Origin of the sequence: Celeribacter sp. (assembly GCF_048270365.1) — a bacterium.
GTDB lineage: Bacteria > Pseudomonadota > Alphaproteobacteria > Rhodobacterales > Rhodobacteraceae > Celeribacter.
In genome coordinates this window covers 169,625-226,760 of sequence record NZ_JBLWTA010000005.1, presented here as the reverse complement: position 1 = coordinate 226,760, position 57,136 = coordinate 169,625, and the positions used below count along the sequence as shown (strand labels likewise).

Here is a 57,136-nt window from a genome sequence, read left to right as displayed (position 1 = left end):
GGCGCCTCCGTGGCACACCACCTCATCGAAAACGGCTGGGATGATATTGTCGGCATCGACAAATCCGCCGTCCCCACCGACATCGGCTCCACCGGCCACGCGTCAGACTTTTGCTTTGCCACCAGCCACGATCTGTTGAGCACGTGGAGCACCATGTACTCGATGGATTTCTACGAGAAGATGGGCCGGTATTCCCGCATCGGCGGCATCGAAGTGTGCCGCAAAGGCGACGAGGACCGTCTGACCGAACTCAAGCGCCGCTGTGACTCCGGTCGTGCCTTCGGCTCCAACGTGAAAATGATCACGGCTGCTGAGGCCAAAGAGAAATTCCCGCTTCTCGAAGAAGACGAGATCGAATGCGCCATGTGGGACCCGGATGCTGGTCTCGTTGTGCCGCGCTCCCAAGCCGTCGCAGGCGAGTTGATCGACGCGGCCGAGAAAACCGGCAAGCTCAAAGTCTTTGCCAACACCCCGGCGCTTGAACTTCTGACCGAGAACGGTCGCGTCACCGGCGTGAAAACCCATCGCGGCACCATCATGGCCGATTACGTTGTGGTCTGTGCCGGTCTCTGGGGCCGTTTGATTGCCGAAATGGCAGGCGAAGACCTCCCGGTGATGCCGGTCGACCACCCGCTGACCTTCTTCGGGCCCTATGATGAATTCGCGGGCACCGGTCTTGAGATTGGCCGTCCGCTTCTGCGCGACCAGGGCAACTCCGCCTATATGCGCGACACCGGCGATCCTTCGACCACCGAGGGTGGCCAGATGGAATGGGGTTACTACTACGAGAAAGACGTGCGCATGGTGCATCCGCGCGACATTCTCGAAAAAGAGCAAGCCCGCCTTGGGCCGTCCATGCGCGACCTGAGCCTCGAGGACGTGATCGAGCCGCTTGAAAAAGCCATGGAACTGACGCCGATCCTCGCGGAACTTGGTTTCAACGAAAGCCATTCCTTCAACGGTCTGCTGCAAACCACCACCGATGGCGGCCCGTCCATGGGCGAAAGCCGCAAACTGCGCGGCCTGTGGTACGCGGTCGCGATCTGGGTCAAAGACGGCCCCGGCATGGGCAAACTCATCGCCGACTGGATGACCAAAGGCCGCACCGATGTCGACCACAATGGCATCGACTACGCGCGTTTCAGCGACTACCAGCTGACCGAAGACTGGATCTGGGGCCGTTGCGAAGAAACTGCCGCGAAAATCTACAACCCGCCAGTCCACCCGCGCGAGCCCTTCGCCAACGGTCGCGGCGTGCGTCGTTCGCCCTTCTACGAGCGCGAAGTTGAACTTGGTGGTTACTTCATGGAGCTTGGTGGCTGGGAACGTGCCCACGGCTACGCGGCCAACGAGCATCTGCTTGAGAAATACGCCGATCAGGTTCCGGTGCGTGAGGCCGAGTGGGACAACCGTCACTTCTGGCGCGTCTCCAACGCCGAACAGCTTGAGATGTCCGCCGATTGCGGCATCATCAACCTGTCGCACTTCCACATGACCGACATTTCGGGGCCCGACCACGTCGAGCTGATGGAATACCTCTGTGCGGCGAAAATCGGTGGCGACAACAACATCGGCAAGGGCATCTACACCCACATGCTCGATGCCGCGGGCATGGTTCGCGCCGACTTCACGGTGTTCCGCATGGAAGACCGCTGCCGCCTCGTGAACGGTGCCGACGCCGGTCCGCGCGATCTCATGTACATGAAGCGCATGGCCGAAGACCGCGGTCTCGACGTGACCATCACCGAGACGACCGAGGACTTCACCACCATCGGCATCTGGGGTCCGAATGCGCGTGAGAACCTGAAAAAGGTTGTCGCCGATCCGGACATGCTGGACATCGAGAACTTCCCCTTTGCGGCGATCAAAACCATCGAGATCGCAGGCAAGAAAGTCTCAGCTTTCCGCATCTCCTATGTGGGTGAACAAGGTTGGGAACTTCACATGCGCTACGAAGACGGCCTCGCCGTTTGGGACGCGCTGCGTGGGACGGGCGTGATGGCCGTGGGTGTCGAAACCTACGCCAACTCCCGTCGTCTGGAGAAATCCCTGCGTCTGCAGAACGCCGATCTGAACACGATGTACAACCTCTATGAGGCCGACCTGTCGCGTCCGAAAGTGAAAGAGGCGGAATTTGTCGGCAAGGACAAGCACCTTGAATACCGTGCCCGCGAACAGCAACCGGCGATGCTCTGCACGCTGGTGATGCTCGAGCACACGGATAAAAACGGTGTGAAACGCTACCCGAACACCACCATGCCGGTGATGGACCCGGAAACGGGTGAAGTTCTGATCGACGAGCTTGGCCGTCGTTCGTTCACCTCTTCGGTGGCTTACGGTCCGACCGTGGGCAAAAACATCGCGCTGGCTTACCTGCCGAAAGAGTATTGTGAAGTGGGCCGCACGCTCCACGTCACCTATCTCGACGAGACCTACCCGGTCGAGGTCGCAGGCGTCGGCTACGCGCCGCTCTATGACCCGGAAAACTCCAAACCGCGCAGCTAAGGCGCGTTATTTCCGGTCACACAAAAGGGGCGCTTCAGGCGCCCCTTTTTCTTTGGCTCAATTTACCGTTTTAAAACGGTCGGACGACATTCCCGGAATAGAAAAACACCCCCATCCCGAGAGTAAAAAGCACATTTCCCGCAATAGCGTGCAGCACCACCGCCAGAGGAAAGGATTTGCGCACCTCATAGGCCCAGGCAAAGACGATCCCGCCCGCAAAGGTCATCACCGCGACGATCCAGTTCCAATACAAAAGATGCGCCAGCGAAAAGAGCGCGGCATTGAGCGTCAACGCCAGCCGCCCCTCCGGCAGGATCGTGCCGTAGCGGCGGAAAAACAGCGGGCGAAACACCACCTCCTGCGGCAGCGCCGACATCAGCGGGTAGAGCAACATGATCATCAGCCAAAGCGACGGGTTCGCGCGGAACAGAGCAAAAATCGCATTGGGCGCGGTGGTGGCCAGAACCGCATAGGAAATACCGGCTGTGATCATTGCGAAGGTGACAAGCGTGAGAGCCGAAAAACTCCCCCGTCCGACCAACAGATCACGCCAGTGAAACCCCGGCGTCAGATGCAAAAGCACAACGCCGAGGACAGTCGAGGCGAAAAGCGCCGGGAACATCGCATTGGGCGGCAGAACCACCGCCACGGCCACCGGCACGGCGATGAAAAGCACGAGGAATTCCAGCCAAAGCAAGGCCCGGCTTGGCGCGGTGGCGCCATCGTGGTCGTCGTCGTTTTCGAGTGTCTCTGTCATGTTTGGGCCCGACGCTATGTACGACAGATCGCGTCGCACCCTCCGCTAGATAGGACAACCTCATGTCTGTGCAATGACATCCACGCGGTTTGCCGCACCAGTTTTGCGCTCAGACCAAAGACACCACCGCAATGGTGAAAAGCACCAGAAACACCGTTTCGCCCACAACCATAACAATCGCCGGACCACCGACGGCAAAGCTCTTGCCCGGAGAGGTCTTGATCCCCACAGCGGCAATCGCGATCAAAAGCGCCCAACTCGACAATTGCGTCAAGACAGATTGCAGGGCTGGCGGAATGACCCCGAACGAATTGAGCACGGCAAAGATCACGAAAGCGATGAGGAACCCGGGCAGAAGCTGCACCTTACCCTGCTCACCGCCCGTCACATGACGCCGCCCGCGCAGCGCCAACAAAAGCACCACGGGGGCGAGCATCGAAACCCGGATGAGCTTGACCAGCACGGCGATCTCGCCCGCCTCATCAGAGACGGAAAATCCCGCGCCGACCACCTGCGCCACATCATGGATCGTGGCGCCGAGGAAGACACCCGACAGCTCAGGATCAAGTCCCAGAAGACTGACCAGCATCGGGTAGAGGATCATCGCCAGCGTCGAGAGGATCGTGACACCCAACACCGTGAAACTCAGATCGCGTTCGCTCGTCTCCCGCGCGGGCAACACGGCGGCAATCGCCATCGCCGCCGAGGCGCCACAGATCGCCACAGAGCCGCCGGTCAACAGGCCGAACTCCGTATCCTTGCCTAAAAGTCGCGCCAGAAGGACGCCGAACCCGATGGTCAGGACCACGCCAGCGATGACACAGATCACAATTCCCGGCCCCAGATCGCGCAGCATCTCCCAACTGATCCGCACGCCCAAAAGCGCGACACCAATGCGCAACACGCTCCGCGCCGTGAAATCAATCCCGGCATGGGTGCGCGGGTCGTCGGACAGAAAATTCATCGCGATGCCCAACAGCAGCGCCATCAACATCGCCGGCGCGCCGTAATGTTCCGACAGGAACTTGGCCGCCACCGCGACCAGAACGGCGACAAGAACCCCTTTGAAATAGTCCCGCATCATGTCAGACCCCATGTGGCCGTCGCGATATGTCTGCGCATCTGCTGTGTCTTTCTCAAAAATATCGTGTCGCAGCTGTCATCCGGACGATCCTGCACAAGGCCCAGAAAATCAACGCCGCGTCGCGCACAACGCATAGCGCAGGGGTTTCAAGCCGTGATAACAGGGACACCATGACAGGATATATTCAAAACGCCAGCCATTGGGGCACCTTCGAAGCGCGCCACACCGAGGGGCATCTTGACGTGCGCCCCGCGCCCAATGACCCGCATCCCTCGCCTATGCTCGATAATATCGACGCCATGGTGCATGGGCCGCAGCGCCTCCGCAAGCCTTTGATCCGGCGCGCCTTTCTGGATGGCGATTTTGAGGCCGCACGCGCCGCGCGCGGCGGCGATGATTTCGTGCCAGCCTCTTGGGAGACGGTGCTGGAAATCACCGCGCGGGAGCTGGCCCGCGTCCGCGACACCCATGGCAATGAAGCAATTTTCGGTGGTTCTTATGGCTGGGCCAGCGCCGGTCGGTTCCACCACGCGCGCACCCAATTGCAACGCTTCCTCGGTCAATTCGGCGGCTATACCGCGCAGGAGCAGAATTACAGCTACGCCACCGCGATCACCTTTTTGCCGCATATTTTGGGCGACATCGACACGGTGCAAGGCCCGGTCAGTTCGCTCGACGGCATTGCCAAACACACCGGGCTGTTGCTGAATTTCGGCGGCATTTCTCCCGGCAATATGCAGGTCGAAGCGGGCGGCATGGGGCAACACAGCGGCTTCGAATGGCTCGCGACCTGTCGCAAAAGCGGCATGGAAATGCTCAACATTTCGCCGACAGATCAGGCGCTTCCCGGTGAGGGCGATCCGATCCCATGGCTGCCGATCCGCCCCGGCACGGACACGGCGCTTTTGCTGGCGATGTGTTACACATTGCTGGACGAGGGCCTCGCCGAGCTCGATTTCGTCGCGCGTTATTGTGTCGGCGGTGCGCAGGTGATGGCCTATCTCCGTGGCGAAAGCGATGGCATCGCAAAGACGCCCGACTGGGCCAGCGCGATCTGCGACATTCCGGCGGAGCGCATCGCCGATCTTGCCAGAAAATGCGCCAAGACGCGGTGTTTTCTCACCATGTCCTGGTCTGTGCAGCGTGCCGACCATGGCGAGCAACCGATGTGGGCGCTGATCACCTTTGCCGCGTTTCTGGGCCAGATCGGCCTGCCCGGTGGCGGCCTGGCAATTGGCCTCTGGTCGCTCAGCGGCATGGGCAATCCGCGCCCGGCGCTGCCGTCCCCTGCGCTGCGGCCCGGCCCGAACCCGGTCAAGACCTGCATCCCCGTGGCGCGGATTTCAGACATGTTGCTGAACCCCGGCAGCACCTATCCGTTCAACGGCGAGACCCGGACCTATCCCGACATTCGTCTGGTCTATTGGTGCGGCGGCAATCCGTTTCACCACCATCAGGACCTCGCCAAACTGACCCGCGCATTTCGACGCCCCGAGGTGGTGATCGTGCAAGAGATCGCCATGACCGCCACCGCGCGCCATGCCGACATCGTCCTGCCCGCGACCACCACTTTGGAGCGCAATGACATTGCCTCCAGCGCCCGCGACCGCTTTATCACCGCCATGTACCGCGTGCTGCCGCCCGTTGGCGAGGCACGCGATGATCATGCGATCTTCGCCGACCTGGCCGCGCGTCTGGGCTTTGCCGACGCCTTCACCGAAGGGCGCGACGAGATGGCGTGGCTGCGCGCGATCTATGAGGCGGCGCGTGAAACGGGCGCGAAACGCGATCTGGGCATGCCCAATTTCAACAGCTTCTGGCGTGACGGCCAAGTCGAACTGCCCGCCCCTAAAGAACCCTACGTGCAATTTTCCGCCTTCCGTGCCGATCCCGAACGCGCGCCGCTAAAGACGCCCAGCGGCAAGATCGAGCTTTATAGCAAAACCATCGCCGCCATGGGCTATGACGATTGCCCCGGCCATGTGACTTGGTTGCCCCCGCGCGAATGGCTTGGGGCTGAGGCGGCGCAAAACGGCCCGGAGGCCCTGCGCCCGCTGCATATGTTGTCGCTGCAACCGGCAACCCGCCTGCATTCCCAGATGGACCCCGGCCCCGTCGGTCAAGCGACAAAGATCCACGGCGCAGAACCTTGTTTGATCCACCCCGAAGACGCCCTGCTGCGCAGCATTCAGGACGGCGATCTGGTCGAGCTGTTCAATGCCCGTGGGCGCTGTTTGGCTGGCGCGCGCCTGTCAGAGCAGGTCATGCGCGGGGTGGTCGTCCTGCCGACCGGCGCGTGGTATCGCCCCGAGGCGCCCGAAGGCCGCGACCTGTCCGGCAATCCGAACACATTGACCGAAGATCGCGGCAGTTCGAAACTGACCCAAGCGCCAATCCCGCAGACCACATTGGTGTCCCTGCGGCGCTATGAAGGTCCAGCGCCGCTTACCCCGTAACCCCCAACAACCGCATCGCATTTTCCTTCAAAATCAAAGGCCGCACCTCGTCGCGGAACTCCGCCTTGTCGAAGGCGTCGAGCCATTTTTCCGGCGCGATCATCGGCCAGTCGGAGCCGAACAACATCTTGTTTTTCAACAAAGTATTCGCGTAACGCACCAGAATGGGCGGGAAGTATTTCGGCGACCAGCCGGAGAGGTCGATGTAGACGTTGGGCTTGTGCGTCGCCACCGACAGAGCCTCTTCCTGCCACGGAAACGACGGGTGCGCGAGGATGATCGGCATGTCGGGAAAATCCACCGCCAGATCGTCCATATACATCGGATTCGAGTACTTGAGCCGCATGCCATTGCCGCCCTTCATCCCCGATCCGACCCCCGTCTGACCGGTGTGAAACAGCGCCGGTTTTCCCGCCTCGGCGATGGCCTCATAGAGCACATAGGCGTTGCGATCGTTGGGGTAAAACCCCTGCATCGTCGGGTGGAATTTAAAGCCCTGAATGCCGTGGTTCTCCACCAGATCGCGGGCCTCACGGGCGCCGATTTTGCCCTTGGCGGGGTCGATGGAGGCGAAAGGAATGAGGATGTCGGAGTGCTTGGCGGCGGCGTCGGCGACCTCGTAATTGTCGTAGCGGCGATAGCCCGTCTCGCGCTCGGCATCGACCGGGAAGATCACCGCGGCGATGTTTTTCTCGCGGTAATGCGCGGCGGTTTGGTCGATGGTCGGCGGATGGGCCCAGGGCGCGTTGAAATATGTCGCCATCGCGGATTGCAGATCGTCATAGCCGTCATCGTGGTGACAGCCACAGGCCTCTTCGGCATGGGTGTGAAAATCAATCGCGCGGACGCTGGAAAAATCTACCATCGGTCTTTCAGTCTGTCGTGTGAGGAATAGGACCGAGCGCAGCGCACCGCGCCCGGTGTGGTCTTTGCAGGTGTGGTCTTTGCAAGGAGGAAGGCGTTACGCCATCGCCGGCACGCGCGTCACCTCGCGCACGGCCGCCAAAAGCGCATCGGCAAAGACCGGATCGTTGATGTGGCCATCAATGCCTTCGACCGGGGCATAATCGCCAAAGGCCTCTTTGCATTGCGCCTCAAACACCGGCGGCAGGTTCGGACGCGGCAGCGGGCCGTCCGGGCTGTCGTGATGCGAAAAGCCTTTGCGCGGCACAAAGAACCGCACCGGACCGGTCGCCCCCTTGATGATCTCGGCCATGTGATCGGCCAGATGCATCAGATCCTCTTCCGTGGTGCGCACGGCCGTGAGCGCGCTGTTGTGGACGTGATAGCCCCGGCCCTCGAACGGCGCGGCGCCGACCGCAAGCTGCGAGGGCATGATGTAGAAATCCACATTGCCGGGGGCAAAGACCACAGGGATGCCCTTTTGCACGGCGGTCGCGGCGCGGTCCGGCCCCACGGCGCACATGCCACCTCGCAGGAAATCATTGATCTCGACCAGAGACATATCGACGACGGCGGCCACATCGCGCTCGGCACAGATGGTCTCAAGCGTCCGCCCGCCATTGCCGGTGGTGTGGAACACCATGACCTCAAAGCCATCGGCCTCAAGCCCCTCGCGCACCCGGCGCGAACAGGCCTCGGTCGTGCCCAAAGTCGAGACGAGAACCAGAGGTTTCTCGCCCGAATGGATCGGCTCATAGCCCTTCGCCATGCCCGCGACAGCCAGCGCGCCGTTGCGGTACACATCGTGGGAAATCGAGTTCAGCCCGGAAATGTCGCAGACCGAATTGAGCATGCAGATGTCTTTGACGCCCACGAAGCCTGCGGTCATGCCGGAGGCCAGCGTCGAGATCATCATCTTCGGCATGCCATAGGGGAAGGCGCGCATCACGGTGGTGCCCATGGTGGTGCCCATCGAGCCGCCGATGGAAAGAATACCGGAGATCGGCGTTTTCTCATGCACGGCCAGCGCGCAGGCCACGGCGCCCTCGATCATCTTGTCGAGAATTTTGCCCTCGTGGTGAATGGCGCGGACCTCGGCCAGCGTTTTGCCGGTCGCGGCGGCGACATCTTCGGGGCCGATCTCGGCGCCGCCCACCACCTTGCGCACGGAGGGGTCGAGATGGATGACATCCACGCCCGCCCCTTCGAGGATCTCGCGGAGGTATTTTGCCTCCTCCTGTTTGGTGTCCTGAGTGACAATCATCAGAACCTTCGGACGCGAGGCGCCCGTCGTTTGTGCGTGATGTTCAGCCATGTTTTCCTCCCTGAACATGTTCATGTTAGCGGATCAATGCGCCGTCTGTCCTCCATCGACGACATGCACTGTTCCATTCGTGAAACTTGCGGCCTCGGAACACAGGTGCAGCACCGTTCCCGAGATCTCGGCGGGATCTGCGGCCCGTCCGATGATGTTGTGTTTGAACATTTCCTCGCGGAAGTCTTCGTCCTCGAGCCAGGCTTCCGTCATCGGCGTCGCCACAAAGCCCGGCGCGATGGCGTTCACCCGAATGCCGCACGTGGCGTATTCGATGGCGGCGGCTTTGGTGAGGCCCACGACCGCATGTTTGGCCGCCACATAGACCGACATCATCGGATCGGCCACGAGCCCCGCGACCGAAGCGGTGTTGACGATGGCGCCCCCGCCCGTGGTCAAAAACTGCGCGATCTGGGCCTGCATACAATGAAACACGCCCTTGAGATCGACCTCCATCACCCGGTCGAACCCGGCGTCCGTGACCTCATGCATCGGCTCAGGTTTCGGCAGGACGCCCGCGTTGTTAAAGGCGGCGTGCAGCCCGCCGTGGTCTTGCACCGCCTTGGACACCGCCGCGCGCACCTGTGCGGCGTCGGTGACATCGCATTGGGCAAATTGTGCCACACCGCCCGCCCCCGTGATTTCGGCCACCACGTCAGCGGCGCGTTTGTCCACGTCCGCGATCAGAACCTTCGCGCCCTCGGAGGCAAAGGCCAGAGCCGTCGCCCGCCCGATGCCGGTCGCGGCACCGCTGATGAAGACGGATTTGTTTTCGAATGTCATCTCATCCTCCCTCAACGTGCCGCGCAGCCGCCGTCGATCACGAGGCTGGTGCCCGTGACGAAATCCGACGCAGAGGAGGCGAGATAGAGCACAGATCCCATGATCTCCTCCGCCTTGGCGGTGCGGCCCATGGGGGTGAACGCGACGGTCGCCTTGGCAAACTCCGGGTCGTTCGGATCGCCAATGGCGGTGTCGAAAAAGCCCGGACAGATCGCGTTCACCTGCACGTTGTCTTTCGCGTACTCCAGACCCAGCTCCCGCGTCAGGTTGACCACCGCACCTTTCGTCGCCGTATAGGCCGGAAGCGGCGCAACGGCTGCCGCCCCCGCAAGCCCCCACATGGAGGCGGTGTTGATCACCTTGCCGCCGCCCGTTTTGAGCATCTCGCGGATCGCAGCACGGTTCACATAGAACACGCCGTCGAGGTTGATCCCGACGGTTTTGTGCCAGTTCGCGCTTTTGTAACCATCCAGCCGCGCGGGCTCCGGATCGGCGATGCCCGCATTGGCGCAGGCGATGTCGAGACGTCCAAAGCGAGAGACACAGGTGGCGATGGCGCCCTCGACGGCGGCCTCATCCGACACATCGCCCGTGACCGTTTCCACTTCGACGCCCGTGAGGCCCTCCGCCGTTGCCTTGAGGCCGTCCGCATTGATGTCGAACAGAACAAGCTTGGCCCCATTGGCGGCCAGCACCTCGGCCATCGCGCGGCCAAGGCCGGAGCCCGCGCCGGTGATAAAGGCCACCTTGTCGGTGACATCGAAAATCTTCTGAGCGGTTGTCATGCGCGTTCCTCCTCGCGTGATTGGGTTTCGCGCCAGTCGGCGGCATAGTCCGCGAACCAGCGCAGGGCGTGGGGATTGCGGGTCGCGCCTTCGCTCGCCACATCCTCCATCGCCGCGCCCAAGAGCAGTTTGCGCACCGGCACTTCCATTTTCTTGCCCGTCAGCGTCAGCGGGATTTCCGGCGCTTGCAAAATCACATCCGGCACATGGCGCGGGCTGCGATCCTTGCGCAGCGTCGTGCGGATCGCGCCGATCAGCTCGTCACTCAGCGCCACGCCCTCGGCCAGCTCCAAAAACAACGGCATGAAATACCCGCCCTGCCCGTCCTCGACACAGACGATGAGGCTGTCCTTGACGCCCTCGAAACTGTCGACGGTGCGGTAAATCTCCGCCGAGCCGATGCGCACGCCAAAGCGGTTGAGCGTCGCGTCCGAGCGCCCGTGCACCAAACACGTGCCATCCTCATGGAATACCACCCGGTCGCCATGGGTCCAGACCCCGGGGAAGCGCTCGAAATAGCTCGACCGGTAGCGCGCATTGCCCTCGTCCCCCCAAAAGAACAGCGGCATCGAGGGCATCGGTTTGCGGATCACCAATTCGCCGACCTCGTCGGTGAGCGGCTCTCCCGCCTCGGAAAAGGCCTGCGCATCGGTGGCGAGGCCGCGCGACTGGATCACGCCCGCGCGCACCGGCTGGATCGGGGCACCGGCGAGAATGCCGGAACAGAACTCCGTGCCACCCGATTGCGAGGTGACCCAGAGATCGGATTTGACGTTGGCGTAGACCCACTCAAAGACCTCCGGCGTGGCGGGCGAGCCGACCAGCATGACGGATTGCAGGGCTGAAAGATCAAAGCGCTCTTTCGGCACGATGCCTTGCTGTTTGACGATTTGCAAAAACGTCGGGTTGGTGCCGAAGACAGTGGCGCCAGTGGTCTCGGCCAGTTCAAAGAGCGAGGTGATTTCGGGGAAGGCCGGGTGCCCGTCATAGAGCACGGCGGACGCGCCCATGAGCGGCCCCCACATCAGCGTGTTCCACATCATCCAACCGGTGGTGGAATAGAAAAACAGCGTATCAGAAGGCTTCAGATCGAAATGCACCGCCGCGGATTTCAGGTGTTCGACCACGATGCCATGATGCCCATGCACGATGGGTTTCGGCAGGCCGGTTGTGCCCGAGGAGAACAGCACCCAAAGCGGATGATCGGAGGCCACGCGGGTGTAGGTGAAGGCCTCGCGCGCCACCTCCGCGCCGGAGAGCATGTCGTCCCACGTGTGGATATTGCCACCAAACGCCGGAGCCTTGGCCGCCGTCGGTTGGTAATCAAGCATCACCAGATCGCGCGCCTCGGGCAGCGCCGCGAGGATCATCGCGAGGTCCTCGGTGCGGTCGAAATCCTTGCCGCCGTAGCGATAGCCATTGGCCGCGAACACCAGTTTCGGCGCGATCTGACCGAAGCGGTCAATCACCGTCTGCGCGCCGAACTCGGGCGCAGCAGAGGACCATGTGGCGCCAATGGACGTGGTCGCGAGCATGGCGATCACCGCCTCCGGGATGTTGGGCATATAAGCGGCGACGCAATCGCCCTCGCCGAGGCCCATGCCGCGCAGTTTGGTCGCCAGTTTGCGCACAGCGGCACCGACCTCACCCCAGCTCATCGTCGCATGAGGCCGCAACTCGGACGAGTGATGCAGCATCACGCGGGCCGGGTCGCCCGCTTCTTCGAGCCGCAGCACATGTTCGGCGTAGTTGAGCTTGGTGCCGGTGAACCAGCGCGTGTCGGGCATCGGATCGGCGCTCATGACTTCGGCCATCTCACCATCATGGATCACATCAAAATAAGCCCAAAGATGTCGCCAAAAGGCCTCTGGTTCGTCAATCGACCATGCAAGCATGGCATCGTAATCATCGAAGGCCAGACCTTGCTTCGCCAGCCACCCCAAGAGTTTCGTGGCATTGGCTGCGGCATGACGGGCCGCCGGCGCGGTCCAGAGAATATCGGTCTGCGTGGTCATGTCAGGCTCTCCTCTTGCGCAAAGAGCCAGTCCTGCGCGTCGAATTCTTCAAGGTTTTTCAAAACGATGTCGGCGCGCCAGTCGGGCGGGGCAGCAAGGAAATCGTGGCGCTGTGCGATCCCGGTGGTGACGCCCACGGTGATGGCGCCCCCGACCCGGCCCATGCGAATTTCAAGTTTCGGATCGTCGCCGATCACCACCATGTTGCGTGCGGCGACGCCGGTTTGCTCGGCGATCATCTCAAGCCCCCAAGGCGCGGGTTTCCCGATCACCGTGGGCTCAACGCCGCTGGTGTGGGCGATCATCGCCCCGACCGAGCCGGAGACGCCCAACACACGGCCCTTGGCTCCCGCGAAATAGGGGGCGTCCGAGACGGAATAGGGCATCGCGCCGTCCCAGACCGCTTCGACCATGGAGGTGAGCTGCGCGAGGTTGAAATCCCGCGCCCAGCCGACCAGAACGGCATCCACATCACGCGCCTCGTCTCCGGTCTCTTCTCCGGCGAGTACCACATCAAACCCCGCCTGACGCATCGGCTCCACCGTGCCTTCGGCGCCCAGAACCATCACACGTTTGTGCCCGGTCTGGTGCAGATGATGCGCCGCGACACTGGCGGGCGTCATCACGCGGCCCTCGTCCAACACGATCCCGGCATCGGCCAGACGCGGGTAATAATGCTCCGGCGTGAAAAACGTCCCGTTGGTGTAGGCCCAGACATCCATGCCCGCCTCGCGACAAATCTCCATCGCGCGGATCGCACCGGGCAAAGCCTCATAGGTGCCTTTCGCCTTGTCCATCATCGCCAGCGTGCCGTCGATGTCGAAGACCGCGACATTCAGAGAACGACCGTCCATCAGCGGCCTCCTTTCAGTTCAAGAGTGAGACCGGGTTTGGACAATTTCACCTCCCCCAAATCGCGCCGCGCCGTCAACTCGCGGATCAGATCGACCGTGGGTCGGGTTTTCGGGTCATAGCCCCGGCGCGCGGGTCCGGCGGCCTTCATGGCGTCGACCTGATCGGCGGGCATCACGGCGCGGAGCAGGAATTCCTCATCCGACAGGTCCTTGCCGATCTTGGCGCGCAGCTCGTCGAGCGAGGCCATATGCGGCTCTTCGGTCAGTTCTTTCGCGCGTTTCGAGCTTTTGATCCGGTCCTCCAACGCGCTGTCCATCGGCATCGCCGGTTGCCCGAAGCGCCCCAAAGCGTAGCGCACCACCTCGTCGGGGATGGTCGCATAGCGCTCGCCGCCGATGACGTTCAAAAGCGCCTGCGTGCCGACCACCTGCGAAAACGGCGTGACCATGATCGGATAGCCCAGATCGGCGCGGACGCGTTCGACCTCTTCGAGCACCTGCGGCAAAAGATGCAGGCGTTTGGTCTCCGAGAGTTGCCGTTTCAGCGTCCCCATCATGCCGCCGGGCATCTGGTGGCGGAAATAGCTGCGGTCGAATTCCTGCGGCTGACCGTGGCTCAGCCCCTCGGCCTGCGCCAGAGCGCTGAAATAAGTGTCGATCTCGGCGATGGCCTCATTATCCACATCGACGCGCACCCCCATGTCGCGCAGGTTGCGCAACGTCGAGGCGACGGCGGGTTGCGACGTCCCGTTGGCCGCCGCCGCCGATGCCGTGTGCAGGCAATCAACGCCCTGCCCCGCGGACTCCAGATAGGAGAACTGCGCCAGCGCGATGGTCGAATGCGAATGAAATTCCAAAGGCATCTGACCGACCGCCTTGCGCAGCGCCGGGAACAGCGTCGCGGCACGCTCGGCGGAGACAAGCCCGCCGGGATCTTTGAGGTAAAGCCGGTCAAACTTGCCGGAGTTCGCCAGCGCCTCGGCAGCTTTGGCGAAATGCGCATCGTCATGCAGCGGCGAGAGCGTAAAGGTCAGCGCCGCGACGATGCTTTCCCCCCCGGCCTTGCGCGTCAGATCGGCCATGGTGGTCATGGCAGAGATGTTGTTCATCGGGTCCATGACGGCAAACCGCCGGATGCCGCGATTGACCAGGAGACGGAAGGCAAATTCCATCAACTCATGACTGGCGACCTCCCAAGAGATGAACCGCATCCCCGTCGTCAAAAACGACAGCGGCGTCTCCGGCATGGCCTCGCGCATCAGGGACAGACGCTCCCAAGGGTCTTCTTTGGTGAACCGCACGGCGACGGCCATATGGGTCGAGGTCGAGAAATCAATCGCCTCATAGCCGACGCGGTCCATGACCGGCGCGATTTGCAGCATCTGCGCGGTATCGAGGCCGGTGGCGCCCCAGAGGCTCTGGTTGCCGTCGCGCAGCGTGGTATCGATCAGGGACAGGCTCATTGGCAGACCTCCGCGCCATGGATTTCAAGGAAACGCGGCAGGTAGGTCGTATCGACCCCACCGGCGCGGAATTCATCCTCGGAGAGGATCGCGTGGTGCAGCTGCGCGTTGGTTTTGACGCCTTCGAGCACACAGACATCGAGCGCCCTGAGCATCCGGTCCATCGCCTCTTCGCGGGTCGCGGCATGGACGATCAACTTGGCAATCATGGAATCGTAATAGGGCGAGATCATCGCGCCGGGCATCATATGGGTGTCGACCCGAAGGCCCTCCATCGGCGGGAACCACGCCATGGTGACGCGTCCCGGTGCGGGGCGAAACTCATGGGCGAGGTCTTCGGCATTGAGACGACATTCGATGGCATGGCCGGTGAGCCGAATGTCGTCTTGCGTGAGTGTCAGAGGTTTGCCCTCAGCCACCGCAATTTGCTGCGCCACGAGATCGAGGCCGGAGATCATTTCCGTCACCGGATGTTCGACCTGAATCCGGGCGTTCATTTCGAGAAAATAAAAGCTCTGCCGCTCCATATCGACGAGGAATTCGACGGTGCCGAGCGAGCGATAGTCAAGGTGACGCGCGAATTTCACCGCCGCCGCCAAAAGCCCGTCTCTGAGCGCCTTCGGCAGTTCCGGCGCGGGGGCTTCCTCGATCACCTTTTGATAGCGGCGCTGCACCGAACAATCGCGTTCGCCGACGTGCAAAACCGTTTCGCCATCGGAGAGAATTTGCACCTCGACATGGCGACCGACCGTCACGAACCGTTCGAGATAAACCCGCCCGTCGCCAAAGGCCGCGGCCGCCTCGGAGGTCGCGAGATCAAGCTGGCTTTCCAGATCTTCCATCCGGTCGACCCGTTTCATCCCGCGTCCGCCACCGCCGGAGACGGCTTTGATCAGCAAGGGAAATCCGATTTCTTCGGCGATCTTTCGGGCGTCCTCCACGGTCTCCGCCGCGCCGCCCGGCACCAGCGGCACCTGGGCGGCTTCGGCATGACTGCGCGCGGTAAGTTTGTCGCCCACGGCATCGAGATGCGGCAGGTCAGGACCGATGAAGATGATGCCCTCCTCAGCGCAGGCTTCGGCCAGCGCTCGGTTCTCAGAGAGAAAGCCGTAGCCCGGATGGATGGCGTCACAGCCCGTACCCTTCGCGGCCTCCACAACAGTGCCGACAGAGAGATAGCTTTCCGTGGCCCGCGCGGGCCCCAGACAGACAGCGCGGGTGGCCAATTTTGCGCCCAACGTGTCGCGATCCGCCTCCGAGACGCCCAGCACAGTTTCGATGCCCAAAGCGCGGCAGGTCTTGATCACACGCACGGCGATCTCGCCGCGGTTGGCGATGAAAATTCGTTTGATCGGGGTCATCGTTTCACTCCGGCTGAACGGAGATCAGCGCCTGACCATGTTCGACCAGCACGCCGTCTTCGGCATGGATCGCGGTGACGATGCCGGCCACATCGGCGGTCACCGAATTCATCAGCTTCATCACCTCGATAATGCCGATCACCGTGTCCGGCTCGACACGATCGCCAACTTTGACGAAAGGCTCAGCGCCCGGTTTGGGCGCGGAATAATAGGTGCCCAAAAGCGGCGCGGGCACTTCGGAACCGCCTCCCGAGGCGACGACAGGGGCCGCGACCGGGGTGGTTTCAGAGGATTCTGGAGCGGTTGCGACTTGCGGCGCAGGGGCCTCGGACACAGGCGCGGCAGCCCCGGATGGACCCGCCCCACGACGGCGCAGCTCGATCTTCGTGTCACCGATCTCAAGGCGCAGCTCGTCGAAATCGGACTGATCGACCAGCGCGAGAATGTCGTTGATGTCTTGTCGTGTCAGCGCGCTCATGCCCCGGCCTCCGTCACAAAACGGGCGTTCAGGCACAGCGTGGCCATGCACGCAAATTGCGTGTTCAATGCGGTCATTCGGTCATCCTCCCAATCGAGACCCGCGTTGTGCGATGTGCGTTTCACAGCGGGTCTTCTTACAGTTTGAGGCTAGGCGCTGTGCCCCGCCCCATCAATCGCGTGCGGCCAAAGTTTCACCCTGTGAAATTTTTATGGCCTGACGTTTCTCACGGTGAAATTTTCACGCTGAAACCTTATGGCGCGATTTTCTTCTGGCCCGCGCTTTGCTGCGTAAAGCTGTTCTGGGCCTCCATCAGGCCTTCGGATATCTCACGCGCCGCCTCTTGCAACGGGCCGACGAAGCGTTCGATGGCCTGGGCACGTGGCAGCACTTTTTTGGCCCATGTGATATTGATCGCGCCGACGGTGGAATAGCCGACGACAATCGGCACACCGACGGAATCGCGGCCGTCATCATGGCTGGCGCGGCCCTCGTCATAAGAGCCGCCGAAATCGGCATCGCGCAGGCCAAAGCCTTGCTCACGCGTAATGGCGATGGCCTCGGCGACCATCTCCGGCACGGCGGCCATGAGATCGCCCTTGCGGCCAGTGCGGCGCAGCGCATCGAGGATTGCCTCGCGTTTGGCGTCCTCGCAATAGGCGATGTAGGCGCGCCCCGTGGCGGAGCGCAACATATTGATCTTAAACCCCAAAGGCCCGAGGGGGATGTGGTGGAAATAGCTGCGCGGCGTGTTGGCCTCAATCACCTCCATACAGGTGAGACGCGGCGCCGCCAGAACAGAGGGCCACTTCACCTCGCCCGTCAGCGCCTCAAGAACCGGCGAGGCGACCTCGACCAGACGGGTTTCGCGGTCAACCCGATTGGCCAGTTCCGAGAGCGAATAGGACGGGATGTAATGGTCGTCCAAAATGCGTTGCCAGATCATGCCGCGCTCGGCCAAGGTTTTCAGGATGCGCAAGAGCGAGGCCTTCGGAATGCCCGACATGCGGTGCAGATCGTGCAGGCTGACGGCGCCCGCGGCCTGGATGAGTTGCAACACCTCCAGCCCGCGCGCGAGCGATTCAATGGATTTCACCTGAACCTGTTTCACCCGTCCGCGCTCCATCCCGATCCTGCCCCGCTCTTCTTGGTCTCAGGCGCCTCAAGATGCCGCCCGACCATCACCAAAGACAGGCCATGCCGCGATTTGAGATAGCCCCAGATGCCCTGTGGAAATCCAAGCGCCATGACGATGGCCGAGGCCCCGAGCACCAGAAGATACCAGACACCGTAGCCGCCCAGAAAGGTTTCGAGGAGGAAAAAAACCACGGCGCCCAAAATCGCACCTTCAAAGGTGCCGATGCCGCCGACGATGACCATGAAAATCGTATAGGCCATCCATTGCACGGAGAAATAGGCTTTGGGCTGAAAGCTCACATTGCCCGCGAGCCAAAGCGCACCGGCAAGCGCCGCGCCGAAGGCCGCAAAGACAAAGATCACCTGTTTGGTGCGGACCACATTGACGCCCACGGAATGCGCCGCCGCCTCGTCATCGCGGATCGCTTGAAGCGCCGCCCCGATGCGCGAGCGCAGCAAAAGGAACATGGCGGAGATCACAGCGACGGCGGAGACCAGCGCCATGAGGTAGATCACAAGATTGCGGGTCTCGGCGGGCACGGCATTGAGCGCGATGAGCGACACGCCGGTCTCGCCCTGAATAAGCGGATCGAGATTGACGAGGAGGTGAAACAGGGTGGCGAGCACCCACATGCCGATGGCAAATTCGCCCTCCTTAAGCCGCAGCATGACGAAACTCACCGGAAGCGCGATGGCCCCCACGACGAGGGCCGCGACAACGAGCGAGGGAAAGACCGGGAGCCCCGCATCCGAGAGCCGAATGGTGACATAGGCCCCTAGGCCGAAGAAGCCCTGTTGCCCGACAGACACCTGCCCGGCATAGCCCGCCAGCGCGTTCCAAGTTACGGCCAAGAGGATGTAGACAAAGAGCGCCACCGCCCGGTCCATAAAGGCCGCGCCGGTGACCGCCGGGGCCAGCGCCAAGGCAGCAACGGCGACGGCAAAGATGAGCACGGTGAGCTTGGCCCGCGGTGTCCAGCGGCGGACGCGGTAGGCGGGGGTGGGTGTATCAGCCATGTGCGAGAACTCCGTGGAGGCAGAGGAAAAAGGAGAGGAGAGGCTCATACCGAAGCCCTCCGCAACTTGGGCAGGCGCAGCGTGCCGAATTGCAGACGCAGGAACAGCGCCGCGAAGAACACGAGATGCCCGCCGATGAGAAAGCCTTGGGTGTGAATGGTCGCGCCCAAGGTCTGGGCGAGGCCCAAGGTGATGCCGCCAAAGAGCGTGCCGCGCACGGAGGTCGACCCACCGATGACGGCCGCCTGAAAGGCAAACAAAAGCTGGGTGACACCGGCGTAGGGCGTGAACGTCGTGCGCATGCCAAGCGCCGCCCCCGCAACGCCGATGGCGACAAAGGCCAGCGCCGAGGCAATGGTGCGGGCGCGCCGGGCATCGACGCCCACAAGCCCCGCCGTGTCCGGATCTGTCGCGGTGGCCCGGATCGCCCGGCCCAAAGGCGTGCGCGCGATCAACAGCGTCAGCCCGGTCAAAAGCCCGACTGCGGCCAAGAGGATATAGACCGAGACCTTGCCCACCCAGAGCCCGCCGATCTCCCAAGACGCCCAGGCGAGATCGCCCAGAGCATTGGCCAGCGTGCGCGTGTTGGCGCCCCAGATTTGAAAGATCAGATTGTCGATCACCACCGAAAGCCCAAAGGTCGCCAGCACCGACAAAAGCTGTCCGCCCTTTTGCACCGGCTCGAATATCAACCGATCCACCAGCGCGCCGATCACGGCCATGATCGGCAAGACGGCCAGCACCGCAAGCCAGACATTGATCCCCAGACTGTCGGTCATCGCCAAGACGAGATAGGCCGCCAGCACGGCAAAAGAGCCATGCGCGAGATTGATGATCCCCATGATGGAATAGAGAAACGCGAGGCCCACGGCCAAAAGCGCATAGTAGCCGCCCAGAAGGACGCCCTGTAGCAAAATATCGATCATGTCATGGCTCCCATGGCAGGATTGGTATGGTCTTCAGACCCCTGTGCTCCGGGCGGAAGACCGAAATATGCACCGATGATCTCCTCGCGGGAGAGGCTGTCAGCGCGGCCTTCGAGGACGATCTCGCCCTCGAGCATACAAATCACCCGATCCGCCACCGACATGGCGCGGCCGAGATCCTGTTCGACGACAATGACACCGGTGCCCGAGGCGCGCAGCTCCGGCAGAACGGCATAGACGCGGTCGACGATGGCCGGAGACAGGCCCAGAGAGACCTCATCGAGCATGATGACATCGGGGTTGCTCACCAGCGCCCGGCCAATGGCCACCGCCTGTTGTTCACCGCCCGAGAGATGCGTGCAGGCGGAATAACGTCGCTTGTTCAGATTGTCGAAAACCTCGAAAACCCGCTCCGGCGTCCAATCTCCGGGCCGCCCGACCTGTGCGCCGAGACAGAGGTTTTCCCAAACGTTCATCTGGCTGAAGAGCTTACGCCCCTCGGGCACCAGAGCCAGACCGCGCTGCACCCGTTTGTGGGCGTCGCATCCGGTGAGGTCTTCGCCCTTGAGCGTGACCCTGCCGCCTTGGTCCTGATGGGCGCCGGCGATGGAGCGCAAGAGCGTGGATTTGCCCGCGCCATTGGCGCCGACCAAAGCCACCACTTCGCCCGGCGCGACGGCAAAGGACACGCCTTTGACGGCGGTCAAAAGCCCGTGGCAGGCCGTCAGATCGGAAATTTCAAGAACGCTCATGTCACCCCCTGCCCCAGATAGGCTTCCATCACAGCCGGATCGCGCATCACCGCTTGTGGCTCGCCATCGGCGATGATCCGGCCCATATCCATGCAGATCAGCCGCTCGGAGACCTGCAACAGCACATGCACGATGTGTTCGATCCAGACGATGGCACAGCCCGAAGCGCGGATTTCTCGGATGATCTCAACGAGCACCTCGGCCTCGGCATCCGTCAGCCCGCCGCCCACCTCGTCCAACAGGATCACACGCGGCGAGGTCGCCAGAGCGCGCGCCATTTCCAGACGTTTGCGATCCAAAAGCCCGAGCCGATCCGCCTGCGTGTTGGCCAGCGGCAACATCCGGCAAAGCTTGAGCGCGTCATATGCCAACGCATCGGCATCGCCATTTTCAGGCCCGCCAAAACTCGCCGCCAGACGGGCGTTTTCGAACACCGTCAGCCCCCCGAAGGGTCGCGGGATTTGATGCGTGCGCACCACGCCGCGCTGACACATGATCTCGGCGGGGGTGCCGGTCACGTCGGTCCCATCGAGCAAAATCGTCCCGGTCGAGGGCGCGAAAGCCCCTGTGAGCGCGGCGAGAAAGGTCGATTTTCCCGCCCCGTTGGGACCGACAATGCCCACCGCCTCGCCCGCCCTGAGATCGAAACTCACCTGCGAGAGCGCATGCACCGCACCAAAGGATTTGCCGAGCCCGGACACGGAGAGGATGGGAGGCGCAGACTGCGCCCCCTCTGTCGTCATAGACTGTGTCATCCCGCTCACCCGTTGTAGGGCATCAACGTGCCCGCCACCGGCACGTTCGGATCGGTGGCGTTTTCGGTCAGCACCTGGCTGAGTGGAAAGCCACTGCCCGCGACCGGCTGCCATTGCGAGCCGAGGATCGGGCCATGCGCCACATTGGGCACCGGGCCGGAGGTGAAATCGACCCTGCCGTTCACCGTCTCGACGTTGAGCTGCGAGATCGCGGTCGCGATGGCGTCACGCTCCATCGGCGCGCCGCTTTGATCGAGCGCGGCCAAGGCGACGTCAAACAGCGCCAGAGAGGCCCCGAGTTGCAGCATCCATTGCCGCCCGGTTTCGGTCTCATAGGCGGCGGCGAGCGCCTCGGCGCTGTGCCCCGTGGTGGGCGAGCTATAGGGCATATCGCGGTGCCAATAGACGGCGGAGGCGAGTCTCGGCCCGAGCGAGCCCATGGCCTCAATGTCGGATTGGAACAGGCCGGTCTTGGCGACCTGCACGATCTTGACCTGACGGCTCAGCCCCTGTTGCGCGGACTGGCGCCAGAAGGTGGCAAAATCGGGCGGCAGGGCGAAGGAATTGATGATCTCCACGCCGTTCTCGCGGAAATAGCGGATTTGCGTGGTGTAATCGGAGGTAAAGCTCTCAAACGCGCCCGGATCGAACACTTCGAACCCCGCGGCCTGAAGTTGCGGCGCGAGCATGGCGCGCACGGCATTGCCATCGGCATCGTTCGGATAGAGCACGCCGACCTTATTGTTGGTGTCGAGCGCGTTCCACTGCGAGATATAGGCCTCAGCGAATTCATCGACGCCAAAGCCGAAATGGTAGGAATATTTGAACGGGCTGGGTTCACCGGGTTTTGCACCACGGCCAAAATAGAATGCTTCCCACGGCATCACGGTCGAGACACAGGGCACACCCGCCGCCTCGCAGGCGTCTGCCACCGGGTTGATGGTCTCAGGCGTGCAAGAGGCGAGGATGATCTGGACGCCTTCGCCATTGATCAGATCGCTCGCAAGCTGGGCCGCACGGGCCGGGTCGGATTGCGTGTCGCGGTCGAGGATTTCGACCTCGCGCGTTTCACCGTCCATCGAGACGCCTCCGGCGACAGCCTTGCGCACCAGATCGAGGATAAAGGGATCGGCCTCGCCAAAGGCGGCCAGCGGTCCGGAGCGCGGCGAGATGAAACCGATGCGGATCGGTGCGCCATCGGCGGCCATAAGCCCGCGCGCGGCGGTAAGCAAAGGCAGGCTCGCAAGCCCTGCGGCAAAGGCACGTCTTGAGACCCCGCCGGCGCGGGGGCGTTTCGAATGTGTCATGAGTTCCTCCCTGAGGCGCTTGGCGCGCCTTGATTGTTCCGGGCCTCCCTGACGCGATTTAGTCACGTCACCCGGTGCGCCCACTATGCGGGGTTTGCCGGAGGTCACATAGGAAGATTCCCGGAGGATTTCACAGGGTGAAATCCCGCCAGAAGAGGTCATTTGGAGAGGCCGCAGCCCTTAGGCGTAGGCGGCCAAGGCCTTGGCCAGATCGGCGTCGCGCAAGCCTTTGCCCAAAAGGGCCGAAAGCAGCAGCCGCGCTTTGACCGCCGAGAGGTCTCCCGCAAGGAGTGCGCCGTTTTCCACCAAAGTCACGCCGCCGCTGTCCTTGCCATAGATCGCCTGCGTGCGGCCCTCGTGACAGCGGGACGCCACCACGACCGGGCACCCCGAAGCGATGAGGCGCGCGGTGGCGTTGGCAAAGCCTTTGGGCGCGTTGCCACGGCCGAAAGCCGACAAAACGATCCCCGTCGCGCCCGCCTGCCCCGCCAGTTCCATCAGACGCGGCGTCGAGCCGAGGCCCACGCCGATCAACTCGACATTCTGATCGAGCGCAGGGGTGTCCAGCGCCACGCGGGCCTTGGCCGGGCGAGTGTAGAGATGGACTGTACCGTGATCGACCTCGCCGAATTTACCGAGGCCCACGGAGCGGAAGGTGTCGACCCGCGAGGTATGCGCCTTCGTCACATAGCGTGCGCCGTGGATGTCGCCCTCAAAGAGGATCACGGCGCCAACGCCCGTCAGATCGGCACTGGCGGCGGCACAGATCGCGTCATGAATGTTGCGCGGACCGTCGGTGTCGGGCTGACCGGCATGACGCTGCGCGCCGGTGAAGACCACGGGCTTGTCGCTTTTGACCAAAAGCCAGGCGAGAAACGCGCTTTCCTCCATCGTGTCGGTGCCATGGGTGACGACAACGCCGTCCACGTCATCCCCGGCCAGAACCTCGTCGATCCGGGCGCAGAGCCGGTGAATGGTCGCAAGATCAAGTGCATAGCTGCCTGCCGCTTCGAAATTCTCGACGGTGACCGTGATGCCGCCCAGCGGCTGATGCAGGCTCGCGAGCAGGCTCTCACCGCTCAGCCCGGCATTGACAGCACCGGCGGTTTTATCGGCGGCGGAGGCGATGGTTCCGCCCGTGGCGATCAAGACGACATGTTTCATCGGTGTCTTTCCGTGTTCAACAATTTCAAGAGAACGGCCCTAACTGGCGCGCCGTTGTGCGCGGCCTTTCGCGGCGGCAAGATCGACCAACTCGCTCCAACGGCGCACGGCGTAATTGTGTTCGTCCATGGTCGAGTTCCAGATCGCGATGTGGTGCGCACGGTCCCTGCGCGACCCACCGGAGCGGGTTTCGCCCGGACGGATCGCCGGACGCCCGGCCACGTCAACGAGTTCTTGCGACGCAGGAAGGCCCTCGTACCAATAGTCCCATTCGGCCTCGGACATATGCGCTTTCACGCGGTCCGGCACGGACATGTAATAGCCCTGACGCGCCACGACGGACCCCGCGTAACCATCGAGATACCAGTTCAGCCAGTCATAGGCCCGGTCGAGTTTGTCGTCTTTCAACAGGCGCGACAGGCACATGCCGCCATGCCAGGCGCGGTAGCCTTCGAGCGGGCGGGCTTGGCGCACGTGAATGCCGCGGCGTTTCATTTCCACAATCGTCGGCGACCAGATCGAAGCGAGTTTCAACTCGCCGCTCATAAACCGCTCGACCGGTTCATCGGCGCGCAGCCAGAAGGGGCTCAGATGACCCGCATGAATGAGGCTCTTGCCATGATCGATAAGGGCGTCGATTTCCGCCACGGACATGTTGCCCATGTTCTCGAATTCGATCTGCCCCGAGGCCGACAGCGCCAGCGCCAGATCGAAGAGACCAATGGCAGGCTCATCGACCAAAGACACCCGTCCTGCCCATTGCGGGTCCAAAAGCGCCGCCCAGCTTCGGATGTCGCGATCCACATCCAGCCCCTCGGTCTCCACCCCAAAACTGTCGAAGTTGTAAAAGGTCGGCAGCATGGAAATCTGACCGCTCGGACTGTCCGAGAGCGTCATGTCATGCTGCACGAAAAGCCGCGAGGCGGGCACGTCGCCCAGGGCCTGACGCCCGCTTGTCCCCATGATCCGCGACAGCTCGTCGAGATCGTCCCAATGGGTGATCCGGCGGGTGTCGATGGCCTGCACGGCCCGCCAATACCAGACGATGTCGAGGTTGTGGAAACACTGATCGTAGATGTCATAGCTGGACGGATCGAGCGCGGCGGTGCGTTGCGCGCTGTTGAAATCCATCTCGATGAATTCGAGCGAAAACCCCAGATCCGCCTCGGCGCGATCCTTGAGAAAGCGCCAGGGTTGAATTTCCGTGGTGAGAATACGAAGCGGCTCCGTCATCAGGCGGCGGCCCGGACGCCGGAGAGCCCCGTGAACGCGGCAAAGCTGCGGCGGATTTGTTCGGGCGAGAGCCCTTCGAGAATAAAGACGATGCGCGACTGGCGCGGGCCATCTGGCCAATGCGTCATGTGTGTGGGCGCGTGCACGAGATGCTGCACGCCGTGAATCGCGATCGGTTTGTCTTCGCCTTTGAGCGCCAAAATACCCTTCACCCTGAAAATCCTATCACCATGCTTATGCAGCAAGAGTGTAAGCCAGGTTCCGAACATAGTCCAATCGATCTCACCCTCAATGACGAGGGAAAAGCTTGTCACGCCTAGGGCTTCGTCGTGATGTGCCGCGTTGTGATGGCTGTGCGCATGGTGATGATGGTGATGATGGTCGTGCCCCTCATGATCACAGGCAGGCCCGCACGAATGCGCTTCCTGCGTCACCAAAGCCGCGGCAAAGGCGGCAGGGCCAAAGCCACCGAGGATGGTCTCGACCGGCTCCTGCGTGGTCATGATCCGCGCCGCCGGGTTGATCCGGGCCAAACGGTCGCGCAGGGCCTGATCCTCGCCCGGCTCAGCTAGATCGGTTTTGGTCAACACAATGCGATCCGCCGCCGCGATCTGGCGCACGGCTTCGGCGCGATGCTCGACCTGAAGCCGCGCGTTGACGGCATCGACCGTGGTCAGCACCCCGCCATTGGTGAAATGCGAGCGCAGCACCGGATGCGCGGTCAGGGTCTGCAACACCGGATATGGATCGGCCAGCCCGGTGGTCTCGATCACCACGCGGTCAAAGGCAATCTCGCCGCGGGCGCGCAGGCTGTCGAGATTGGAGAGAGCGTCGGCCACCTCGCCACGCACGGTGCAACAAATACAGCCGGATTTGAGCAAGACGACATTGTCGTCGATGCGGTCGAGCAGGTGGTGATCAAGCCCCACCTCGCCGAATTCGTTGATCAACACCGCCGCCCCCGCCATCGACGGGTCTTGCAACAGGCGTTGCAACAGCGTGGTTTTGCCGGAGCCCAGAAACCCGGTGAGCAGAACAACAGGCGTCATGCGTCACCTCGCGCTTCCATCCAGGAAATCAACGCATCATCAAGCGGATCAAAGTCGCGGCCCGCGAGGGCTTCGGCCTCGGGCCAGAGATGCGACAGCGCCTCAAACACGCTCGACGCCCCGGTCGGAGAGGTTACGACATAGGACCGCCCCTGCCAGACATCGAGTTTGACACGGCGGTAAGAGAGAATGTCATTCGCAGCTTTCATGCGGCGCGCGGCCTCGGCCCGACGGGCGGGCATATCGTGGTTGCGTGTGTAGACGCCCGGCCGCGCAATCGCGTTGGTCCAGTGATCGTCACACCCGAGAATACCGCACAGGGAACACATGCTCCGCTCCTCTCAAATCCGTCGAAAAAGACGGACGGCACAGGGGTGGCCGTCCGCCCAGTGACCCCACGAGGAGTCAGCCGCGTGGGAATTTCGCGTCGTAATTGTCCGCCATCTCGTTCATGGTGACAAATTTGACGCCCTCATGCGAGGCCATGTGCTTGAACAGACGTTCGAGCATCAAAAGCACCTGCGGACGACCGGAGACGTCAGGGTGGATGGTGATCGGGAAAACCGCGTAATCCATGTTTTCATAGACCCAGTCGAACTGGTCCTGCCACATCTGCTCAATGTCGCGCGGGTTCACGAAACCATGCGAGTTCGGCGATTTCTTGATGAACATCATCGGCGGCAGGTCGTCGAGATACCAGTTGGCCGGGATCTCGATCAGATCGGTTTCCTCGCCACGCTCCAAGGGCTTCATCCAGTCTTCCGGCTTGCCCGCGTAGTCGATCTTGGTCCAGCTGTCGCCCACGCGCACACGGTAGGGTTCGAAATCTTTGTGCATCAGAGAGTGGTCATACTTGATGCCTTTTTTCAAAAGCAGCTCGTTGGACACCGGCGAGAATTCCCACCACGGCGCCACATAACCGGTCGGACGTTTGCCGGACAGCTCGGTGATCAGATCGATACATTTGTCCAGAACGGCCTCTTCCTGTTCCGGAGTCATGGCGATCGGGTTTTCGTGGCTGTAGCCGTGAATGCCGATCTCGTGACCGCGCTTGGCGACCTCTTTCATCTGCTCCGGGAAGGTTTCGGCGGAGTGACCGGGGATGAACCAGGTGGTTTTGATGCCGAGCTTGTCGAAGAGATCGAGCAGACGGATCGAACCGACCTCGCCCGCGAACATGCCGCGGGAAATATCGTCCGGGCTGTCTTCGCCGCCGTAGGAGCCGAGCCAGCCGGCCACGGCGTCCACATCAATCCCGAAACCGACGAGAATTTCTTTTGCCATTGGATAAGTCTCCTGTTGGATAATTAAGCGTGAATGAGGGTGATGGAGGCCGGGTCGATCCCGAGGGTGACCGGCGCCCCAAGCGTCAGGGCGCGCACTTCGGGACGATCCGCACTGACTTCGACGGCGACGTCGCGCTCGCCCGGCAGGCGCACCTTAAGATGCCCAACCGCGCCGACGAGATGACGTTCGGCCAGAACGCCGTCGATGCGAATCTCGTCCGGCGAGTTCTGCGGCGCGATGCGGAAGGCTTCGGCGGGAACGACCGCGAGGGTCTCATCGCCCTGGCCCACGCCTTTCATCATGCCGTAGGGGGTCTCGATCATACCGAAACCTGTGCCCGCCGCGCCTTTGGCCGTGCCTTCGAACACCGTGTTCGAGCCGATGAAATCCGCGACAAAGGGCGTTTGGGGGCGGCGGTACAGCTCGCGCGGGGCGGAGATTTGTTCGACCACACCGTTCGACATGACGACGACACGGTCCGACAGGCCCAAAGCCTCGGATTGCGCGTGGGTCACAAAGATAAATGTGATGCCCAGCTCGCGCTGCAACAGTTTCAATTCGTTCTGGATGATCCGACGCAGGTTGGCGTCGAGCGCGCCCAGAGGCTCGTCGAGCAACAGGATCTCGGGTTCAACCACGAGCCCCCGCGCCAGTGCAATCCGCTGACGCTGACCGCCCGACAGTTTGTCGGCCTTGCGATCCGCGAATTGCTCCAGATCGAACATGTCGAGGATGCGATCCACCTTGCGGTTGCGCTCTGCCTTGGGCGTGCCTTTGACGTCGAGGCCAAAGGCGACATTCTCGCGCACCGTCATATGCGGAAAAAGCGCGTAGTTTTGGAAAATCATCGAGGTCGGACGCTTTTCCGGCGGGATGTGGGTCACATTCTGACCCATCATCATGACCTCGCCATTGGTGATGTCCTCGAACCCGGCGATCATCCGCAGCGTGGTGGATTTGCCGCAGCCCGACGGGCCGAGAAAGGCCACGAATTCGCCCTTTTCCACCTTCAGATCGAAGTCGGAAACAGCAACGGTGCCATCGGAATAGGTTTTGCCGACGGAAATCAGCTCGAGATCGTAGATCATGCGATCAGCTTTCGTGTTTGAAGTGCAGGACATGGGCGGGCGACCCTGAAGAGGGGAAGAGGGCCGCCCGCCTGCTCGGATCAGGCGTTCAGGAATTCGTCCCAACGCATGATCAGATGGTCGTATTCATCCGGCCACTGGTGCCAGTAAGCGACGTTGGACGCGCGCTCTTCGAGAGAGCCGCCATCGCGCAGATCGCCCGGGTTGATGCCGCGCTCGGCTTCGCCTTTCCACGGCGCACCTTCGTACCAGAAGGCATAGGCGTCGGGGTCCATCGCCTCTTTGATGCTGGTCGAGGGCGAGTAGTAGCCCTGTTCGGTGACCGCGATGCCCGGCTCGCCCGACAGCCAGAAGTTGGCATAGGCGATGACGGCTTCGCGGTTCGGCGTGCCTTTGAGCATCGACGGCCCGATCGCCCAACCGCGCGTGCCTTCTTTCGGCGTCGCGTATTTGGCGGGCTTACCTTGGGCTTTGACGGCCATGACGGCGGGCTGCCATGCGTCGCAGACGACCATTTCGCCGGAGGCCATCAGGTTGACGAGCTCGCCGAAGTCGCCCCAAAGCGCACGGAACTGACCGTCTTTCTTTTTGGAGATCAGGAACTTCGCCGCTTCGTCGATCTCGTCCATCGTCGGGTTGCCGGGGTTCTTGGCCTCCAGCAGACCGAGCGAGTTCATGGCGAGGATGGCCTGACCGATGGCGATGAGCGGGTCGACGTTCAGACCGGATTTGCCCTTCCATTTCTCATCGAACAGCGCGGTCCAGGTGTTGGCTTCCTCGTCGGTGAGGACCTCGGGATTATAGCCGATGGAGTCAAAGTTGTAGACCGCCGGCACCATGTAGAGCTGGGTTTTGGCATCATCCGCCCAGATCTGACCGGAGATTTGCGCGCGCGCATCCCATTTCGGATTGGTGGTGGTGAAGGTGTCGCGGATCGAGGCCCAGTTCGGCAGCTCAGCCGCCGGAATGGGTTCGACGTTGTCGGTCGCGATCAGCGCCGGAAGACGTTCGCCGATGATTTCCCAGCAGTCGTAATCGGACGAGCCGGAGAGGATTTTGGTCTGCGCATCCGGGTAGGTGGATGGTGTGCCGGAGGTGGTGCCGACGCCGGACGCGGCCTTGAACATCTCGAGAATACGGTCTTGCACGGTGGTCGAGAGACCGGTGGTGCGCAATTCCTGCTCCGAAAGATTGGCGGCATAGGCCATGCGCGACCACGGGTGCAGACCCGAGCCGAGGGCGGCAGCGCCCGCGGCGGCCCCGTATTTCAAAAAGCTACGGCGATTGGGTGTCAAAGTCATGGTGTCTTTCCCTGTTGATGATGACGTGGTGACATTGAGTGTTGGTGCGGGGGCGTTCGTCGCCCCTCGTTGGCGACCTCAGTAGCGGCCGGGGGTCAGCCCCCCGTCCACGGTGATGACCTGACCAGTGAGGTAAGAGGCATCGGAGGAGGCGAGAAAAGTGATGACATTGGCGATCTCGGCGGGCTCGCCCAGACGCTTCATCGGAATGTAGGGCGAGGCGATCTCGGCCGCGTCCGGGCCAAGGCTGTGGCCGGGATTGAGCAGTTGCGCGGTGCGGATATAGCCGGGGGCGACACCGTTGACGCGAATGCCTTTGGCGGCAAATTCGACGGCGAGGCCGCGAATGAGACCGATCACACCGGATTTGGCGGTGGAGTAATGCACATGCTCGTCCCAACCGTAGTTGGTGCCCATGATCGAGGAGAGGCAGATGATCGACGCGCCTTCTTTCATCGCCGGAAGCGCCGGGCGGATCACCCGCATCATGCCGTAAAGATCGACGTCGAGCGTTTCGTGCCAGGTCTCATCGGTCATTTCCGCCATCGGCACACGCAGGGCGATCCCGGCGTTGGCGACAATCACGTCGATGCCGCCGAAGCGTTCGTTGAGACCACCAACCAGCGCATCCGCCGCCTCGGTCGAGCGCACGTTCAGCGCGTGAAACTCGGCACTGCCGCCCGCGGCTTCGATCTCAGCTACGACCGCTTGACCTTTGTCTTCGAGCACATCGGTGACGATCACATGATCGCCCTTGGCCGCAAAGGCCAGAGCGGCTGCGCGACCGATGCCGATGCCCGCACCGGTGACGAGAACAATACGTTTATCCATTTGAGAGCTTTCCATTTTCTGGGATCACAACATGACGTCGCCGGAGTTCGGCCCGAGCGTTTGCCCGACGAACAGAGCGGCATCGTCAGAGACGAGGAAGGAGACGACACCGCCGATCTCTGCCGGAGAGCCAAAGCGCCCGAGCGGCAGTTCCGCGCGTTTCGCGGTCTTCCAATCCTCGGAAAGCGCCTCGACGAGCGGCGTGTTGATCGGTCCGGGCGCCACGGCATTGACACGCACGCCCTGGGTCGAAACCTCGCGGGCAAGTGATTTCGTCATGCCGATCACGGCGGCCTTGGCACCGGCGTAATGAACCAGTTCCACCCCACCGATTTGACCGAGCTGCGAGGCGATATTGACGATATGCCCCTGCCCCTTTGCCAGCATCGCGGGCAAACAAGCACGGGTACAAAGGTAGTTGCCCCGCACATGGACGGCAAAAATTTTGTCGAACATGGCGAGCTCGATCTCGGTGAACCGCGCCTGATGGCCAAAGCCCGCGTTATTGACCAAAATCTCCGGCGCGCCGAAATCTTCGGTGATCAGTTCGACCATCTCTGTGACGGCGACCTCATCGCTGACATCGGCTGCATAGGCACCTGCGACACCGCCGGCTGCGTGGATTTTCTCGACGGTCGCCTTGGCGGCCTCAAGCGAGAGATCGTTGACGGCAACCCTGTGGCCGTCGGCGGCAAGGCGAAGCGCGATGGCCGCACCGATGCCTGAGCCTGCGCCCGTGACGAGAGCAATCATCATGCGTCCTCCTGACCAGAATAACGGGAGGCCTTTGAGGTGAAGCGTTTCATCAAGAGGCCGTAGATCACCAGAAGCGTGAAGCTGAACAGCGTGGTCAGCACCCCGAAGGCGAAGATGTTGGGATAGATCTCCACCGAGAACGTCCCGTAGATCGCCAGTGGCAGCGTCAGATCGCGACCGGCCGTAAAGAGCGTGCGGGCGAATTCGTCATAGCTGAGCGTGAAGGAGAACAGCATGGCGGAGAGCACGCCCGGGAAGATGATCGGGAAGGTCACGCGGCGGAAGGTCTGCGCCGGGCTTACACCCAATGAGAGCGAGGCTTCTTCGACGGTGCGGTCGAACCGGTTGAAGATGGCCAGCATCACAAGGAAGGCGAAGGGATAGGTGTAGACCACATGCAGCACGAAAGAGGTGCCCCACCACGCCCGGGCAATGCCCAGAGTGTTGGACAAAAGCGCCATGCCAAGCCCCACCAAAACGCCGGGCACCATCATGCCGAGGATGATCAGGTAAAACGCCGGCCCCGAGCCCTTGAACCGGGTGCGGAAGGCTTCGGCGCTCATGACGCCCAGAACGGTCGAGACCACGGTGGTCATGAAGGCCAGCACGATCGAGCGCAGCAGGCTATCGCCCACCGGAAGCTGCGACACGCGGGAGGTTTCGGCAAAGCCCAAGAGGTGCTCATACCAGTAGACGGACCACTCGCGGATCGGGAATTGCGGACCGCCATCGGCGCTTTGGAACGACAGGATCGTGAGAACGATCATCGGACCATAAAGAAACAGCAGAAAGAGGACGGTATAAAGGGCGAGCGTCGGACGCAGGATACGGGATTCCATGGCTCACATTTCCTTTCGCAGATCGACGAGACGCAGCGCGAGCGCGATCACGGCGGTGATGATGATGGTGAGAACCACACCGGCGACGGCGGCGAAGGCCCATTTGAGAGAGCCCACCTGGCTCACGATGATGTTGCCCAAGAGGTTGGTCTTACGGCCAGACAGCGAGGCGGCGGTGGCAAACTCGCCCAGCACCATGACAGAGACAAAGATCGACCCGACCATGACCCCCGGCAGCGACAGAGGCAGGATGATGCGGCGGAAAATCGTCCCGAAAGAGGCGCCGAGATCCCGCGCAGCTTCGATCACGGAGATGTCGATCCGGCCCAGCATGAAGGTGATCGGCCCGACCATGAACACGCAGTAAATCTGGGTCATACCAACGAGGACGGAGAATTCAGAGAACAGCAAAAAGGTCAGCGGTTCAGAGATGATCCCGAGTTTCATCAGGATCATGTTGATCGCCCCTTCGGTGCCCAACATCGGACGCCATGCGATGACGCGGATCAGAAACGAGGTCCAGAACGGGATCACACAGGCGACTAAGAGCGCGGTCTGAAGCGTCTTGTTGCGCACGAAAAGCCCGATGAACAAAGCCACCGGATAGCCAACGACGATGGTCGCAATCAGAACGATGAGCCAAATCCGCAGCGTGGTCCAGATCGCGCCCAGATAGGTCGCGGAACTCAAGAACCGCTCCCAGCTGGCCGTGGTCAGGGTCGAGTTTACAGAGAAGGTGGTCTGGGTCCAGAAGGACACATAGATCACCATGGCCATCGGCAGGACCATGAAAAGTGTCATCCACAAAAGCCCCGGCGACAAAAGCGCGATGGCGCGGCGACGGTCCTTTTTCTCGCGAAGCTCGGCGGGGGAATGGGGGGTGGTGGACGGGGTGTCCGTCGTGAGGGCAGTCATCAGTCGGCTCCGTGGAATTGGCGCAGGGCATCGGCTGCGAAATGAAGGTCATAGCCTTGGCCTTCGACCAGATCGGGAAGGCGCGGCTGGCTGAGGTGATCGACGACCTGCAAGAGGGTGCCGTCTGCGGCGCGGAAGAATGACAAGGCGGTCGGCCCGTTGAATTCGCCGGTGAGATAGGTGGCGTGCAACGATGGGCGCTCGGACGGGGCGGCCGTTTCGGCGCTCACATCGATCTGATCGAACCGCACTGCGATCGGTCCCTGCCCCAAGTCACCACGACAAAGACTGGCATCGAAAATATTCCACGCATTGAGGTGGCGCGCGGCCTCGGCATTGCCGGGATGGCTGAACAACATGTCCGGCGCGTCGGATTGCATGATCCGCCCATTGGCGAGCACGGCAACCTGATCGCCCATGGTGAGCGCTTCGGTCTCGGAGCCGGTGACATGCAGGAAGCTGACGCCAAGCCGTTCGCGGATCGCCTTCAACTCGTCGCACATCCGCGCGCGCAGGTTGGCATCAAGCGCGCCGAGTGGCTCATCGAGCAGAACGATCCTCGGCTCACACACCAAGGTGCGGGCCAGCGCGACGCGTTGTCTTTGACCGCCGGAAATCGCGCTCACGCCGCGATGGCCAAAGCCGGTTAGACCGACCAACTCCAGAGCGGCATCGGTGCGGTCTTTGATCTCGGTCTCATTGGTCAGGGGCGCATGGGCGCGATGCCGCAGACCGAAAGCGACGTTCTCCGCCACAGTCAGATGCGGAAACAGCGCGAAGTTCTGAAACACGAAACCAATGTCACGCAGATGCGAAGGCTGGCCGTCGATGCGCGCGCCATTCAGAGAAATCGTGCCCTGATCCGGCTCTTCGAACCCCGCGATGAGACGCAACAACGTCGTCTTACCTGCCCCGGACGCCCCCAACAGGGCCATGTAGGTGTTTTCCGGAACGACGAAGTCCACGCCATCCAAGGCCGTCGCACCGCCATATCGGCGACTTACCTGATTGAGAGTCAGCACTGAATATTCCCCGCGTCGAGTTTTTCGATTTTCTTGATACAAACATCAATTCACTCGAGTCGGCAAAGTAAAAAATGACTTTTGCATTCCAAAAATCATTTTTTACACGCATCGCGCGATAGGGATTTCAGATTTTTGCCCTATAATTAGACAATTTAGCTATTTTTTTGATCAGAAGGAAAATTTAAGAAGACGAGATTTTAAATTTATCGACTTTCTGTATTCAAAAACAAATTGCTTCCAACCATTCCAGCAGCCACCTATTGTCAGGAGAAGATTCACGGAAAGAGGCTATGATGACCGTTACCGAAGCCACGTCCCGCACCAGCGACGACAGTGACAAGCGCGCGCCTCTTTTCGAACTGGCGGCCGAACTCATTCGCAACAATATCGCCCAGGGCTACCTCTATCCCGGCCTCGTCCTGCAAGAGAGCGCGCTGTCCGAGCGGCTCGACATGTCACGCGCGACGGTCAAACGCGCCTTGGAGATCATTGAGGACGAAGGCGGCGTCGCGCGGTTTTCCGGCCGCGGCTTTGTGGTCTCTAACCCTTTACCCGGGAAGCAAAATATCCCGAAGCGCGAGGACCTGCGCCAGATTGAGCTTGACCTGACCACGCTCGACGGCAGCGCCGGAAAGCCAAGCTGGCTGCGGGTCTACGATGATGTTGCCTATTACGTCACACGTTGTCCGGTGTTCGGCGGCTACCGTATCTTTGAGGGGCAAATGGCGGAGGAGTATGGCGTATCCCGCACCATCGTCCGCGATGTGCTGGGCCGTCTTCAGGAGCGCGGCCTGATCCACAAAAGCCGCACGTCGCGCTGGATCGTTGAACCCCTGACGTCAAAGAAGATCAAAGACAAATACGAATTGCGCGGCATTTTGGAGGTGGCAGCGCTGTCTTCGGCGAAACTTCCGACCGAGCAACTGCGGGAATTGGCCGAGGAAATTCGCGCCCTCTCCGCACAGAGCGCCCCGACGCCTGCGCAATGGTTCTCGGTGGATCGACGGTTTTTCGAAATGGTGGTGCTGACCACGCCGAACGAAGATTTGGCGAATTACGCCACCAACAACCGACTGGCATTGGAGGCCTGTCAGGCTGCGTTCTTCTCGCTGGGCCTGCCGCCCGACACGCAATCCATCCTTGAGCTGGCTCAGGTGATCGAACTGGCGCTCGCGGGTTCTATCAGGGCTGCGGAAAGCATGTTGGCGATGCATTTGAAAAAGGCACGCGACCGCACGATTGCCCAGCTCAAGATCACCGCGATCCTGCCACCGCCATCCGATTTCCCGTCTTACCTACAATTTACGTGAGACGTCGCAGCCGCCGTCAACAAATGCGCGGCAGCTGTTCTCCGACCAACATATCAACGATGCGCCCCCCGCCGAACAGGGTCCGCATCGTCACTCTTGGCCCCGCTCCGGCAACTTTCGCCTGACCGATCACAACAGCACCTTCTCCCTCCGGGACGGATCGCATGGCAGACAGGGCGGCGTCGACCTCCTCTGGCGCGACGAACACCACCAGAGTGCCTTCGTTGGCAAGATAAAGCGGATCAAGCCCGAGGATTTCACACATACCTTTGACTTCCGCCCGGATCGGCAGGGTCTCTTCAGAGATTTCAATGGCAACATCCGCATCCCCCGCGATCTCGTTCAGAGTAGACGCGAGGCCGCCACGGGTCGCGTCCCGCGCACAGCGCAGAGAGGGGCAGGCCGCCGAGACCGCCGCCATGAGGTGACCGAGGCTTGCACAATCGGATTGAATGTCGGCGCTCAAGGCCATGTCCCCCCGCGCCGCCAAAATCGCAGCACCGTGATCGCCCAGCACGTGGTTCACAATGGCCACATCGCCCGGCTGCACATGCGTCGCCCCCAGATCGAGACCGGGCGGGATCACGCCCACGCCGGAGGTCGTGACAAAGACCTTATCCGCAGAACCGCGCCCGACGACTTTCGTGTCGCCCGTGACGATCTTGACCCCGGCCTTGTCGGCCTCCTCTTTCATCGCAGAGACGATGCGGCGCAACAGATCGATGTCGGTGCCCTCTTCGATGATGAAGGCCGCCGACAACCACAGAGGCGTCGCGCCCCCCACGGCCAGATCGTTCACCGTGCCACAGACCGCGATCTTGCCGATGTTGCCGCCGGGAAATTCGACCGGATCCACCACGAAGCTGTCGGTCGTGAAGGCAAGCCGCGCGCCCGGCTGCTGCAGAGCATCCGTCATGAGGCGCGCCTGATCCTCAGAGCTTTCGGGCTCGAAGACGGAGGTGAACACCTCTCCGATCAGATCGCGCATCGCTTTGCCGCCGCCTCCATGGGCGAGCGTGACGTGTTGATCTCTAAGCGCCATGTCTCGTCTTTCTTCTTGGCTCAAATACTCATTCTGCGGCGTCCGCCGCGCAGGTCTTATTCCGCGGCTTCCGCCGCACATGCCTTATTGCGCGGCATCCGCCGCACATGCCTTATTGCGCGGCTTCCGCCGCGCATGCCTTATTGCGCGGCATCCGCCGCGCGGGCCCCACCATATTGATAATAAGCCGCACAAGCGCCTTCGGAGCTGACCATCAAAGCGCCCAGAGGCATTTCGGGCGAGCAGCCTTTGCCAAATTGCGGGCATCCCGTCGGCTTGAGCCGCCCCGTCATCACCGCCCCACAGGCGCATCCCTCGGGTTCTTGCACCGAGCGCTGGCCCGCCGCATAGCCGATACCGAATTTCTCTTCGGCATCAAATGCACGGTATTTTTCACGGATTTTCAGGCCGGAATGATCAATTTCCCCCAGACCACGCCACTCAAACGAGGGCCGCATTTCATAGACATCCGCGATTGCCGCGATCGACACCGGGTTGCCGTGTTCCGGCACAACCCGCGCGTATTGGTTTTCGACCTCCGCCCGTCCGTCGCGGATTTGTTCGAGCACCATCATCACCGATTGCAGCAAATCAAGCGGCTCAAAGCCCGCCACCACGATGGGTTTGCCGTAGTCTTCGGCGATAAAATCATAGGGATGCGTGCCGATCACCATGGACACATGGCCCGGCCCAACAAAACCGTCGAGCATCATATGTGGGTCATCCAAAAGCGCCTTGATCGGCGGCGGGACAGTGATGTGATTGCAGAAAATCGAGAAATTGGTGAGGTCTTCGCGCGCCGCCTGCTGGATCGACAGAGCTGTCGAGGGCGTCGTCGTCTCGAAGCCCAGCCCAAAGAACACCACTTCGCGGTCCGGGTTGCGGCGCGCCAGTTCCAGCGCGTCCAAAGGCGAATAGACCATGCGGATGTCGGCGCCGGCGGCTTTGGCCTGCATGAGCGAATTCTTCTGTCCGGGCACACGCATCGCGTCCCCGAAGGTGGTAAAAATCACCTCCGGGCGCTCGGCAATCTCGACACATTCATCGACCCGTGCCATCGGCAGGACACAGACCGGACAGCCCGGACCGTGGATAAACTCGACGCCTTCGGGTGTCAGCTTATCAAGGCCATAGCGAAAGATCGCATGGGTATGGCCGCCGCAAATCTCCATGATGTAGACCGGCTTTTCCTTGGTCGCACCGATCTCATCCGTCAGCTCTGCGATCCGTGCCAAAAGCGCTTTCGCGGCTTTCGGATCGCGAAATTCCTCAGCGTATTTCATGCCCCGACCTCCAATGCGCGATCCCCTGCGGCCATCGCCTCATGCGCCTCTTGGGTCTCTCCCAGATCATGAAGCGCCTTCAAGGTGGCTGCGGCCTCCTCTTCGTCGATGATCGCCATCGCGAAACCGACATGGATCAAGGCCCATTTACCGATCAACGCCTCGATGGCCCCGGTCAGAACCGGCGCGATGTTGACCTCACGTTTCACGCCGGACACATCGGCCAAGGCCATCAGGCGCGTCTCATCGGTGATCTTGACGATCTGTCCCGGAATTCCCAGACACATGGCTTACTCCTCCTCGCTCGAAGTTGGCTCAGAATGACGCTTCTGGTCCACCAACCCGTAGCGTTCGATTTTGGCCCGAAGGCCCACACGCGACAGGCCCAGCTCATTGGCAGCGCGGCTTTTGTTCCATTTCAAACGCGTCAGCGTCTCGCGCAGAATGCGCATTTCGATTTGCTCAACCCGGTCTTTCAACGTGCCGGTTCCGATCAAAACCCGGTCAACGGATGTTTCCGTTTCCGCATCGGCCCCAGGGCTCGCCTGAAGGATATGACGCGAAATCAGTTCCGGTCCCAAAAGCGCGTCTTGCGAAAAGATCAACATTCGCACGATCTCGTTTTCAAGCTCGCGCATGTTGCCGGGCCAGTCGTATTCCGACAGGAATTGCAGCGCATCGTCCGAGAGACCGCTGACCGGTTTGCCATGTTTCTCGGCCATTTCGAACAAAAGGGTTTGCGCCAAAATCGCAAGATCCCCGACACGGTCGCGCAGCGGCGGCACGCTCAATCCCGCCTTCGCCAAGGCATAGTAAAGCTCGGAATTAAAGCGGCCTTCCGCGACCTCGATCCGCAGATCGCGCTCCGTTCCCGCCAAAAGCCGCACTTGAGAATGCCGCAACTCATGGCCACCCACGGGACGAAACGCCCCATCGCGCACGGCGCGCAAGAGCAAGAGCTGCAAGCGTGGCGACAGGTTGGAAACGCCGGAAAGATAGAGCGTGCCCCTGTCCACCTTTTGGAACAGCCCCGTCTTGTGGCTGGTCAGCCCGGGCAAGGCGCCGCGCCGCGCGCCAAAAAGTTCAATCTCCAGAATGTCGTCATCGACGGAGGAGCAATCGAATTCGAAATAGGGTTTCTCGGAGCGCAGGGAACTATAATGCATCGCGCAGGCCAGCTGGCCTTTGCCCGTGCCGTTTTCGCCGGTGATCACCACGGGCACATCGAAGGTCGCGAATTGGCGCGCCTGTTCGATGACGGCATTCATCGGCGAATTGACCGCGCGCAGAACCGCCTCGAACCCAAGCCCCTCGCGCAGGGCTTTGCGCTGTTCCTCAATCTTGGCTTCGACAGAACGCGACAGATACCGCATTTCCAAGGACATGCGATCATGGTCACGCGTCAAACGGAACAGGTCCGTCGCGTTTTTGGCCACCATCATCAGATGATCCGGGTGCCACGGTTTCGTCAGGAACTGATAGATCCCCGCATCGTTGATCGCGGAGATCATGTCGCCGGTTTCCGTATAACCCGTGATGATGATCCGCACGGTTTCGGGCCAGTGTTCCCGCACTTCGGTCAGAAACTCGACGCCGGTCGTGCCGGGCATGCGGTGATCGCAAAAGATCACCTGCACGAAATGTTCTTGCATCAGGCCACGCGCCTCTTCGGCACTCATGGCGGTCAGACATTCGAAGTCGTCTTCGAGCGCCATGCGCATCGCGGCGAGGCTGTGTTCCTCGTCGTCAACCAAGAGGATCGTGGGCAACGGGTCCGACATGATCAGCCCTGCGCGACCGATGCTGCGGTCGGTTTCGCCGCAAGACGATCACGCAGCCATTGGACCCAAGCCTCCATGCCTTCACCGGTCTTGGCCGAGATGCGCAGAATGTCGATGCCCGGATTAACGCGCCGCAGGTTCGCCTCGTAGAGATCGAGATCGACATCGCAATAGGGGGCAAGATCGACCTTATTGAGCAGCGCGATCTCGGAGACGGTGAACATATCAGGATATTTCAGGGGCTTATCCTCGCCCTCGGTGACCGAAATCACCGCCACTTTGCAGTCTTCGCCCAAATCGAACCCGGCCGGGCAGACGAGATTGCCGACGTTCTCGATAAAGAGCATGGCGTTTTGTTCCAGCGACAGGTGCTCCATCGCATGTCCGACCATATGCCCGTCGAGATGACAGCCCTTGCCGGTGTTGACCTGAACCGCCTTGGCACCTGTCGCGCGGATGCGTTCGGCATCGTTGGCGGTTTGCTGATCGCCTTCGATGACGGCCAGAGGCTGGTCGCCCAGCATCTCGATGGTCTTGCACAACAGCGTGGTTTTGCCCGATCCCGGCGAGGAGACGAGATTGATTGCAAAGCTGCCCAGAGCAGAGAGTGCCGCGCGGTTCGCTTCGGCGTAGCGGTCGTTCTTCGCGAGAATATCCGTCTCGATCTCGATCAGCCGCTCTTGCGTCATGCCGGGCACTTCGACGCCCGCAGGCCCCTGTCCGAAATGCATGTCATCCCCGTGATGGTGGTGATGGTGGTCATGAGCGTGGCCGTGGCTATGGGTGTGATCATGCGAGTGATCATGGGGATGACCGAGATCATGATGGTGATCATGATGGTGACCGTGGCCCTCCACACTCGCCGTTCCGCATCCGCATACAGTACACATCAGAGCACCTCCAAGTCCTTGATCCTCATTTCATCGCCCCCGATGGGCATCAGCTTGCCGCCGCCACAAGTCGGGCAGAGGTCGAGCCGGTTCTCGATTTCAACCTGCTTCATACAGTCGTAGCACATCGCAGCCCCCGGCAGGTCGATCATCTCCAAGATCGCACCTTCGGCGACAGAGCCGCGCATCACCACCTCAAATGCAAACTCAAGCGCGGGCTTTTCCACCCCCGCGAATTTGCCGATCTCGACGCGCACGGTTTTCACACCGCTGAATTTGTTTTTCACGGCAGCATCCTCGATCACCGAGCGGATGCCTTCGCAAAGCGACATCTCATGCATGCATACGCCCTCCGCTCAAACTCACCGGGCTGCACGGATCGAGCACATCGACCACAAGCGGCGCCAACGCGTGTTTCGTCTCGGGCAGGCTGGCCAAAGACTGCGCCATAATCCCGCCCGGTGCCATCATGTGGTCGGTCGGGGTGACGCGTTCGAACTGCGTGACGACACCCGCCTCGACGCGCGCCCGCATGGCATAGGTGCCGCGCGAGGCCGGAACGACGACCCACCCCTCGGCGAGTCTCTTCGGCGCAGGCACATCGCCGCGCGCAGAGGCCGCCAGATCCAACACCCGCGCCACGGTCCGCCACAAGGGACCGCGCCCCTGCGACGCCTCAAGAGCCTGCATCAGCGGATGCCTGGACTGGCGAGCCGCCACGGAGTTTTCGCAGGCGCCGGCCTGTGTCACGTTTTGGTCGGACACAGCCCCGACCTGCGCCGCAGCCTCTCCGGGGTCGAAAAGGCCTTTGAGGCGGCGCAAAACAGTCCCGAGTCCCTTGTCACTTTGCAGAAATGCGTCGAACTCCTCGGAGGTCTCAGGAAGGCGTTCCGGCAACAGGGCGTCGGCCCCCTGTGCGATCGGCAGCGGGTCCAGCCCGAGGTGCCGGGGCAAGATGATCCCCAGGCGCACCAGATGATCGCGCGCAAAATCCTGCGCCAAATGGGCCGTCATATCCGCACTGACCGGCAGGACCAGCGCCATATTCACGGCGAGCTCCTGAGCGCTCCGGCACAGGTTGAACACCCGAGGCACCAAGGCCGCCACCTCTTCGACAGGTTTGCCGATCACGAGCTTGGCCACCGGCAATGCCGGGGGCAGCGTCGCGCGCAAATCGCCTGTGTCGAACGCGGTGACAGACATGGTTTATTCGGTCTCCTCGGAGGCAATCACGTCTTTGGGCTCAGATGTTTCGCTCAGCCCGGCGGTCAAAATCTGGCGGCGCGTCGGTGCGTCGGACATCCCCTCTGCGCGATTTTCACGCTCAGCGGCCTCGCGTTCAGCCGCCTCGGCGGCGGCCAGCTCCTCTTCGCGTGCCGCCCGGATGTCCGCGCTGCGATCCGTCTCAGCCCGGTGTTCTTCCTGAAACAGGGCGACCATCACCGCGTTGCCAACATCGACGGCCTGCGCCTGTGTTTTAAAATCCCCCATGGGAGAGAACAGGGAACAGGCCTTATATCCGCCCGTTTGTTCGCGCGTGTTGTGGATGAATTCATAGTCCCCGGAGGGAAAAGACAAGACCTCTTTTTCGCCCGCCTTGAGGCCCTCCCAATCCTCGCCTTCGCCCGGCAAGAGAACGAGATTCATGAACCACGGCGAAATCAGAACGCCCAGAGGCCGGCCTTCATATTCCATGAACCCCACGGCCTGCACATGCAGCACCTTGTTGACGATCGGAACGTCGCGCATCTTGGCGTGCCAAACCTCGGTGAAATCCCGCACCAAGGCTTCGGTGCGCCGCGCCAGCCGTGCCGCGGCCTGCATCGCGTCCGAACCGGGGTCTTCGGAAACGAGAAATTGTTCCTTGGGCGCATCGCAATTGGGGCATTTCCAATCGTCTGGCAAGGCGAGAAACGGGGTGCCGGGGAGCACTTGCCGCGTGTCGTCCCCCTCTGCCGGATCGTAGGGCGTCCAGCAAATTTTGCACTCCATGATCGCCTGATCGGAGATTTTGTCATTGGCCCCGAGAAAGGACCCCTCGAACCCGATTGTCGTCCCAATCCCGTTCATTGGATGGCCTCCAACACTTCGCGAAGACGCTCGCCACTGTCGATCAGATCCTCATTGGCCGCCAGCGCCACTTCGGGCATCTCGGTGACCTCGAAGGTGTCGAGAATGAGCGTGTCCATCGAATTGAAGAACTGCACCCGCCACACATGCGGCAAGGCCGTCGCTGACACCCGGCAATTGCCGTAGCCCCGCGACAGAATGTCGGTCGCGCCCTGTCCCAAGGCGACATCGAGCCAAACAAGGTCCTCTTCGGTATGCGGCAAAAGCGTCAGGTTGATCACATGCGCCTCCGCGCCGGGCATATAGGCTTTGGATTTGTCCTCAAGCTCGACCAGAAGCGGCGGCGCGTTGACCACCGCCGGATTGCGCGGCGCATCTGCGCCCTGCCCGGCCCGCATCGGTTTGAAAGCCGAGGTGCGCGCAATGCGCGGCACGCTCCCGACTTCGATCACATCAAGCCCCGCAGCCTGAAGCATCCAGACACCGGCGAAGACACTTTCCTGAACCTTGATCGACGGCAGACCCCGCACTTTCATCGCCACCTCGCCCGACCCCATCGTTTCGGCGATCAGGGCGCGGTTCGGCGCGTCGAGTGTCGAGAGATCGAAAGGGTCGACATCGGCGCCCTCAGCCACCTGACCGCAGGCCTCCGACAGGCGGGCAAGCAGATCGAGCGCCGGCTTCAGCTCATCGCCGAGCTCCACTTCCGGATAATGCGTTGTATAGGTCCGCATGTCCTGAGGCATCTGCATGTATTCAAGCTCGGTTCCATCCTCTTCGGACGGTTGCGATCCGGGACCATACCCCATGGGCGGCAATTGGAAATTATTGACCATCTGTGTCTCCCTCAGGCGCTCTGGCTCAAGCGGTTTCTGGTGTCGGCATCGCAAGGATTTGCGCGATGCGGCTCACGTAATCGTCCCAGTCCCGCACCTTGGGAATGCCCGCGAGAAAGACGCCTTCGCGGTAGAACAACAGAGACGGGGTTTTCAGCACACGGGTCGCCTCGCGCAGCTTTGCCTCAATCGGATCGGCCACAACGGCACAGTCGAACCTGCCCTGAAAAGTCAGTTTAAGCTCCGGCAGGATCACCGCCACATCGGCCGTTTCCAGATTGCGTTTCGCGTCTCCCGGAATGAACAGGACATGCACGCCCGGACGGTTGGTGAATTCGGCGACATCCTGGTCCGTCTCCAAAAGCGACCAGCCCATCTCAGCGGTCAGGCGATCAATCAGCGGGTGGCTCATGCGGTGGTCTCCCCTTTGGCGAGTGCGGCCTGCAGATGCGGCGGCAATTGTGGTTCACGGTTGTCGAGATCGGCGAAAGCATCGCCCAGATCACGCCCTTCCATCAGGGCGGCCAATCCGCCCAGAGCCTTTTGAATTTTGAGGGCTTCCTCTTCCGAAATCACCTCGCGGGCGGTTCCGAGAAAGGTCAGAATCCAAGTGCCCGGTTCGACCGGTCCCGTGAGGGCGAGATCGATCAAGTGTTTATGCGTGCCGTCAAACGCGGTCGCGGCAAGGTCCTCGCGAAAGAGGATTTGCATAGGAACACCGACGCACATGTCAGGCGCCTTGTGGCAGGAAACGGTCGTCTCCGACACGGCAGGCCTCGTCCTCGGAGGGGCGCCCCTCTTCGTAGGCCCCGCGCAGGATCGACGGATCGGCGAGATCATTGCTTTCGGTCCGACCTTCGCGCACCTCGATGCCGAACGCGCGCAGTTTCTCGACCGCGATGGCAAGCGCGGGGGCAATCTGGGCGGCGACAACATCGCGAAGCCCGCCACCGTAATCTTCGAGCTCTTCGGGCTGACAGCCGATCAGGATCAGTTTTTCCGGGCAATAGCCCATGAGTTGGGCCGTCGCGATGACATCCTGGAACCCTGTCTGGTGCAGGGACATTTTCTTGGCGCCCATAAAGGCCGGAACCTCGTCGTCTTCGACGATTTTCAACGTGCCCGGCGTCAGGCCGTAATCCACGGCGTCGAACACCAAAAGCGTGTCGACCTCTTCGAGAAACGGCAAAAGGTAGAGACCCTGCGTGCCGCCATCGAGCAGCCGCACCTCCGGCCCGAAGGCATAGCTTTCCGCCAGAGTTTCGACGCAGCGCACGCCGAACCCCTCGTCCGCCCACAGGACATTTCCGATCCCAAGAACAAGAACCTTTGCAGTCATCTGCTCTCCCTCCCGTCTCATCCACCGCTCTCATCGCGCGTTTCGCGTCTTTCAAAAGTGGATGGTTTATTTCCGATATTTGCGTTCACCGATCATAGGCTTTCTGATTTTCGCCTTCACCGAAATTTCAGAATACTATGGAATACTGTTAAGTCCTGAAAAACACTCGAAGATTTCATCCACTCAGCTCACCCCATCGAAAGGAAATGGAATCTTACTTTCCAGTTTGTGAAAAAAACGGAAACTGACAATACAGGAAAGGCGGAGCATTGCCCCGCCTTTCCTGTATGCTCGCCTGACTCGCCGCCTTATTCGGGGCGCGTGTCCTTGAAGGTCCGGGTGCCTGAGATCATCGTCGAGACCATGGACTGGCGCGACAGGATATCTTCGCGGATCGCGGCGTAGATGTGGATGATCATGAAAACCACGATGAACCACATGCCGAGATGATGCACAGAATGCACGATCTGGCTGTTGCCGAAGAGCGTGAGAACCCAGCCCGCAGCATGATCCGCAAAACTGCCCTGCCCCGTGCCTTCGGAATAAAGCGCCCATCCAGTCAGGATCATGAAAGTCAGCCCCAGCGTCATGAAAAAGAACATGGCCGTCTGCGCCAGAGGGTTGTGGCCCACATATTTCTTCGGCTCCTTCTCAAGGAAGGCGTACCATTTCAGTTCGAACACAACTTCCTGCCACCAGCGTTTTTTCCAGACCGGAAGATAGAACAGCTGTTTGGCGTGATGGTTGCCCACAAACGCCCAATAGATACGCCCAAAGAAGCCCACAGTCACGATCATCCCCGCCGCGAAATGCGCAAAGCGGATGTAGCCCATGACGAATTGATGCGTGGCTTCGGCGATCTGCATCGACGGCAGGGGCGAGGCGATGAACCACCCGGTGATGCACAGGATGGTGATCGCCAGCGCATTGACCCAATGCCAAACCCGAACCGGCCACTCATAGACGAAAACCGAGGTCTGATTGCGGATGCTCTCGATATCCTCGTCCCGTGCGTCCCCGGTCAGCCGCGAGGCCTCCATCGGCAGCGGCATGTTGGGGTTCGGATGGTGAATGGAGTCATGATCCGCCATCGTCACTCCTCCTTGCGCTTGGACGCCCGCGCTTTCACCGTGTTGACGATCAGCCAAACGACCACAGCCGCCACGCCGACCATGACAATATGCGCCTCGGTGTGGCCCTCAGGCCCCGGCAGGGTGGCGTGGCCCTCATGGGCCAGCGCAGGGGCGGCCAGCGCCGCAGTGATGGATGCGATTGCAAAACCAAGTTTCATGATATTCTCCTCCCTTAACGCACTTTGACCGTGGTCAGCTCATCACCATCCGGCGACATGACGTGAGTCGAACAGGCCAGACACGGGTCGAAACTGTGCAACGTGCGCAGAATTTCCACCGGCTCTTCCGGACGTTCCATCGGCGTGTCCAAAAGCGAAGCCTCGAAGGCGCCGATATTGCCCGCGGTGTCGCGCGGGCTGCCGTTCCAAGTGGTCGGCACGACGCATTGATAGTTCTCGATGCGACCGTCCTTGATCTTGATCCAATGGCCAAGGGCCCCACGCGGCGCTTCGGTCATGCCGACGCCTTTCGCCTCGGCGGGCCAGGTGCTCGGGTCCCATTTCTCGACATTCGCGGTCGAGCTGTCGCCGTTCTTGATGTTGGTCACCAGCTTGTCGAAGAAGTGCTGTTGCAGACGCGAGCAGTATTCGGATTCGAGCGCGCGTGCCGCCGTGCGGCCCAGCGTCGAGAACAGCGCATCGAACGGCAGGTCCATCGTCTTGAGCAAGCCGTCGACCTGCCCTGTGATGTCCTCGTGGCCCTTGGCATAGCCGATGATGTAGCGCGCGAGCGGACCCACCTCCATCGCATGGCCTTTCCAACGCGGCGCCTTGATCCAGCTGTATTTCGCGGCCTCGTCCAACTCCTGAATATTGGTGCGCGTGCCCTTGGCATTCGGCCCGAGCTCGTATTTCGGCTCGGTGATCCCGTCCCAAGGATGCAGCCCCTTGCCCGGTTCGCCATAGGTGTACCAGCTGTGGTCCACGAATTCCTGAACCTGCTCCGGGTCGCGCGGATCGACATCGTAGACGGTCGAGAGATCGCCATTGATGATCGCACCGCGCGGCATGTGGAGCTGTTCCGGCGAGAAGTCATTCGGATGCTCGGGAATATCGCCGTAAGCCAGACAGGCTTTGGACGCGAGACCGCCGCCATAGAGCCAGTTGCGATAAAAGCCGCCGATCGCGATGACATCCGGAATATAGACGTTGCGGTTGAACTCGAGCGTTTGCTGGATGATCGACTGAACCATGTTCAGACGTTCCATATTGATCGCGCCGACACCGCCGACCCCATCGACATTGATCGGGCACGGCACGCCGCCCACCAACCAGTTCGGATGCGGGTTCTTGCCGCCAAAGATCGTGTGGACCTTGACGATTTCCTTCTGAAGATCGAGCGCCTCCAGATAGTGGGTCGTCGCCATCAGATCCGCTTCGGGCGGCAGTTTATAGGCCGGGTTGTCCCAATAGCCATTCTTGAAAAGGCCCAATTGGCCGCTTTCAATGAATTTTTTCAGGCGGTTCTGCACGTCACGGAAGTACCCGGGGGAGGAAAGCGGGTGCGACGGAGAGACCGCCTGCTGCAGCTCGGAGGTGGCTTTTGGGTCCGCCTTGAGGGCGTTCACCGGGTTCACCCAGTCGAGAGCATGCAGATGGTAGAAGTGCACGATGTGATCGTGGATTTGCAGCGCCAGCTGCATCAGGTTGCGGATCGAGTTGGCGTTGTCCGGGATCATAATCCCCAGCGCATCCTCCACCGCACGCACGGATGTCAGCGCATGGGTGCCGGTGCAGACACCGCAAATGCGCTCGGTAAAGGCCCAAGCGTCGCGCGGATCGCGGCCTTTGAGGATCACTTCGAGACCGCGCCACATGGTGCCTGTAGAGACCGCATTGCGGATCACGCCATTCTCATCGACGTTCACCTCACAGCGCATGTGACCTTCGATCCGTGTCACCGGGTCGACGACGATCCGCTGGCCGGAATTGTCGATGTTGAAACCGTTGGGAGTGCTGACCATGGTTTACGCCTCCTCTTTCTTTTTCGAGTCTTGGACTTTGCGTTGCGCGGTTTTCAGCGCGGAGACGGCGGCATGGGCGGCAACACCTGCGCCCACCACACCGGCGGCGGCGAGACCGACCTTGTCGGCATTGGCTTCGACGCCGAATTGCGTGAGATCGGTCACCCGGTCATAGAAAGACCCCTGATCCCAGAATCCGTCCTCGGAACAGCCGATACAGCCGTGGCCCGATTGGATCGGGAAGGACACGCCTTCGTTCCAGCGCACGGTCGAACAGGCGTTGTAGGTGGTCGGGCCCTTGCAGCCCATTTTGTAGAGGCAGTAGCCTTTGCGCGCGTTTTCGTCGTCCCAGGTTTCGACAAATTGGCCCGCATCGAAATGTGGCCGGCGATAGCACTTGTCATGAATCCGCTGGGAATAAAACATCGCCGGCCGCCCCTGGCGGTCGAGTGTCGGAAGTCGATCAAAGGTCAGCATATAGGTGATCACGCCGGTCATAACCTCGGCAATCGGCGGACAGCCGGGCACCTTGATGATCGGTTTGTCGGTGATGACCTTATGGACCGGCGTGGCGCGCGTCGGGTTTGGTTTCGCGGCCTGCACACAGCCATAGGACGCGCAGGCCCCCCAGCTGATGATCGCTTTCGCATGTTTGGCGGCATGGGTGAGTTGATCCACAAAGGGTTTGCCGCCGATGATGCAATACATCCCGTCCTCATTGAGCGGCGGGTTGCCCTCAACAGCCAGGATGTAGTTGCCTTTGTATTTCTCGATGGTCTCTTCCAGCGCCGCTTCGGCCTGATGCCCGGCGGCGGCCATCAACGTGTCGTCGTAGTCCAGAGAGATCATCGACAGCACCACGTCTTTCGCAAGCGGATGCGCGGAGCGAATGAAGCTCTCAGAGCAACAGGTGCATTCCAGCCCGTGGACCCAGATCACCGGCGTGCGCGGTTTGGTTTCCATCGCATGCGCGATCTTCGGCACGAAGGCGGGCGACAGGCCCAGCGCGGCCGCTGTCAGCGAACAATATTTCATGAAAGACCGGCGCGTGATCCCTTGTCGGCGCATGACGTCGTAGAACGTCTCAATCTGAGCTGTGGCCTGCCCTGCGGTACTGGTCTCCGAAAAATCGGTCAAAATGCGTCCCTCCTTCGGCGAGTGATCGGGCCTTGTGGCCACGTGCGAATGCGACGGCATACAATGCCTCGATCCTCAGTCTCGCCCGGAGAGGGGCGCAAAACAAACAGAGCGCGACAAACTGTCGTGCCTTATTTTTTCATGAGTTTCAAAAAGATACCAAAAGTGAGCTCTAAAGTGGCGGGAAGCGACTAACCGCCAGACCGCCGAAGCGGAAAGGTACTTGCCGCTTGCTCAAAGGCGCCGCGCCGCAGCGACAAGAGCCTGCCCAAGCGCCAGACCACCGTCATTGGCGGGGGTTTTGCTATGGATCAGAACGGGGGTATCCGGCAGAGCGTCGCTCAACGAACTGAGTGTCAGGTCCAAAAGCAAAGCATTCTGGAAACATCCCCCCGACAAGGCCACCGCCTGCGCTTCCGTCCCGGCCATGGCCGAGAGCACAGCCCCCTCAAAGCACCGCACGAGCCACAGGTGAAATGCGAAGGCCAAATCGGCAACGCGAGCGCCCGCGTCACGCTTGGCGACAAAATGCCGGATCATCTCTGAGGGATCGAGCGCGCCCCCCACCATGGACGCGACCGGCACCCCAATCGCAAGACTGTATCGCGACAAACCACCGGAGGTCCGCGCCAAAGCCTCAAGCCGCATTGCGGCCTCGCCCTCATAGCTTTGACGATCGACGCACATCCCAAGAATGGCCGCGACCGCATCGAAAAGGCGCCCAACGCTCGACGACATCGGGCAATTCACGCCCTTTTCGACCGCCATCCGCGCCATCGCCAGAGGTTTGTCGGAAAATGCCTCATCGGCCCACTCCGACAGCCCGGCCTGATCCAGCCGCGCCAGAGCATTGCGCCACGGCTCTTTCGCCGCCATATCGCCCCCGATCAAGGGCGCAGGTTTGAGCCAGGCCTTGCGTTCAAACTCACGATAATCGCCAAGTAGGATTTCGCCGCCCCAGACCGTGCCATCGGCGCCAAACCCCGTGCCATCCAAAATAACGCCAACCACCTTGCCGCCGCCCAAAGGCCAGCCATTCTCGCCCAAACAGGCCGCCAAATGCGCATGGTGGTGCTGCACCTCTTCGACCGGCAGTTTTTTCGATTGCGCATGGATCGAGGCGCGAAACTCCGGGTGGAGATCGCAGGCCACGACCTCCGGATGATGATCGAACAGCTCGGCATAATCCGCGTCCGCCTTGAGGAACGCCTCATAACACAGCGCGTCATCGAGATCGCCAAGGTGATGCCCCAAAAGCGCCTGCCCGTCTTTGATCAGGCAAATCGCGCCCTTCATCTGGCCCCCATAGGCGGCAATCTGTGGTGCGGCCTCAAACCCTTTGGGCAAGGGCAAAGTCCCCGGCACCCGCCCACGGGCACGCCGCAGGACCATTGGACCGTGCGGGGTGATCCGCTCGACCGAGTCGTCCATCCGCCGGGCGATGTCGCGGTCATGCATCAAAAAGGCATCGGCAAAGCCGGAGAGTTTTTCCAAGGCTTCCGCATTGCCGATCACCTGCGGCTCTCCCGAAAGATTGCCCGAGGTCATCACCAAAGGCCCGCCCACCGCCGCAATCAACAGGTGATGCAGAGGCGTATAGGGCAGCATCCAGCCCAATGTGGCCTGCCCCGGCGCGATCCCCTCGGGCATCCGCCGCGCGGTCAACAAGACGACGGGCGCCGCCGGATCGCGCAAAAGCGCCTCTTCAGACGCGCTCATGTCACACCAGTCGCGGATCATGTCCATGGTGCCCATCAGGGCAAAGGGCTTGGCCGGGCGATGTTTGCGCTGTCTGAGCCGCGCAACCGCCTCGGCGTTCCGCGCGTCACAGGCCAGATGAAACCCGCCCAAGCCCTTCACAGCGAGGATGTCCCCGTCACGCAGCAAGCGCGCCGCCTGAGCAAGCGGGTCCCCTTCGCCCTTGGGCTCAAGCCACAGCTGAGGCCCGCAGTCCGGGCAAGCCACCGGCTGGGCGTGAAAGCGGCGATCTTCGGGGCTGTCGTATTCCGCACGGCACGCCGCGCACATCTCGAAAGGCGCCATGGTCGTGTGGCCGCGATCATAGGGCAAGCGTTCGACAATGGTGAACCGCGGTCCGCAATGGGTGCAGTTGGTGAACGCATATCCGGCCCGGCGTTCATTGAGATCAAAGACCTCTTGGCGACAGGCCTCGCAGGTCGCCGCATCGGGCGCCACACGGGTGCGGGCGGCGCCGGTTTGGGAGGCCACAATCTCGAACCCCTCCACCCCGCCTTGAATGTCACGACACTCGACCGCGTCGATCCGCGCTAGCGGCGGCCTCTCCGCGCGCAACCGCTCTTCAAAGCCTTTCGCCTCACCGAACAGGCGGATCAACACACCTTCCGCATCGTTGCGCACATCTCCGGTCAGCCCCATCTCACGCGCCAGCCGCCAGACAAAGGGCCTAAAGCCCACGCCCTGCACCTGACCGCGCACCCGGATTTCCAATCCGCTCTGGTTTCCTTTGCTGCCCAAATACTCAGTTCCTTCGTGCGCGGGTCCTCAATGAACCGTGCAGACCATACAGGGGTCAAAGGACCGCACGATATGCTGCACCGAAATGGGCGTGTCCTCGCCCGCCCGAACCGGCGCGCCGACCAGAGCCGCCTCGACGGGCCCCGGCACACCTCTTTCGTCTCTGGGCGAGAAATTCCACGTCGTTGGCGCGATGATCTGATACGAGGTCACACGCCCGCCCTCGACACGCATCCAATGCCCCAAGGCGCCACGCGCCGCCTCGACCAGACCGACGCCTTCGCCGTCACTCGGCAGTTTGACATGCCGCATAAACGGCGCGCGCGGATCGATGGAGGCCAGAAGGCGCTCCATCTCGACCTGTGTCCGGGCCAGTTCCAAAGCGCGGCCCAGAACGCGCGCCCGCACGGAGCCCTCCCGCGCCAGCGCCTTTGCCAAAGGATGGCCATCGATCGCCTGCCGCGCGAGCGCCCCGGTTTCATAGGTCAACCCGGCAAGACGTGGCGCCTTGCACCAGCTATAGGCCTCATCGCGCATCTCTTCATCCGGGCGGGTCATGCCGTTCGACGGATGTGCCGCCTCGCCCAGCATCCAGCTGTGCGAAATCTCCTCGACGATCTGTTCGGGATGCAAGGGACCGGAGAGGCCGTCCACAAGAGTGCCACGTTCAAACACCGTGCCATTGGGCGAGGGATAGGCCCCAAAAGAGAGATAGCGCCCGGACCCAAGCCCCGAGCCTTCGAGCGACAAATCCTGCGCGATGCTCAGAAACAGCGCGACATCGCCTGTCTCCCATCCGCTCACCTGATCGAGGGTCTCCAACTCCAGAAACCGTTCCAAAGGCGCACCGAACATCACCTCTTCGAGATAGCTGCGAAAGGCGGCGAGATCGGCCGACAGGCGCACCTTGTCACGGGCAGAGGGCGCGCGCGTCACGCCACCCGGCTGGATCGCCAAGGTGTGTGGCCACTTGCCGCCCAAAAGCCCCACGATATGCAACAGCCCGGCGCGAGCCTCCGTCGCGCGTTTCAGCGCTGATCCTTTGGCCGCCGTAAAGCGGTCCACCGCGCGCCCGTGCCAAGGCCGGTCGGCATACACAGGGCGCGCGAAATCCGGCATGAAGAAGAGATTGAAATGCATAAGATGGTCGGACACGTTTTCGACCATATGCAAAAGCTGGGCGACCTTCGCGCCGTCCGGGCTGGGCGTTTTGCCCGCAAAATCCGCAAGCGCCATCGCCGCCGCCATGGATTGGCTGATCGAACAGATGCCACAGATGCGCGGCACGATGGTGAGCGCATCCATCGGACCTTTGCCCTCCATGATGCGTTCAAACCCGCGAAACAGCGGCGAATTGGCATAGGCTGCCGCGACCCGGCCATGCTGCACGTCGAGACGAAGCTCAAGATCGCCCTCAACACGATTGAAAGGGCCAACCAGAAGGGTCGTATTGTCAGTCATTCTTGCGGCTCTTCACGGAGGGAGGAACGAGGATACGGTCGGCGGTCGCGTTCCGCGCGACACGCTCCGGGGTCGCACGTTTCGACAGAGAGGCCAGCGCCATGAACCAGGCTTTCGGCATATCGGTCGGCAGTCCCACAGGGATGCCCGCGAATTTCGGGGTCTCAGTAAAGCCATGCCCCGGTTCTTCGAATTCTGGCGCTGTGCAGTTGATGCAAGGGTAGCCCGCCCGCGTGCAGCTGCCTTCGCCGTTCCAGAGCCGGATGTTGCAATCGCCCACCGCCTGCGTGCCGATACAGCCGAGATGCTCCATCATACAGCCCATCTGGCTCAGTTCTTCAGCCGAGGCTTTGTATTCGTAGAATTCGTTCTTGGTGCAGGCATGGTGCACCAGATTGTCCGCGAAAAAGCGCGGTCTGGCGTAGCTGTCGAGATCCTCCGCGCCCAAGGCGTCGCTGGCCAAAAGCATCAAGGTTTCGGTCACCCAATCGGGATGGGTCGGACAGCCGGAGATATTGATGACGGGCAGACCCGCGCGGGACCGAAACGTCGCAGGCAAGGCCGCGCCGCTGTGACGTCCGTCGTATTGCACGCCCGTGGCATCGGACGGATTGTCCCCCGCAGAGGTCACCCCGCCATAGGTCGCACAGGTGCCGACGGCCACGACATGGGCGGCTTTCGGCGCGAGGCTTTGCACCCAATCGAGCATCGAGCGCCCGGTGCCCCCGAGCATGTGGTAGCGCCCCGTGCCTTTTGGCCCGTGAATGATCGAGCCTTCGATACAGAGAATGTCGAGCGTCTGGGCCCCGTCTTCGATGGCCTGCAACAGATCACGCACCTCCGCCCCGCTCGCCTCAGAGAGCGAGGGGTGCCACAGGAACTCAAGTCCCGCAGCATCAAAGAGGTCCATGAGATTGGGGCTTTCGGCACAGAGCAGCGACATGGTGCAGCCACCGCAGCCCCCCGATTGCAGCCAGAGGATATTCAACGCTGATCCCCTCTCTTGAGCGCGAGGCGGAAACAGGCACCTTTGGCGCCCCCCTGCACATAGCTGAGCGTCCCGCCATGTTCTTCGACGATCTTTTGAGAAATCGAAAGACCGAGCCCCGTGCCACGCCCCACCGCTTTCGTGGTGAAAAACGGGTCGAAAATCGCGGCACGCAAGTCTTCGGGCACGCCCGGCCCGTTGTCGCAGACTTGCATGACGGCCATATCGCCTTCGTAAGACAGCCGCACCTGAATCTCCGGGGCCTCGATGGCCTCCATCGCGTCGGCGGCATTCTGAACCAAATTCATGATCACCTGCTGGACATGGCCCGAACGCCCCAAAGCCATGCAGGAGCTTTCGCCCGTCACCGTAATTTTCATCTGACGTTTCAGGCCGCGCTGCACCCATTGCGCACCGATCTTGGCGGTTTGCGTCACATCGAAGGGCGCCACCTCTCCCGATCCTTCGGCGGACAGTCGGCGCAGGTCTTCGACGATATCGCGCACCCGCTCTGCCCCGTCCCGCGCGCCCTCGATGGCGACACGCAGGTTTTTGAGATCACGTTCGAGTTTAAGCTCCGCGCGCAAGGCGACAAGCTCTTCGCGGCTCGCCCCCGATTGCACCTGTTCGAAATAGGATTCAAAGCGGTCGAGGTATTTTTGCAGGCTGTGGGTGTTGGCATAGACAAAGGAAATCGGGTTGTTCAACTCATGCGCCACACCCGCAAGCAATCGCCCCAAAGAAGCCAGTTTTTCGGTGCGCACCAATTGGGTCTGCGCCTGTTTCAACTCCTCATGGCTGCTTTCAAGCTCATGATAGGCCTGACGCAATTCGCCAAGCGGCCGACCGGTCAGGATAAACCCGCTGATCCGTTTGCGCCGGTCCAGCCGGGGCGCGACGCGAAAGTCCACCGGGCTCGCCCCGTTCAAGGTTTCGAGATCGACTTCAAAGGTCTGTTCCACCTTCTCGCGCGCGACTTCGGACATGGCCGCACTCATGCGATCACGCATTTCGCCTTCGAAGAACCCTACGACGGGCCGCCCGATCAACGCGTCCTTATCGCCACCAATGGCGGCACAAAAGGATTGGCTGAGATCGGCGACAAACCCGTCCTTGTCCGTCACGACGAGATAATCGGAGATCGAGGTCATGATCGACCGAAGGAAGCTGCGCAGCGTGGAAAGTTCCGTGTTTCTGGCTTCCAGCTGTTCCTGATAATCGACCAACTCGGCATAGGTCTTGTCCACAGCGTCGAGCACATCGACCCACGCCGCGTCATCGAAGCCGGGCTTTAGCTCATCACCCAGTCGAGAGGAAATATTCGTCATCTGATCGCCTCCGGTGCCTAAGCGTGTCAGGCAAGACACTGGGACGCAATAGGAAATGCCGCCCGGTTTTGGCGCATATGGCGAATGAGACGATCCGGCGCGGGCATTCCATGAACGCCCTGTCGCCAAAGGGGGAGCATTTGGTCATCGCAAAAGACCCAAAACGCTCCCCCACTCTTTGTCGGTCAGTCTTCGTGTCTGGGAAGGACTGGGACTAAAGCTCTCAAGCCTCCTCCACCTCCTGTGTCCTGGTCTTTTTCAAGTTCCAGCGCTGCACCAGCACCGCGATGCCGCCGGGCTCAAAGAGCATCATCCCAATCGCAGCTGCGCCGAGGATGATCATATAGATCGGCCCGTAACCCGAGAGGTTTTCCCTAAGGAGCACAAAGAGAACAGCGCCAATGATCGGCCCGATGATCCGCCCCATGCCGCCGATCACGACCATGAAGATGATGAACACCGTCCAGTCGGTCAGGCTGAAAGAGCCGCTCGGATTCACCCGCAGTTTTTGCAGCGTATTCACGGCACCGAGAAGCGACAGGAACGCGCCGGAGACCACAAAGAGCATCGCCTTGACCGCATTCGGATTGACGCCGAGCGCCATGGCCGCCGTTTCATTGTCCCGCATCGCACGGAGCGAATAGCCACGGCGCGAGTGCATCACGAGGATGATCAGGAAGATCACGAGAACCAGAATGGCAAAGCTGAGCCAATAGATGTTCTCAACCCGCGACGAGGTGCTGGCCCCGAAGGCCTTTACAATCTGCGGACGTAAGCTGATGCCTGAGCCGCCGCCAAAGCCCGGCAGTTTGCCGGCCACCAACATGAAGACCTCCGCCAACACCCAACTGCCGATGGCAAAATAGGCGACGCGCATGCGGCTTAGGATTGCAAAGACCGGAAGCGACAGCAACGCGCCGAAGGGCAGCGTCAGCGCCATGCTCAGGAACGGGTTCAGCCCCAGATGCGTTGTCAGGCCAAAGAAGGCATAGCCTCCAGCGCCGACAAAGGCGTGCTGACCGATCGACACAACACCGCCGAACCCGGCCAACAGGTTCCACAATTGAGCGACGGACATGATGATAAACAGGTCGGTCAAATAGCGCATGGTGCCATTGTCCACAAAGAACGGAAGCGGGACCATGACAGCCACGGAAAGACCGAGAACTGCGAGAGGAAGCTTTTGGGATCCAGAAGTCATGATGTCACCCGTCATTTTTGGGAAAGAGGCCGCGCGGGCGCAGGATGAGAAGGATCAGAAAGACCAAATGGCCGGACAGCACCTGCCATGAGGCATCGATCTGCGCGCCCACCATTTGCGCAATGCCAATGATGACGCCGCCAACCAAGGTGCCCCACATGGAGCCGAGGCCGCCGATCACGATGGCCTCGAAGGCGGTCAACAGGCGCGTCGGACCGCTGGCCGGATCAAAGTTCCCGCGCACGGACATGAGCATTGCCGCGATGGCAACGGTCACCATCACGATGACAAAGGCCTTTCGAAACACCGCACGCGTATCCAGACCCAGCATGGCGGCATTCGCTTCGTTGTCCGACACAGCCCGCAGTGCGCGCCCGAAAGAGGTGCGGTAGATCATCAGCTGCAACCCTCCGATGAGGGCCACAGCGGCCCCGAAGATCAACAGCGAGAAGACGCCGACATGCAGATCGGGAAGGATTTCAACGCTGGCTTGCTCGAGCCGCCCGATGCTGAGTTTTTGTGGGTCGGCGCCAAATCCGAGCAGCATCAAGTTCTGCAAGATGATCGACAGACCGAAGGCGACAAGAAGCGGGATCAGCGGATCGTGCCGCGGCACGAATTCGAAAAGTCCCCGCTGAAGAAACCACCCCGCACCCGCCGCCAAAAGCAGCACCGCAGGCGCGGCCAAGACGATGGAAACCCCGAAAAAATCGGTCACCGTCAGACCGACGTAGGCC

At 61.4% G+C, this 57,136-nt stretch carries 55 protein-coding genes (2 of these 55 cut by a window edge); 3 read left to right on the top strand and 52 right to left on the bottom strand.

Annotated features, from left to right (window positions below):
• A protein-coding gene (locus tag ACN0X0_RS09440; protein WP_417278949.1) for a GcvT family protein crosses the window boundary here: on the top strand, positions 1–2,505 show its 3' portion. 57 nt of this gene lie to the left of the window's left edge; 2,505 of the gene's 2,562 nt are visible here — the last part of the coding sequence; its start codon lies off the left edge, out of view; it ends in the stop codon at positions 2,503–2,505.
• A gap of 70 nt (positions 2,506–2,575) precedes the next feature.
• Here the strand turns inward: ACN0X0_RS09440 and ACN0X0_RS09435 are convergent, their stop codons facing one another.
• Together ACN0X0_RS09435 and ACN0X0_RS09430 are read right to left on the bottom strand one after the other, a co-directional pair.
• Complete coding sequence (locus ACN0X0_RS09435) at positions 2,576–3,262, bottom strand: CPBP family intramembrane glutamic endopeptidase (RefSeq protein ID WP_417278948.1); 687 nt, start codon at positions 3,260–3,262, stop codon at positions 2,576–2,578.
• Between the two features lie 109 nt (positions 3,263–3,371).
• Complete coding sequence (locus ACN0X0_RS09430; protein ID WP_417278947.1) at positions 3,372–4,346, bottom strand: YeiH family protein; 975 nt, start codon at positions 4,344–4,346, stop codon at positions 3,372–3,374.
• A 170-nt stretch (positions 4,347–4,516) separates the two neighbouring features.
• On the opposite strand from ACN0X0_RS09430, the gene ACN0X0_RS09425 reads away from it, so the two are divergent.
• Positions 4,517–6,802 (top strand): molybdopterin-dependent oxidoreductase, encoded by a 2,286-nt coding sequence (locus ACN0X0_RS09425; protein WP_417278946.1) that lies wholly within the window; start codon positions 4,517–4,519, stop codon positions 6,800–6,802.
• Here ACN0X0_RS09425 and ACN0X0_RS09420 read toward each other — a convergent pair.
• From ACN0X0_RS09420 to ACN0X0_RS09285, 28 genes are all read right to left on the bottom strand, one after another.
• Positions 6,792–7,667: an amidohydrolase family protein gene (locus tag ACN0X0_RS09420; protein WP_417278945.1), complete on the bottom strand. Its 876-nt coding sequence runs from the start codon at positions 7,665–7,667 to the stop codon at positions 6,792–6,794. The genes ACN0X0_RS09425 and ACN0X0_RS09420 overlap by 11 nt on opposite strands.
• Positions 7,668–7,763: 96 nt before the next feature.
• On the bottom strand, positions 7,764–9,020 hold the full coding sequence (locus ACN0X0_RS09415) for a Tm-1-like ATP-binding domain-containing protein (RefSeq protein WP_417278944.1): 1,257 nt from the start codon (positions 9,018–9,020) through the stop codon (positions 7,764–7,766).
• 33 nt (positions 9,021–9,053) lie between these two features.
• Positions 9,054–9,803, bottom strand: a complete 750-nt coding sequence (locus ACN0X0_RS09410) for an SDR family NAD(P)-dependent oxidoreductase (protein ID WP_417278943.1) — start codon at positions 9,801–9,803, stop codon at positions 9,054–9,056.
• 11 nt (positions 9,804–9,814) lie between these two features.
• Positions 9,815–10,588 carry an SDR family NAD(P)-dependent oxidoreductase gene (locus tag ACN0X0_RS09405; protein WP_417278942.1) on the bottom strand — a complete coding sequence of 258 codons (774 nt, stop codon included), beginning with the start codon at positions 10,586–10,588 and terminating at the stop codon, positions 9,815–9,817.
• Positions 10,585–12,603, bottom strand: coding sequence for an acetoacetate--CoA ligase (locus ACN0X0_RS09400; RefSeq protein ID WP_417278941.1), 2,019 nt, complete (start codon positions 12,601–12,603; stop codon positions 10,585–10,587). The genes ACN0X0_RS09405 and ACN0X0_RS09400 overlap by 4 nt, the downstream gene beginning before the upstream one ends.
• Positions 12,600–13,457 carry an HAD-IIA family hydrolase gene (locus ACN0X0_RS09395; RefSeq protein WP_417278940.1) on the bottom strand — a complete coding sequence of 286 codons (858 nt, stop codon included), beginning with the start codon at positions 13,455–13,457 and terminating at the stop codon, positions 12,600–12,602. Before ACN0X0_RS09395 ends, ACN0X0_RS09400 begins: the two co-directional genes overlap by 4 nt.
• Positions 13,457–14,920, bottom strand: a complete 1,464-nt coding sequence (locus tag ACN0X0_RS09390; RefSeq protein WP_417278939.1) for a hypothetical protein — start codon at positions 14,918–14,920, stop codon at positions 13,457–13,459. Before ACN0X0_RS09390 ends, ACN0X0_RS09395 begins: the two co-directional genes overlap by 1 nt.
• Positions 14,917–16,281, bottom strand: a complete 1,365-nt coding sequence (locus ACN0X0_RS09385) for an acetyl-CoA carboxylase biotin carboxylase subunit (protein ID WP_417278938.1) — start codon at positions 16,279–16,281, stop codon at positions 14,917–14,919. Before ACN0X0_RS09385 ends, ACN0X0_RS09390 begins: the two co-directional genes overlap by 4 nt.
• Before the next feature lie 4 nt (positions 16,282–16,285).
• The gene (accB, locus tag ACN0X0_RS09380; protein WP_417278937.1) at positions 16,286–16,759 is read right to left on the bottom strand and encodes an acetyl-CoA carboxylase biotin carboxyl carrier protein; all 474 of its coding nucleotides are present in this window, start codon (positions 16,757–16,759) and stop codon (positions 16,286–16,288) included.
• Positions 16,756–16,884: a hypothetical protein gene (locus tag ACN0X0_RS09375; RefSeq protein ID WP_417278936.1), complete on the bottom strand. Its 129-nt coding sequence runs from the start codon at positions 16,882–16,884 to the stop codon at positions 16,756–16,758. The genes accB and ACN0X0_RS09375 overlap by 4 nt, the downstream gene beginning before the upstream one ends.
• A 128-nt stretch (positions 16,885–17,012) precedes the next feature.
• Entirely contained in the window at positions 17,013–17,870 is an 858-nt protein-coding gene (locus tag ACN0X0_RS09370) for a helix-turn-helix domain-containing protein (protein WP_417278935.1), read from the bottom strand.
• Positions 17,867–18,913: a branched-chain amino acid ABC transporter permease gene (locus ACN0X0_RS09365; RefSeq protein ID WP_417278934.1), complete on the bottom strand. Its 1,047-nt coding sequence runs from the start codon at positions 18,911–18,913 to the stop codon at positions 17,867–17,869. The genes ACN0X0_RS09370 and ACN0X0_RS09365 overlap by 4 nt, the downstream gene beginning before the upstream one ends.
• A 44-nt stretch (positions 18,914–18,957) precedes the next feature.
• On the bottom strand, positions 18,958–19,839 hold the full coding sequence (locus ACN0X0_RS09360) for a branched-chain amino acid ABC transporter permease (protein ID WP_417278933.1): 882 nt from the start codon (positions 19,837–19,839) through the stop codon (positions 18,958–18,960).
• Complete coding sequence (locus ACN0X0_RS09355) at positions 19,836–20,591, bottom strand: ABC transporter ATP-binding protein (RefSeq protein WP_417278932.1); 756 nt, start codon at positions 20,589–20,591, stop codon at positions 19,836–19,838. Before ACN0X0_RS09355 ends, ACN0X0_RS09360 begins: the two co-directional genes overlap by 4 nt.
• On the bottom strand, positions 20,588–21,346 hold the full coding sequence (locus ACN0X0_RS09350; RefSeq protein WP_417278931.1) for an ABC transporter ATP-binding protein: 759 nt from the start codon (positions 21,344–21,346) through the stop codon (positions 20,588–20,590). Before ACN0X0_RS09350 ends, ACN0X0_RS09355 begins: the two co-directional genes overlap by 4 nt.
• A gap of 5 nt (positions 21,347–21,351) precedes the next feature.
• On the bottom strand, positions 21,352–22,653 hold the full coding sequence (locus ACN0X0_RS09345; RefSeq protein ID WP_417278930.1) for an ABC transporter substrate-binding protein: 1,302 nt from the start codon (positions 22,651–22,653) through the stop codon (positions 21,352–21,354).
• A gap of 180 nt (positions 22,654–22,833) precedes the next feature.
• On the bottom strand, positions 22,834–23,817 hold the full coding sequence (locus ACN0X0_RS09340; RefSeq protein WP_417278929.1) for an asparaginase: 984 nt from the start codon (positions 23,815–23,817) through the stop codon (positions 22,834–22,836).
• A gap of 39 nt (positions 23,818–23,856) precedes the next feature.
• A complete protein-coding gene (locus tag ACN0X0_RS09335; RefSeq protein WP_417263236.1) occupies positions 23,857–25,050 on the bottom strand; it encodes an ABC transporter substrate-binding protein in 1,194 nt (397 codons plus the stop codon).
• A complete protein-coding gene (locus ACN0X0_RS09330) occupies positions 25,050–26,099 on the bottom strand; it encodes a CobW family GTP-binding protein (protein WP_417278928.1) in 1,050 nt (349 codons plus the stop codon). Before ACN0X0_RS09330 ends, ACN0X0_RS09335 begins: the two co-directional genes overlap by 1 nt.
• A complete protein-coding gene (locus ACN0X0_RS09325; RefSeq protein WP_096805213.1) occupies positions 26,096–26,428 on the bottom strand; it encodes a hypothetical protein in 333 nt (110 codons plus the stop codon). Before ACN0X0_RS09325 ends, ACN0X0_RS09330 begins: the two co-directional genes overlap by 4 nt.
• Before the next feature lie 76 nt (positions 26,429–26,504).
• Complete coding sequence (locus ACN0X0_RS09320; RefSeq protein ID WP_219786430.1) at positions 26,505–27,383, bottom strand: polysaccharide deacetylase family protein; 879 nt, start codon at positions 27,381–27,383, stop codon at positions 26,505–26,507.
• A gap of 23 nt (positions 27,384–27,406) precedes the next feature.
• Positions 27,407–28,474 (bottom strand): ABC transporter ATP-binding protein, encoded by a 1,068-nt coding sequence (locus ACN0X0_RS09315; protein WP_417263239.1) that lies wholly within the window; start codon positions 28,472–28,474, stop codon positions 27,407–27,409.
• An 80-nt stretch (positions 28,475–28,554) separates the two neighbouring features.
• Positions 28,555–29,775, bottom strand: coding sequence for an ABC transporter substrate-binding protein (locus ACN0X0_RS09310; RefSeq protein ID WP_417263240.1), 1,221 nt, complete (start codon positions 29,773–29,775; stop codon positions 28,555–28,557).
• Positions 29,776–29,853: 78 nt separating this feature from the next.
• Positions 29,854–30,606 (bottom strand): SDR family NAD(P)-dependent oxidoreductase, encoded by a 753-nt coding sequence (locus ACN0X0_RS09305; protein ID WP_219786433.1) that lies wholly within the window; start codon positions 30,604–30,606, stop codon positions 29,854–29,856.
• A gap of 24 nt (positions 30,607–30,630) precedes the next feature.
• Complete coding sequence (locus ACN0X0_RS09300; RefSeq protein WP_417278927.1) at positions 30,631–31,362, bottom strand: SDR family NAD(P)-dependent oxidoreductase; 732 nt, start codon at positions 31,360–31,362, stop codon at positions 30,631–30,633.
• Positions 31,359–32,201 (bottom strand): ABC transporter permease, encoded by an 843-nt coding sequence (locus tag ACN0X0_RS09295; RefSeq protein ID WP_066704814.1) that lies wholly within the window; start codon positions 32,199–32,201, stop codon positions 31,359–31,361. The genes ACN0X0_RS09300 and ACN0X0_RS09295 overlap by 4 nt, the downstream gene beginning before the upstream one ends.
• Positions 32,202–32,204: 3 nt before the next feature.
• Positions 32,205–33,116: an ABC transporter permease gene (locus ACN0X0_RS09290; RefSeq protein ID WP_226552842.1), complete on the bottom strand. Its 912-nt coding sequence runs from the start codon at positions 33,114–33,116 to the stop codon at positions 32,205–32,207.
• Positions 33,116–34,138 (bottom strand): ABC transporter ATP-binding protein, encoded by a 1,023-nt coding sequence (locus tag ACN0X0_RS09285; protein ID WP_417278926.1) that lies wholly within the window; start codon positions 34,136–34,138, stop codon positions 33,116–33,118. Before ACN0X0_RS09285 ends, ACN0X0_RS09290 begins: the two co-directional genes overlap by 1 nt.
• A 296-nt stretch (positions 34,139–34,434) precedes the next feature.
• Here ACN0X0_RS09285 and ACN0X0_RS09280 point away from each other — a divergent pair, with 296 nt between their 5' ends.
• Positions 34,435–35,451, top strand: a complete 1,017-nt coding sequence (locus ACN0X0_RS09280; protein ID WP_417278925.1) for a GntR family transcriptional regulator — start codon at positions 34,435–34,437, stop codon at positions 35,449–35,451.
• A 16-nt stretch (positions 35,452–35,467) separates the two neighbouring features.
• Here ACN0X0_RS09280 and hypE read toward each other — a convergent pair whose 3' ends face one another.
• The 22 genes from hypE to ACN0X0_RS09170 all read right to left on the bottom strand — a co-directional run.
• On the bottom strand, positions 35,468–36,493 hold the full coding sequence (gene hypE / locus ACN0X0_RS09275; RefSeq protein WP_417278924.1) for a hydrogenase expression/formation protein HypE: 1,026 nt from the start codon (positions 36,491–36,493) through the stop codon (positions 35,468–35,470).
• A 140-nt stretch (positions 36,494–36,633) separates the two neighbouring features.
• Entirely contained in the window at positions 36,634–37,776 is a 1,143-nt protein-coding gene (gene hypD, locus ACN0X0_RS09270) for a hydrogenase formation protein HypD (RefSeq protein WP_417278923.1), read from the bottom strand.
• Positions 37,773–38,063, bottom strand: coding sequence for a HypC/HybG/HupF family hydrogenase formation chaperone (gene hypC / locus ACN0X0_RS09265; protein WP_226552837.1), 291 nt, complete (start codon positions 38,061–38,063; stop codon positions 37,773–37,775). Before hypC ends, hypD begins: the two co-directional genes overlap by 4 nt.
• Positions 38,064–38,066: 3 nt before the next feature.
• The gene (locus tag ACN0X0_RS09260; protein ID WP_417278922.1) at positions 38,067–39,557 is read right to left on the bottom strand and encodes a sigma-54-dependent transcriptional regulator; all 1,491 of its coding nucleotides are present in this window, start codon (positions 39,555–39,557) and stop codon (positions 38,067–38,069) included.
• Between the two features lie 2 nt (positions 39,558–39,559).
• Positions 39,560–40,447, bottom strand: coding sequence for a hydrogenase nickel incorporation protein HypB (hypB, locus tag ACN0X0_RS09255; protein ID WP_417278921.1), 888 nt, complete (start codon positions 40,445–40,447; stop codon positions 39,560–39,562).
• Positions 40,447–40,788 carry a hydrogenase maturation nickel metallochaperone HypA gene (hypA, locus tag ACN0X0_RS09250; RefSeq protein WP_417278920.1) on the bottom strand — a complete coding sequence of 114 codons (342 nt, stop codon included), beginning with the start codon at positions 40,786–40,788 and terminating at the stop codon, positions 40,447–40,449. The genes hypB and hypA overlap by 1 nt, the downstream gene beginning before the upstream one ends.
• Positions 40,781–41,650: a hydrogenase expression/formation protein HupK gene (locus tag ACN0X0_RS09245; protein ID WP_417278919.1), complete on the bottom strand. Its 870-nt coding sequence runs from the start codon at positions 41,648–41,650 to the stop codon at positions 40,781–40,783. Before ACN0X0_RS09245 ends, hypA begins: the two co-directional genes overlap by 8 nt.
• A 3-nt stretch (positions 41,651–41,653) precedes the next feature.
• Complete coding sequence (gene hybE, locus ACN0X0_RS09240) at positions 41,654–42,517, bottom strand: [NiFe]-hydrogenase assembly chaperone HybE (RefSeq protein ID WP_417278918.1); 864 nt, start codon at positions 42,515–42,517, stop codon at positions 41,654–41,656.
• The gene (locus ACN0X0_RS09235; protein ID WP_417278917.1) at positions 42,514–43,353 is read right to left on the bottom strand and encodes a hydrogenase expression/formation protein; all 840 of its coding nucleotides are present in this window, start codon (positions 43,351–43,353) and stop codon (positions 42,514–42,516) included. The genes hybE and ACN0X0_RS09235 overlap by 4 nt, the downstream gene beginning before the upstream one ends.
• Positions 43,354–43,378: 25 nt before the next feature.
• A complete protein-coding gene (locus ACN0X0_RS09230) occupies positions 43,379–43,765 on the bottom strand; it encodes a hydrogenase accessory protein (protein ID WP_417278916.1) in 387 nt (128 codons plus the stop codon).
• A complete protein-coding gene (locus tag ACN0X0_RS09225) occupies positions 43,762–44,082 on the bottom strand; it encodes a HypC/HybG/HupF family hydrogenase formation chaperone (RefSeq protein ID WP_417263254.1) in 321 nt (106 codons plus the stop codon). The genes ACN0X0_RS09230 and ACN0X0_RS09225 overlap by 4 nt, the downstream gene beginning before the upstream one ends.
• A gap of 1 nt (position 44,083) precedes the next feature.
• Positions 44,084–44,692, bottom strand: a complete 609-nt coding sequence (locus tag ACN0X0_RS09220) for a HyaD/HybD family hydrogenase maturation endopeptidase (RefSeq protein ID WP_417278915.1) — start codon at positions 44,690–44,692, stop codon at positions 44,084–44,086.
• Between the two features lie 308 nt (positions 44,693–45,000).
• Positions 45,001–45,783, bottom strand: a complete 783-nt coding sequence (gene cybH / locus ACN0X0_RS09215) for a Ni/Fe-hydrogenase, b-type cytochrome subunit (RefSeq protein WP_417263256.1) — start codon at positions 45,781–45,783, stop codon at positions 45,001–45,003.
• 2 nt (positions 45,784–45,785) lie between these two features.
• The gene (locus ACN0X0_RS09210) at positions 45,786–45,983 is read right to left on the bottom strand and encodes a hypothetical protein (protein WP_417278914.1); all 198 of its coding nucleotides are present in this window, start codon (positions 45,981–45,983) and stop codon (positions 45,786–45,788) included.
• A gap of 14 nt (positions 45,984–45,997) precedes the next feature.
• Positions 45,998–47,788, bottom strand: coding sequence for a nickel-dependent hydrogenase large subunit (locus tag ACN0X0_RS09205; RefSeq protein WP_417278913.1), 1,791 nt, complete (start codon positions 47,786–47,788; stop codon positions 45,998–46,000).
• Between the two features lie 3 nt (positions 47,789–47,791).
• On the bottom strand, positions 47,792–48,925 hold the full coding sequence (locus tag ACN0X0_RS09200; protein ID WP_417278912.1) for a hydrogenase small subunit: 1,134 nt from the start codon (positions 48,923–48,925) through the stop codon (positions 47,792–47,794).
• 234 nt (positions 48,926–49,159) lie between these two features.
• Entirely contained in the window at positions 49,160–51,421 is a 2,262-nt protein-coding gene (hypF, locus tag ACN0X0_RS09195) for a carbamoyltransferase HypF (RefSeq protein WP_417278911.1), read from the bottom strand.
• A gap of 27 nt (positions 51,422–51,448) precedes the next feature.
• Positions 51,449–52,882: a nickel-dependent hydrogenase large subunit gene (locus ACN0X0_RS09190; protein ID WP_417278910.1), complete on the bottom strand. Its 1,434-nt coding sequence runs from the start codon at positions 52,880–52,882 to the stop codon at positions 51,449–51,451.
• Positions 52,875–53,870: a HupU protein gene (locus ACN0X0_RS09185; protein WP_226552822.1), complete on the bottom strand. Its 996-nt coding sequence runs from the start codon at positions 53,868–53,870 to the stop codon at positions 52,875–52,877. Before ACN0X0_RS09185 ends, ACN0X0_RS09190 begins: the two co-directional genes overlap by 8 nt.
• Positions 53,867–55,198 carry an ATP-binding protein gene (locus ACN0X0_RS09180; protein WP_417278909.1) on the bottom strand — a complete coding sequence of 444 codons (1,332 nt, stop codon included), beginning with the start codon at positions 55,196–55,198 and terminating at the stop codon, positions 53,867–53,869. The genes ACN0X0_RS09185 and ACN0X0_RS09180 overlap by 4 nt, the downstream gene beginning before the upstream one ends.
• A 223-nt stretch (positions 55,199–55,421) precedes the next feature.
• Positions 55,422–56,399 carry a branched-chain amino acid ABC transporter permease gene (locus tag ACN0X0_RS09175; protein ID WP_417278908.1) on the bottom strand — a complete coding sequence of 326 codons (978 nt, stop codon included), beginning with the start codon at positions 56,397–56,399 and terminating at the stop codon, positions 55,422–55,424.
• 4 nt (positions 56,400–56,403) lie between these two features.
• Positions 56,404–57,136 carry the 3' portion of a branched-chain amino acid ABC transporter permease gene (locus tag ACN0X0_RS09170; RefSeq protein WP_417278907.1) on the bottom strand. The gene runs 134 nt beyond the window's last position, so only the last 733 of its 867 coding nucleotides appear in the window; its start codon lies beyond the right edge, outside the window — the gene reads right to left on this strand; it ends in the stop codon at positions 56,404–56,406.

Excerpts from the sequence above, each read along its gene's own strand:
- ACN0X0_RS09435 (WP_417278948.1), bottom strand. The coding sequence starts at position 3,262 with ATGACAGAGACACTCGAAAACGACGACGACCACGATGGCGCCACCGCG.
- ACN0X0_RS09430 (WP_417278947.1), bottom strand. The coding sequence starts at position 4,346 with ATGATGCGGGACTATTTCAAAGGGGTTCTTGTCGCCGTTCTGGTCGCG.
- ACN0X0_RS09425 (WP_417278946.1), top strand. The coding sequence starts at position 4,517 with ATGACAGGATATATTCAAAACGCCAGCCATTGGGGCACCTTCGAAGCG.
- ACN0X0_RS09420 (WP_417278945.1), bottom strand. The coding sequence starts at position 7,667 with ATGGTAGATTTTTCCAGCGTCCGCGCGATTGATTTTCACACCCATGCC.
- ACN0X0_RS09415 (WP_417278944.1), bottom strand. The coding sequence starts at position 9,020 with ATGGCTGAACATCACGCACAAACGACGGGCGCCTCGCGTCCGAAGGTT.
- ACN0X0_RS09410 (WP_417278943.1), bottom strand. The coding sequence starts at position 9,803 with ATGACATTCGAAAACAAATCCGTCTTCATCAGCGGTGCCGCGACCGGC.
- ACN0X0_RS09405 (WP_417278942.1), bottom strand. The coding sequence starts at position 10,588 with ATGACAACCGCTCAGAAGATTTTCGATGTCACCGACAAGGTGGCCTTT.
- ACN0X0_RS09400 (WP_417278941.1), bottom strand. The coding sequence starts at position 12,603 with ATGACCACGCAGACCGATATTCTCTGGACCGCGCCGGCGGCCCGTCAT.
- ACN0X0_RS09395 (WP_417278940.1), bottom strand. The coding sequence starts at position 13,457 with ATGGACGGTCGTTCTCTGAATGTCGCGGTCTTCGACATCGACGGCACG.
- ACN0X0_RS09390 (WP_417278939.1), bottom strand. The coding sequence starts at position 14,920 with ATGAGCCTGTCCCTGATCGATACCACGCTGCGCGACGGCAACCAGAGC.
- ACN0X0_RS09385 (WP_417278938.1), bottom strand. The coding sequence starts at position 16,281 with ATGACCCCGATCAAACGAATTTTCATCGCCAACCGCGGCGAGATCGCC.
- accB (WP_417278937.1), bottom strand. The coding sequence starts at position 16,759 with ATGAGCGCGCTGACACGACAAGACATCAACGACATTCTCGCGCTGGTC.
- ACN0X0_RS09365 (WP_417278934.1), bottom strand. The coding sequence starts at position 18,913 with ATGGCTGATACACCCACCCCCGCCTACCGCGTCCGCCGCTGGACACCG.
- ACN0X0_RS09360 (WP_417278933.1), bottom strand. The coding sequence starts at position 19,839 with ATGATCGATATTTTGCTACAGGGCGTCCTTCTGGGCGGCTACTATGCG.
- ACN0X0_RS09355 (WP_417278932.1), bottom strand. The coding sequence starts at position 20,591 with ATGAGCGTTCTTGAAATTTCCGATCTGACGGCCTGCCACGGGCTTTTG.
- ACN0X0_RS09350 (WP_417278931.1), bottom strand. The coding sequence starts at position 21,346 with ATGACACAGTCTATGACGACAGAGGGGGCGCAGTCTGCGCCTCCCATC.
- ACN0X0_RS09345 (WP_417278930.1), bottom strand. The coding sequence starts at position 22,653 with ATGACACATTCGAAACGCCCCCGCGCCGGCGGGGTCTCAAGACGTGCC.
- ACN0X0_RS09340 (WP_417278929.1), bottom strand. The coding sequence starts at position 23,817 with ATGAAACATGTCGTCTTGATCGCCACGGGCGGAACCATCGCCTCCGCC.
- ACN0X0_RS09335 (WP_417263236.1), bottom strand. The coding sequence starts at position 25,050 with ATGACGGAGCCGCTTCGTATTCTCACCACGGAAATTCAACCCTGGCGC.
- ACN0X0_RS09330 (WP_417278928.1), bottom strand. The coding sequence starts at position 26,099 with ATGACGCCTGTTGTTCTGCTCACCGGGTTTCTGGGCTCCGGCAAAACC.
- ACN0X0_RS09325 (WP_096805213.1), bottom strand. The coding sequence starts at position 26,428 with ATGTGTTCCCTGTGCGGTATTCTCGGGTGTGACGATCACTGGACCAAC.
- ACN0X0_RS09320 (WP_219786430.1), bottom strand. The coding sequence starts at position 27,383 with ATGGCAAAAGAAATTCTCGTCGGTTTCGGGATTGATGTGGACGCCGTG.
- ACN0X0_RS09315 (WP_417263239.1), bottom strand. The coding sequence starts at position 28,474 with ATGATCTACGATCTCGAGCTGATTTCCGTCGGCAAAACCTATTCCGAT.
- ACN0X0_RS09310 (WP_417263240.1), bottom strand. The coding sequence starts at position 29,775 with ATGACTTTGACACCCAATCGCCGTAGCTTTTTGAAATACGGGGCCGCC.
- ACN0X0_RS09305 (WP_219786433.1), bottom strand. The coding sequence starts at position 30,606 with ATGGATAAACGTATTGTTCTCGTCACCGGTGCGGGCATCGGCATCGGT.
- ACN0X0_RS09300 (WP_417278927.1), bottom strand. The coding sequence starts at position 31,362 with ATGATGATTGCTCTCGTCACGGGCGCAGGCTCAGGCATCGGTGCGGCC.
- ACN0X0_RS09295 (WP_066704814.1), bottom strand. The coding sequence starts at position 32,201 with ATGGAATCCCGTATCCTGCGTCCGACGCTCGCCCTTTATACCGTCCTC.
- ACN0X0_RS09290 (WP_226552842.1), bottom strand. The coding sequence starts at position 33,116 with ATGACTGCCCTCACGACGGACACCCCGTCCACCACCCCCCATTCCCCC.
- ACN0X0_RS09280 (WP_417278925.1), top strand. The coding sequence starts at position 34,435 with ATGACCGTTACCGAAGCCACGTCCCGCACCAGCGACGACAGTGACAAG.
- hypE (WP_417278924.1), bottom strand. The coding sequence starts at position 36,493 with ATGGCGCTTAGAGATCAACACGTCACGCTCGCCCATGGAGGCGGCGGC.
- hypD (WP_417278923.1), bottom strand. The coding sequence starts at position 37,776 with ATGAAATACGCTGAGGAATTTCGCGATCCGAAAGCCGCGAAAGCGCTT.
- hypC (WP_226552837.1), bottom strand. The coding sequence starts at position 38,063 with ATGTGTCTGGGAATTCCGGGACAGATCGTCAAGATCACCGATGAGACG.
- ACN0X0_RS09260 (WP_417278922.1), bottom strand. The coding sequence starts at position 39,557 with ATGTCGGACCCGTTGCCCACGATCCTCTTGGTTGACGACGAGGAACAC.
- hypB (WP_417278921.1), bottom strand. The coding sequence starts at position 40,447 with ATGTGTACTGTATGCGGATGCGGAACGGCGAGTGTGGAGGGCCACGGT.
- hypA (WP_417278920.1), bottom strand. The coding sequence starts at position 40,788 with ATGCATGAGATGTCGCTTTGCGAAGGCATCCGCTCGGTGATCGAGGAT.
- ACN0X0_RS09245 (WP_417278919.1), bottom strand. The coding sequence starts at position 41,650 with ATGTCTGTCACCGCGTTCGACACAGGCGATTTGCGCGCGACGCTGCCC.
- hybE (WP_417278918.1), bottom strand. The coding sequence starts at position 42,517 with ATGAACGGGATTGGGACGACAATCGGGTTCGAGGGGTCCTTTCTCGGG.
- ACN0X0_RS09235 (WP_417278917.1), bottom strand. The coding sequence starts at position 43,353 with ATGGTCAATAATTTCCAATTGCCGCCCATGGGGTATGGTCCCGGATCG.
- ACN0X0_RS09230 (WP_417278916.1), bottom strand. The coding sequence starts at position 43,765 with ATGAGCCACCCGCTGATTGATCGCCTGACCGCTGAGATGGGCTGGTCG.
- ACN0X0_RS09225 (WP_417263254.1), bottom strand. The coding sequence starts at position 44,082 with ATGTGCGTCGGTGTTCCTATGCAAATCCTCTTTCGCGAGGACCTTGCC.
- ACN0X0_RS09220 (WP_417278915.1), bottom strand. The coding sequence starts at position 44,692 with ATGACTGCAAAGGTTCTTGTTCTTGGGATCGGAAATGTCCTGTGGGCG.
- cybH (WP_417263256.1), bottom strand. The coding sequence starts at position 45,783 with ATGGCGGATCATGACTCCATTCACCATCCGAACCCCAACATGCCGCTG.
- ACN0X0_RS09210 (WP_417278914.1), bottom strand. The coding sequence starts at position 45,983 with ATGAAACTTGGTTTTGCAATCGCATCCATCACTGCGGCGCTGGCCGCC.
- ACN0X0_RS09205 (WP_417278913.1), bottom strand. The coding sequence starts at position 47,788 with ATGGTCAGCACTCCCAACGGTTTCAACATCGACAATTCCGGCCAGCGG.
- ACN0X0_RS09190 (WP_417278910.1), bottom strand. The coding sequence starts at position 52,882 with ATGACTGACAATACGACCCTTCTGGTTGGCCCTTTCAATCGTGTTGAG.
- ACN0X0_RS09180 (WP_417278909.1), bottom strand. The coding sequence starts at position 55,198 with ATGACGAATATTTCCTCTCGACTGGGTGATGAGCTAAAGCCCGGCTTC.
- ACN0X0_RS09175 (WP_417278908.1), bottom strand. The coding sequence starts at position 56,399 with ATGACTTCTGGATCCCAAAAGCTTCCTCTCGCAGTTCTCGGTCTTTCC.